This window comes from Micrococcus sp. KRD012 (genome assembly GCF_017168555.1).
Classification (GTDB): Bacteria; Actinomycetota; Actinomycetes; order Actinomycetales; family Micrococcaceae; genus Micrococcus; species Micrococcus luteus.
Genome location: NZ_JABFBB010000003.1, coordinates 85,636 through 141,583, shown reverse-complemented (window position 1 = coordinate 141,583; position 55,948 = coordinate 85,636). Strand labels below are relative to the sequence as shown.

Here is a 55,948-nt window from a genome sequence, read left to right as displayed (position 1 = left end):
CTGCGCTTCCCGGCCCGGGCTGCGGGCCTGCGTGGGTGGGGGGACGGGGGAGTCCCCAGCCTACCGCCGGGGACACCACGACGACGGCCGTCATTCCGCGGCGAGGGCCTCCAGCGCATCCGGGTCCAGCAGCGCCACCCGCGGGCCCGCCATGGCGATCAGCCCGTCGTCGGCGAGGCGGCGCAGCCCGCGGCTGAACGCCTCGGGGGTGGTGCCCAGCAGCGAGGCGACGTCCTTCTTCGGCGCGGCCAGCACCACGACGAGGTCGGCCTCGTCCCGGAGGGCCGGCAGGCCGAGCAGATGTCCGGCGATCCGTGCGGTGACAGGCTGATGCTCCCGGGCCAGCCGTTGTTCCGCCTCGGCCAGGCGGACGGCCAGCGTCCGCATCACGCGTCCCCCGATGCCCGGATGCTGGGCCAGGAGTCGGGCGACCTCGGCGTGGGAGAAGGTGCACAGGCGGGTCGCGGCCACGGCGCGCGCCCCGTGCCGGGCCGGCTCGCCCGTGAGGAACTCGTGCTCGCCCACGGAGTCCCCGGGCTCGACCATCCGCACCACGCGTTCCCGGCCGGTCGCTGAGCCGAGCGTCAGCGCCAGGCGGCCGCTGTGCACGACGCACAGGCGGTCCGTGCGGTCACCGGCCAGGTGCAGGGCATCGCCGGCCTCGAGCACGAGCGGCCGCGCCAGGGCGGAGACCCGGCGCAGCTGCTCCAGATCCAGCCCGGTGAACAGCGGGACCCGGGCCGCGCACGGCTCTGGTTCGTCCATGGGGGCGAGGGGCAGGTCCATACGCACGCCATCAGCCTCCCACACGGCGGCTTGACCGCGGTCAAGGCGGGCCCGCCGTCCCCTTCGTAGCGTCAGTGACATCCCCGGAGGCCGGGGATCGGACCGGGCACCCGCCCGTCCGCTCAGCCTCATCGGCGGCCGCGCCGGTGACGACCCACAGGAGTGACCATGACCGCCACCACGCACACCCTGCTCCGCGCCGAGGGCTTCAGCTGCCCCTCGTGCGTCCGGAAGATCGAGAAGGCCCTCGACGCCCTGCCCGGCGTGACCGGCGCGCAGGTCCACTTCGAGACCCAGCGCATCGAGGTCGACCACGACCCGCAGACCACCACTGCCCAGGACCTCGTCGAGGCCGTCGCCAAGGTCGGCTACACCGCCCGGCCGTCGGCCTTCTGACACCGCCCCGCCCCCGACGAACGGAGTCCGCCATGTCCACCCCCGCCGTCACACGTCCGGGCCGCCCTCGTGCCCGGTTCGCGTTGTCCCGCCGCTGGCGGCGCCCCGTGGTGGCCGGCCTGCTGATCGCCGTCTCGCTCGTGCTGGCGCCCGAGCAGCTGGCCCACGGGACCGGACACCTCGTGGCGGCGGGCCTGATGCTCGCCGCCGCCGTCGTGGCCGGCCTGCCGATCGCGCGCGACGCGATCGCCGCCCTGCGGGTGAAGACCGTCGGCATCGACCTGCTCGTCGCCACCGCCGCGATCGGCGCGTCCCTGCTCGGCAATTTCTGGGAGGCCGCCGCCGTGACCTTCCTCTTCGCCCTCGGCCACGCCCTCGAGGACGCGACCCTGTCTCAGACTCGCTCGGCGCTCGCGGACCTCGTGTCCACGGCGCCCGAGACCGCCGTCGTCGTGGACGCAGACGGGACCCAGCGCACCGTGCCTGCCCACGAGGTGGCCCCCGGCGCGACCGTCCTCGTCAAGGCCGGCGCTCGGGTGCCGGTGGACGGCGTGGTGCTCACCGGGGTCGGCGCCGTGGACGAGGCATCCATCACGGGCGAGTCCATCCCGGCGGAGAAGACCGACGGTGACGCCGTGTACGCGGGCACCGTGGCCACGGCCGGCCTGCTGCAGGTGCAGGCCCGGGGCGTGGGCGCCGACACCACGCTGGCGCGCATCATCCACCGCGTCGAGGCGGCGCAGGAGGCCCGTGCGCGGACCCAGCGGTTCATGGACCGCTTCTCCCGCTGGTACACCCCGGCGATCATGGTGCTGGCCTTCGCGACCGGTCTGATCACGCGGGACGTCCCCCTGGCCCTGACCCTGCTGGTCATCGGCTGCCCGGGCGCCCTCGTGATCTCCATCCCGGTCGCGATCGTGGCGGGGATCGGCCGCGGCGCCAAGGACGGCGTGCTCATCAAGGGAGGGGAGTTCCTCGAGCGCTCCGCGAAGGTCGACGCCGTCGCCGTCGACAAGACCGGCACACTCACCTCGGGCACCCCCGAGCTGACAGACGTCGTCGCGTTCGAGCCCGGGGCCGAGGACGAGGTGCTGCGCTGGGCCGCACGGCTCGAGGCGGCCTCGGACCACCCGTTGGCCGCGCCGGTCGTCGCGGCGGGCCGGGACCGCGGCCTGCTGGACGGCCCGCTGGCCACCGATGTGGACGTCGTCCTCGGCCGCGGGCTCACCGGAGAGGTGGACGGCCGTGTCGTCGCCGTGGGCAACGTGGCGCTGCTGCGCGAGCGCGGCGTGGATCCGGCCGCGACCGACCGGGTCGAGACCGTCGCGGCCGAGCTCGCGGAGGCGGGCCGGACCCCGGTGGCGGTCGTCGTCGACGGCATCCCGCTCGGCGTCCTCGCCATCGCAGACACCCTCCGGTCCGAGGCCGCGGGCATGATCCGGGCGCTGCACGGGATCGGCGTCCGCGAGGTCGTGATGCTGACCGGCGACCAGCCCGGCGTCGCGCAGGCCGTGGCCCGGCAGGTGGGCGTCGACGACGTACGGGCGGGCCTGCTGCCTCAGGACAAGCTCGAGGCGATCGAGGCCCTGCAGGCCGAGGGCCGCGTCGTCGCGATGGTCGGTGACGGCGTCAACGACGCCCCGGCCCTGGCGACGGCGGACATCGGCGTGGCCATGGGCGCGGCCGGCTCCGGTGTGGCCATCGAGACCGCGGACATCGCCCTGATGGGCGACCGGCTCGAGCGGCTGCCGCAGGCGCTCGATCTGGCCCGGCGCACGGTGCGGGTGATGCGGCAGAACATCGCGATCTCCCTCGTGACCGTCGTGGCCCTGCTGGCCGGCGTCTTCGCCGGCGGCGTCACGATGGCCGTCGGCATGCTCGTGCACGAGGCGTCCGTGCTGCTGGTCATCGTGAACGCGATGCGCCTGCTGCGGCGCCCGGGTCAGCCCAGGTCCACGACCTCGAACTCGAGCAGGTCGGCGCCCGTGGCGACCGGCGCCGGGCGGCCGCCCTGCTCGGCGGCGTGAGCGGCGGGCATGCGCCCGTCCCGCCAGCGCTGGAAGTCCTCCTCCGACGCCCACGTCGTGACCACGAAGTAGCGGTCCTCGCCCGCGGTGGGCCGGAGCAGCTGGAAGCCCTCGAAGCCCGGCTCCTGGTCCACCGCGTGCTTGCGGGCGGCGAACCGCTTCTCGAGTTCCGGGCCGGCGCCCTCGGGGACGCTGATGGCGTTGATCTTCACGACGGACATGGGCTGGCCTCCTCGTCGGCGGGGGTGCGGCGTCGGGTCGACGCCCTCACCGGCCGACTCTACGCCCGGCAGCGGACCGGGGATCCGTCGAGCGGTTGATGCCCGGCGGCGTCGTCCCCGTCGCGCTCGCGGTCGCGGCGCTCGCCCTCGCGCTGTTCGAAGGGTTGGAGCGACACCGCGAGAAGGTGCGCCGCTCGGCCTGGACGTGATGGGGGCGGGCCTGGTCCTGGCCGCGATGGCCGCAGGCGCGTTCCTCTCGGACGCCGCGGCCCGTCACCTGGCGGCCCGGTTCGGCGCCCCGGGCACCGTGCTGATCGGGCTGGGCCTGGAGGTGGCCGGGGTCGTGGCGCTCGCCCTGCTCCTGGGCCCGGACACCTCGGGTTGGCTCGTCGCCGTGCCCCTCGTCGTGTACGGCCTCGGGCTCGGCCTGGCCTCGGCGCAGCTGACGGACATGGTGCTCCAGGACATCCCCGTGCAGATCTCGGGTCAGGGCGCCGCGACGCAGAGCACGGTCCGGCAGATCGGCTCAGCGCTGGGCACCGCGTTCGCCGGGGCCACCCTGTCCATCGCCCTCGCCGCCACGCTGCCCGCGGCCCTGGACGACGCCGGCCTCACCGGTCCGGCGGCCGACTCGCTCGCCGCGGCCACGCGGGACTCGGCTGGCACCACGATCCCGCAGCTGCGGGCGCAGGGGGAGCGCGGCCCGCTCGGGGAGCACACGAAGAAGCCCCCGGAACCAGTAAGGATTCCGGGGGCTTCGAGTGGGGTGAGCGACGGGGATTGAACCCGCGACCTTCTGGACCACAACCAGACGCTCTGCCGACTGAGCTACGCCCACCATGTCTGCTTCACACGGACGGATCCGCGCGGCGCAGCGGGGTCCACAGTACACGAGATCCCGCGCAGCGCCGAATCGGGGCAGTGGGGCCGGGAGTGCCTGCTCAGGCCTGCGCCCCGGACACCACCTCCGCGATGGCGCGGGCCTCCTCCGTGGTGGGGCCGGGGGCGGGGGCCATGACGGCGGCCCGGTAGTAGCGCAGCTCGGTGATGGAGTCCTTGATGTCCCCGAGGGCGCGGTGGCCGCCGGTCTTGGCGGGGGCCTGGTAGTAGGCGCGCGGGTACCAGCGCCGGGCCAGCTCCTTCACGGTGGACACGTCCACGATCCGGTAGTGCAGGTGGTCGACGACGGCGGGCATGTAGCGGGCGAGGAACAGCTTGTCCTGGCCCACCGTGTTGCCGGCCAGCAGGCCCTTGCCGGCGGGCACGCGGGCGGCGATGTACTCGAGGACGCGCGCGGCGGCGTCGTCGAGCTCGAGGCCCTCCGCGAGCTCCGGCAGGAGGCCCGAGGTGGTGTGCATGTCCCGGACGAACGGGTCCATCTGCTCGAGGGCGGCCGCGGAGGGACGGATCACCAGGTCGATGCCCTCGTCCAGGATGTTCAGCTCGGCGTCCGTGATGAGCACCGCCACCTCGACGAGCTCGTCGACCTGGGGGTGCAGGCCGGTCATCTCGCAGTCGATCCAGACCAGGGGGGCGCTCTCCGGCGCGGGGGTGCTCGTCTCGCTCATGCCCCCAGGCTACTCGCGTGTCACGATGGTAGATTCGAGCGAGCCGCGCCCTCGCGCGCCCACGCAGGACCGCACGGAAGGACCCGTCGCATGAGCGTGTCGACCCCGCGTCCGTCCGGGTCCACGGCCCACCGGCCGGAGTACGTCGGCGTCGGCGGCCTCCGCGCGGACCCCCAGGTCGCCGGCGCGGACTGGTGGCCCATCCTGGTGGGGACCCTCGGCTCCCTCCTCCTGGTGGTGGGCTCGTACTCCGTCGGCTGGCTGGCCTCGGCCTCCCCGATCAACCGCTGGCAGTGGCTGATCCCGTGGCGCACCCAGGAGACCGGCGTGCTGGCCGGCACGGTGCTCCTCACCCTCGGCTGCTGGGTGATGTTCTGGGCCTGGCTGCGGCTGGGCCAGACGATCCGCCCCTTCGGCCGCGGCGCTTTGCGCACGGTCAACCTCGCCACCGTCCTGTGGTGCCTGCCCCAGGTCGTGGCACTGCCGATCTTCAGCCGGGACATCTTCGCCTACGTGGGGCAGGGCCGTCTCATGGTGGCGGGGCAGGACCCCTACGTGGACACGATCTCCTCGCTGTCCAACTGGTTCCAGCTCGGAGCGGACGCGACCTGGGCGGACTCCGAGACCCCGTACGGTCCGATCTTCCTGTGGATCGAGCAGGCCGTCGTCGCGATCTCGGGGGACATGAACCCGGACCTGGCGATCTTCCTGTTCCGCCTGGTGGCGGTGGCCGGCGTCGCGCTGATCATGGTCTTCGTGCCGCTGCTCGCCCGCCGGCTGGGCGTCAACGATGCGTGGGCGCAGTGGATCAGCGCCGCCAACCCGCTCTTCACCATCAGCTTCGTCGCGTCCGGGCACAACGACGCCCTCATGGTCGGCCTCGCCCTGGCCGGCACGTGGTGCGCGCTGCGCGCCGGACATCCGCTCCGCCCCCAGCGACCCGGGCAGTCCGTCGCGTGGGGGGTGGCCGGCGTCGTGCTGGTCACCCTGTCCCTGGGCATCAAGCCCATCACCCTCGTGCTGCTCCCGTTCATCGGCCTGCTGTGGGCCGGCCCGACGGCCCGATGGCCGCGCCGGTTCGCCTTCTGGGCCCTCACCGCCGGGATCTCCTTCGGCCTCATGGCCCTGGTGGGCGTGCTCAACGGCTTCGGCTTCGGCTGGGTGGCCGTGATGGTCGGCACGGGCACGGGCACCGTGCCGTGGGGGCCGATCGGCATGCTGTCCCTCATCACGGTGGGGGCGAGCGAGCTCCTCGGGCAGGGGGCGGACGTGCAGGCCGTCGAGGGGGTGTACAAGACCGCCGGACGCGTGCTCTCGGTGCTCATCGTGCTGGCCCTGATGTTCCTCGGCCGCCAGGACCGCGTGATGACGCGCATGACCTGGGCGTTCACCGCGCTGGTGATCCTCTCGCCCATCATCCAGCCCTGGTACCTGTTGTGGCTGCTCCCGTTCTTCGCCGTGATCGGCATCCGGGACAACTGGCAGATCAAGTGGGTCGTGTTCACGGTCGGCTACTTCCTGGCGTTCGGCGCGTCGGACCAGCTCTTCACCTGGCAGTTCCTGGACATCGCGGACCAGGTCAAGGCCGTGTCCCTGATCGTCTCCGCCGTGTGTCTGCTGTGGATCCTCGTCGTGGACCGCCGCACCAGCCGGTTCGTGAAGGACCACTGGCACGTGCGCCCCGCCGTGCGCGCCGGCCTGGCCCGGCTCCGTGGCGCCCCTCGACCCGTGGAGCCGGGGGAGTGAGGCCCGCCGCCCCCGCGACGACCGGCGCCCGAGGGCCCCGTCCGAGCCGCGTGGCGGCGCAGCCCGAGCCGGAGGCGGCCGTCCGCCGGGGCACGTGGGCGTCCGTGCTCATCACGGTGGGCTCCTGGGGCGTGGGGTGGCTGCCGATGACGCCCGACTCGGTGTTCTCCGGCACCACCCTGCTCAACCCGCTGCGGGTCTACCTTCCCGGCGTGCTGCTCAGCACCGTGCTGCTGGCCGCCGGCTCGCTGCTCCTCGTCCGATCCTGGCTCGAGCTGGGGCGCGCGCTGCGGGGCCGCTGGGAGGAGCACGGCCGCCTGGTGGCCCGGGCCGCCTGGTGGTGGTCCGCCCCGCTGATGCTCGCGCTGCCGATCTTCTCCCGCGATGTGTTCTCCTACCTCCAGCAGGGCCGGCTCCTCGCGTCGGGTCTCGACCCGTATTCCCAGGGCGTGTCCGCCCTGCCCGGCTGGTTCATGCAGGGAGCGGACTCCATCTGGGCCGAGTCCCCGTCCCCCTACGGGCCGCTGTTCCTGCTGTTCGCCGAGACGACGTGGCGGGCCACGGGCGGCAACATCGAGCTCTCCGTCACGGCGTTCCGGCTCCTGGCGCTCGCGGGCCTGGCGCTGTGCCTGTGGGCGGTGCCGCGGCTGGCCGCCGTCGCGGGCCGATGCGGGGTGTGGGCCACGTGGGTGGCCGTGGCGAACCCACTGTTCCTGCTCTACATGATCGCCGGCGCCCACAACGACGCGCTGATGTCGGGGCTGATGCTCGCGGGCATCCTGCTCATGGTCCGCCCGCCCCGCCGCCGCGTGCATGCGCTGTGGGGGATCGTGCTGATCGCCCTGTCCGTTGCGATCAAGCCCCTGACAGCTTTGGTGCTGCCCTTCGTGGCCCTGCTCCTGCCCACCGGCTGGGCCCGGTTCCGCGCGGCCGATCCGCGCCTGCGCCGGCGGGACCGGCTCGGCCCGTGGTTCACGACGGCGGTGATCTCCCTGGCCGTCCTCACGATCCTCGGCGCCGGCTCCGGCCTCTGGTTCGGCTGGGTCCCGGCCATGCTCACGAGCGGGGACGCGGCGTTCCCGTATGCCCCCGTGGGCCTGCTCGGCCTGCTGCTCGGCGCGGTCGTCGAAGCCGTGACGCCCCTGGGGGCGCGCGACGTGGCCGCGGCCTTCTACACCGCGATGACGGTGTCGGCCCTCGGCTTCACGGCCTGGCTGGCCCTGCGCCGCCGGCCCCTGGACCCGGTGTTCAGCGCGGCGGCCGTGCTCGTGGTGGCCGTCGCCACCGCCCCGATCGTCCAGCCGTGGTACCTGCTCTGGGTCCTGCCGCTGCTGGCGTGCGCCCTCCGCCCGCTGCCGTGGGGCGCCGACCATCCCCGCTGGCTCGGGTGGGTCACCGCGCTCGCGGTCCTGTTGCTCACCGGCGTCGGCGTGGTGGACCAGCTCTCCGTGGCGCAGTGGCTGCCGGTCCTGGCCGTCCGCGTGTTCACCCTGGTCCTGATGCTCGCGGGGATCGGATGGATCATCCACCGCGATCCCGTCACCGCGCCCCTGTTCCCCGGGCGGCAGCGGCGTGTAGAAGGGGAAGTGGCCGTCCGAGCAGTGGATGGAGTACCCGGCGTTGCTGGCCGTGGTCGCGGGTGTGACCATGTGGCTCGTGCCCGCCTCCGGCGACCTGCACGAGCGCACCGTGACCTACTTCGACGTGAACGCGATCGGCGTGGTGCTGTGCTGGATCGTGCTGGTCGTCGCGACCGCGTACACCGCGCGCGGTCGCTCCCGGGACGCCCTGCTCGTGGCCCTGGCCCCGGGGATCATCCTGACCTCGATGCTCAACTGGGACCTGTGGGCCGTGATGCTGGCCGCCCTGGCCCTGTGGGCGTGGACGGCGGGCCGTCCGACCCTCGCCGGCCTGCTCATCGGGCTCGGCACCGCCACGAAGCTCTACCCGCTGTTCTTCTTCGGCGCGATCTTCGTGCTGGCGCTGCGCACGGGCCGCTGGGCCGGGTTCGTGAAGGCGGCCCTGGCCGGGGCCGCGGCCTGGCTCGCGGTGAACCTCCCGTTCATGCTGACGGCGTTCGACCAGTGGTCGCGCTTCTACACGTTCTCGGGGGACCGCGCGGTCTCCTTCTCCTCGACCTGGCTGGCGCTGGCCTGGACAGGATGGTCCGGGGAGACGTTCACGACGCTTCAGAACGGCCTGTTCCTGGTGTGCTGCGTGGGGATCGCCTACCTCGCCCTCGCGGCGCGGCACCGTCCGCGCATGGCCCAGCTGTGCTTCCTGATCGTGGCGTCCTTCATCCTGTGGGGGAAGGTGTACTCGCCGCAGTTCGTGATGTGGCTGATCCCGCTCGTGGTCCTCGCGACGCCGCGGTGGCGCGCGTTCTGGATCTGGCAGGCCGTGGAGGTCTACCACTGGGGCGGGGTGTGGATGGAGTCGGCGCGCATCACCTCCGACGGGGCGTTCGCCGGCGGCGCCTGGTGGATCACCGCCTGGTATGCCTCGGGGATCGTGGCGCACATCGTCGCCCTCGTGTGGCTCATGACCACGGTGGTCAAGGACATCCTGGACCCCGTCCGCGACCCGGTGCGCCGCACCGCACTCGACCAGGGGGCCCCCGAGATCGCCCCGGGGGTGGCCGAGGACCCGCACGCCGGCGTCTTCACCGGTGCCCGTGACCGACTGCTCCTGCCCCCGGCCGGACTCGGCCTGCAGCCACTCGGCGAGTCCGCGGGCCGCTGACGGCGGAGCGGGTCCGCCGGCGCCGTGGGGTTCCGCTCAGCGGTGCTCGAGGTACGTCGTGCAGGTGGGCGAGACCGCGCGGTCCGGGTGGTGCAGGACGACGACGTCGCCCGCGGACCAGACCCGCTCGAAGCCGAGCCGCTCGGCGCGGGCCAGCGCCTGCTCCGGGGTGAGGGGGTCCCAGCCGCCGAGCTCGGGCACCGAGGTGTCCACGATCATCCACGTGGCCAGCTCGTCGCCGATGTCCCCGTGCAGCCCGACGTGGGTGCGGGCCGTCAGGTGCGGCACGGCGTTGTCGGCGGCCTCGACGCACACCCCGTCCGGGATCAGCCCGACCGCGTGGTCGAGGTCGCGGGCGTGCTGCGTCATCGTCATGTCGCCGGCGATCGTGCGGTGCAGCGGGTACACCTGCGGGAAGAACGCGGTGCCGATCAGACCGGCGGCCAGTGCCGCGGAGACGAGGACGGCGGGCAGCCGGCGCAGCGTGTCCCGGCGTCCGGCCAGCCGGTGGGCCGCCTCGAGCGCGGCCATGAGCAGCAGCGGGGCGAGGATCGCGTCGTACTGGTACACGGGGGCCCACACGTTGAGGCGGTCGTTGAACAGCCGCGAGAGCAGGATCGGCAGGGCCATCAGCGTGAGCGGGCTCAGGACCGGCAGGAACAGCAGCGGGACGAAGTGCAGGAGCCAGAGGGCCACCTTCAGCGGGTGGTCGAACAGCACCGCGACGGCGTTCCACGGCTGGGTCAGCAGGAACAGGACCGAACTGCGCATGTCCGGGCCCAGGGCGGTGAACTGCCAGTAGCCGAACGCGCCGGTGGGGGAGTAGTGGGGGATCACCACGGACGTGGCGAACCAGTAGCCGAGCACGCCCAGCACGGCGGTGACCGCGGCCTGCGGCCAGAAGCGACGGATCGCCATCACCAGGGCCACGGCCAGCAGGGTCACGCCCATGTCCTCTCGGACCGTGAGCAGCAGCGCCGCCAGGCCGGTGGCGAGCCACGCCCGCTGCCCGTCCAGGGCCCACACGAGCCAGGCGAGGATCGGCACGCCGAGGGTGACCTCGTGGAAGTCCCAGTTCACCATCGCCTGGAAGGGCCAGGAGAGCAGCAGGGCGGCGACGGCGGCCAGGGCCACCCCGTGTCCCGCGCGACGACGGGCGAACAGGTACACCGGCACGGCGGACGCGGCGAGGGCCAGCGCCATGACCACGCCGAGCATGCGGGGGTCCGGCCATACCCAGTAGAAGGGCGCCAGCAGCGCGAGGATCGGGTGGAAGTGGTCGCCGAGGATGTGGAAGTCCACGCCCTTGACGGAGCTGAGGGGGGCGTTGAACAGCGCGTACTGCCGCACCACCTGGTCGAAGATGCCCAGGTCGTAGCCCTTGGCCTCGTAGGTGGCGTACCGCAGGAAGGAGTGCGTCACGTACAGGGCCGCGGCCGCGACGAGCAGGGCGGCCAGCTGGACGCCCTCGCGACGGGTCACACGGACCTCGAGGACGGCGGGTCGCGGGGCGCGGAGCCAGGAGCGCAGACGGTCCAGGACGGTCTCCTTCGGGCGGTCGTCGGGCGTGCTCGGACGGCTCCGCCCCTGGTCTGGGTGCCCCAGGAGGGATTCGAACCCCCGACCGGCGGATTAGAAGGCCGCTGCTCTGTCCAGCTGAGCTACTGGGGCTGGGCCGTGTCAGTCTAACGGCCGCCGGCCGCGGCGCCGTCGGCTCCTGCACAGTCGCCCGGGGACCTCCGCGCGTCCCCAGACCGGCCCCGATCCTGCCGGGGTGCCCCGCGGTGGGGTTGTCTGGCCATGGCGGATCAGCCGATGCGCCGACGACCCGCCCCGGCGCCCACCGGGGCCCAGCCCAGGAGGCACACCATGCAGGACCTCATCACCGTGCGCGGCTTCGTGGCCACGGACCCCGCCACCCGCCACACCGCATCGGGGGCCGCCGTGACCGGCTTCCGCCTGGCCACCACCGAGCGGCGCTTCGACCGCGAGACCGCCGAGTGGGTGGACGCCCACACCAACTGGTACAGCATCTCGGCGTTCGGCCAGCTCGGCTCGAACACCGCCCAGTCCGTGAAGAAGGGCAACCCCGTGATCGTCACCGGTCGACTCCGGGTCCGCGACTGGTCCTCGGGCGAGCGCTCCGGCACGTCCGTGGACGTGGTGGCGGACGCCGTCGGGCTGGACCTGGGCTTCGGCTCGGCGGCGTTCCAGCGCAGCCAGCGCGCGGCCGTGCCGCGCCCCGAGTCGGCCCCGCGCGACGACGCGTCGGGTGGGCGGGCCGGCGCGATCGGCGACGGGTTCAACGTGGGGCTGCCGGACGGGTTCCAGGGTGGCGACGCCCCGGCCTCGCCCGGCCCGGAGGAGTCTGACGCGGGCGCCCCCGAGCGCGAGCCGGCGGCGGCCGGCGCCGCCTGACCACGGGGCGGCACGGAGGGGGAGCGGGCTCGGTGGTCGCGGGATCGGCACGATGAGTGGAATCCCGCGGCCACCGACTAGCCTGGGCCGCATGGCGGAATTCATCTACACGATGGTCAAGGCCCGCAAGAAGGTGGGCGACAAACTGATCCTGGACGACGTCACCATGTCGTTCTACCCCGGGGCGAAGATCGGCATGGTCGGCCCCAACGGCGCCGGCAAGTCGACGATCCTGAAGATCATGGCCGGGCTGGACGAGCCCTCGAACGGCGAGGCGCGGCTCTCTCCCGGCTACTCGGTGGGCATCCTGATGCAGGAGCCCAAGCTGGACGAGTCCAAGACCGTGCTCGAGAACGTCCAGGAGGGCGTCGGCGAGATCTACGGCAAGATCCAGCGCTACAACCAGATCTCCGAGGAGATGGCGAACCCGGACGCGGACTTCGACGCCCTCATGGAGGAGATGGGCGAACTGCAGTCCGCCATCGACGCCGCGGACGCGTGGGACATCGACTCCCAGCTCGAGCAGGCGATGGACGCCCTGCGCACGCCCCCGGGGGACGAGCCGGTCACAAACCTCTCCGGTGGCGAGAAGCGCCGCGTCGCGCTGTGCAAGCTGCTGTTGGAGAAGCCGGACCTCCTCCTGCTCGACGAGCCCACCAACCACCTGGACGCCGAGTCCGTGCTGTGGCTCGAGCAGCACCTGGCCTCCTACCCGGGCGCCGTCATCGCCGTCACCCACGACCGGTACTTCCTCGACCACGTCGCGGAGTGGATCGCGGAGGTCGACCGCGGCCGCCTCTACCCGTACGAGGGCAACTACTCCACCTACCTGGAGACCAAGCGCGCCCGCCTCGAGGTGCAGGGCAAGAAGGACGCCAAGCTCGCCAAGCGCCTGGCCGATGAGCTCGACTGGGTCCGCTCCAACACGAAGGGCCGCCAGGCGAAGTCCAAGGCCCGCCTGGCCCGCTACGAGGAGATGGCGGCCGAGGCCGAGAAGACCCGCAAGCTGGACTTCGAGGAGATCCAGATCCCGCCGGGCCCGCGCCTGGGCACCGTCGTGATCGAGGCCAAGGACCTGAAGAAGGGCTTCGGGGACCGCGTCCTCATCGACGGCCTGTCCTTCTCCCTGCCCCGCAACGGCATCGTCGGCGTGATCGGCCCGAACGGCGTCGGCAAGACCACCCTGTTCAAGACCATCGTCGGTCTCGAGCCCCTGGACGGCGGCGAGCTGAAGATCGGCGAGACCGTGAAGATCTCGTACGTGGACCAGTCCCGCTCCAACATCGACCCCGAGAAGTCGCTGTGGGAGGTCGTCTCGGACGGCCTGGACTACATCAAGGTCGGCAACGTCGAGATGCCCTCGCGCGCCTACGTGTCCGCGTTCGGCTTCAAGGGCCCGGACCAGCAGAAGAAGGCCGGCGTGCTCTCCGGCGGTGAGCGCAACCGCCTGAACCTGGCCCTGACCCTCAAGGAGGGCGGCAACCTGCTGCTCCTCGATGAGCCCACCAACGACCTCGACGTGGAGACCCTGACCTCCCTCGAGAACGCGCTGCTCGAGTTCCCGGGCTGCGCGGTGGTCGTCTCCCACGACCGCTGGTTCCTGGACCGCGTCGCCACCCACATGCTGGCCTACGAGGGCACCGCGGAGGACCCGGCCAACTGGTACTGGTACGAGGGCAACTTCGAGTCCTACGAGGCCAACAAGGTCGATCGGCTCGGCCCCGAGGCCGCCCGCCCGCACCGCATGACGCACCGCAAGCTCACGCGCGACTGAGCCGACGCGCCCCCGGGCGCCGCGCCGACGACGGCCCGCCGCGATCACGTGATCGCGACGGGCCGTCGTCGTGCCGGGGCGGGGTCAGCGCCGCCAGCTGCGGCGCAGCACCGTCCGCAGGGCCATGCGCTGGGCCGCGCCCCGGGCCCGCGCCCGCCGGGCGGCGGCCCCCTCGGGCAGGCGGATCATGCCCTCCTGGGCGACCGTGGCCACGAGCGTCCCGTCCTCGGTGAACACGGCGCCCGTGCCGAGGCCGCGCGCGCCCTGGGCGCTGGGGGAGTCCTGGACGTAGAGCAGCCACTGGTCGACGCGGGCGGGCCGGTGGAACCACATCGCGTGGTCCAGGGACGCCACGGACATGCCGGGCTGGATCCAGGCGACGCCGTGCTGCCGCAGGATCGGCTCGAGAAGCGTGTAGTCCGAGGCGTAGGTGAGCGCCGCCCGGTGCAGCGCGGGGTCGTCGGCCAGCGGCGTGAACGTCTTCATCCACACCATGTTGCGGTTCTCGGTCTCCGGGGCCGGGTCCACGTAGAGGGCCGGGGTGACGTGACGGATGTCGAACGGCCGGGCCCACGCCCACTCCTGAGCCACGGGGTGGTTGATGCCGCCCAGCACGTCCGCTGTCGTGGGCAGGTCCTCGGGCCGGGGCACGCCCTCGGGCATGGCCACCTGGTGGTCCAGCGCGCTGCCGGCGGGTTCCTGGAAGGAGCAGGTCAGGGCGAGGATGGCCTTCTCGTTCTGAGAGGCCAGCACCCGGCGGACGGAGAAGGAGCGGCCGTCCCGCAGCGTCTCGACGGTGAACGTGATGGGCTGCAGCGCGTCCCCGGGGCGGATGAAGTAGCCGTGGAGCGAGTGGGCGGAACGGGCGGCCGGCACCGTGCGGGAGGCGGCCGCCAGCGACTGGGCGAGCACCTGGCCGCCGAACACCCGGCCGCGCGTCTGCCGGGGAGTCGTGCCCGTGAAGCGGACCTGACCCGTCACCGGGTCCGGCGCGGCCGGCGTCAGCTCCAGGATCCCGCGCAGCACGTCGGTGGGGTCCTTCGGGGCCGAGGCCGGGCGGGCCGGTGCGCGACCGGGGCGGGGACGGGGATGGCGCTGCGGCACGAACGGCTCCTTCGACGTGGATGGACCCCGCGACGGCGGGGCGGCCCGGGACGCGACGGACCTGGGACAATGCTTGCATGACCGAGCACTCCGCCGCCGCACCAGTCCTCCGCTTCGTCGACGACCGCGCTGTGCGGGACCTCGAGCAGCTGGCCACCCGCGCCCGTCGCGTCGCCGACACGGGGATGCGCCTGCACGTCGTGCCTGAGGCAGGGCGCTCCCGCACCCCGATGCTCGCCCAGTGGGTCTCCGTGCTGCAGCCGGCCGGGCTCGGAGACGGGGTGCCCGTCGTCCTGGGGCTGCGCACCGTGCCCCTGGCGACCGCCGACGGCGTGGCGGACCTGGACGCCGTCGTCGCCCTGGGCTCCGTCACCGAGCGCACCGCCCGGATGCGCGGCCAGGACCCCGTCGACCTGGCGTTCGCCGTGCCGCCGGGCCGCGAGCACGTCACCTGGACCGCGCTGACCCCGCCCCGCGGCGGCTGGACGCCCGTGGCCGAGGTCGCCGACGAGGAGCTGGCCGAAGTGGCCACGCGCGGCGCCGACGCCGTGCGGGACGCCCTGCCCGAGAACCCGGGGGAGGCGCTGGTCCGCAAGATCCGGGCGCAGATGTGGGGACCCCTGCTCGGGGGCGACGCTCTGCAGTTCCCGGCCGGCATGGCCTTCGGCGCGCACGCGCTGGGCTTCCTGCGGCCCGGCGGCCGCGCCCGGCTCAGCACGGCGGGGCCGTGGACGCGCCTGGACACCCCCGGCGGCTTCGTACTGGGCCGCCCCGCCATGGCGGTGTGAGCCCGCGCCCCATGTCGGGGCGCGGACCGCGGGCCGGTCAGGCCGAGTTCTGCAGGGAGTGGGCGGCCCGCTCCAGGTAGTCCCAGAGTTCGGCCTCGTGCAGCGGTGACAGCTCCAGCGTGTCGACGGCGGCGCGCATGTGGCGCAGCCACGCGTCGCGCGCGGCCGGGTCGATCCGATACGAGGCGTGGCGCATGCGCAGGCGGGGGTGGCCGCGCTCCTCGGAGTACGTCCGCGGTCCGCCCCAGTACTGCTCCAGGAACATCAGCAGCCGGCGCTGGGCCCCCTCGAAGTCGTCCTGGGGGTACATCGGGGCGAGGATCTCGTCCTCGCGCACGCGGGCGTAGAACTCGGCGGTCAGCCGGTCGAAGGTCGGGCGGCCGCCGACGGCGTCGTAGAAGCTGGTGGCCTGACCGGGCGTGGCCGGGGTTCCCGGGGCCGCACCGGCGGGGCCCGCCGCGGCGTCGCGGGCGCGCACCTGGTCCACCGGGGCGGGGGTGCCCTCCTGCATCACCGGCTCGACCTCGGTGGGACGCTCCGCCAGGCCCGTCACACGGGACGGGCCCTTGGCGACGCGCGGCCGCAGCACCGCCAGGGGGGCGCCCAGGCGCGCGGAGTGGTCCGGCACGCCGACGCTGCCGGACGCCTCGGGGCGGGCCGGCTCGACGGCGACCGGGGCCGAGAGCGAGTTCGCGATGAAGCACAGCCGGTGCGCCTCGGCGTGGAGGGCCTCGGCCCGCTCCCGGTCGGCCTCGTCCTGCAGCGTGACCTCGGGCCGCAGCGTGATCGCGGTGAACCGACCGGCGCCGTCGCCGTCCACCTCGAGCTCGCCCTCGACCCCGCACGTCATCCCCGTGACCACGACCCCGGAGGTCGCCGCGACATGGAGGTACGAGAGCACGTGACACTCGGCGAGCGCGCCGAGCAGGAGGGTCTCCGGGTTCCACTTCGAGTCATCGCCGCGGAAGGGGCGGGCGGCCGAGGCCTGGATCTCGCCGACAGCGGCGTCCTGGATCACCACGGAGCGGTCGTAGTCGCGGACGCCGGAGGTGCCCGAGCCGCGGTCGCCCGTCCACTCGGTGCGCAGGGAGAAGGTGTGCTTCATGGGTTCCAGCCTAGCCAGCCCGCGCCCCGACAGCGGCCGGGGAGGTGCTGGAGGGCATCTTCCGTGGAATACCCACCAGCAGCACCGCCCCGCAAGCGCCGGCAGAGGCGTCAGCCGCCGTCCGGTTCAGGCCCCGGCGTGGACCTGATGCACGTGCGCCGTCGCGTGCTCGCGCGCGGCCAGGGCGCGGATCGTCTCGTCCCGGCCCTCGGCGAGGACGCGGGACAGCCCCGCGCGGGTGTCGGCCAGCCGCTCGGACAGGGCGGTGGCGCGGTCGGCGATCTCCGGGGTGACCTGGGCGGTCGGGTAGCCCAGCGTCGCGGCGGTCTCGGCCATCTCGTGAGAACGGGAGTCCCACATCGCCTCGACGCCCTCGAAGTAGGCGTCCGCGAAGGGCGCGATCAGCGCGGCGTCATGGACCCGGGCGAACCCGATCAGGGCCTGGCGCTGCTCCGTGTTGGACAGTTCGCCGGCCATCACCCGGTCCCAGACCGCGCGCTTCGCCTCGGCCGTCGGCACGGCGGCCCGGGCCTGGATCGCGGCGAGCGCGCCCGTGGCGGTCGCGTCGGCGCGCTCGGCCTCGGCGATCTCGGCCTCCCCGGCGCGGCCGGCCGCCACCAGCGCGGTGAGCAGCTCCCAGCGCAGGTCCGTGGTGAGGTCCAGCCCGGGCACGGTGCGGGTGCCGTCCACGAGGGCCGCCAGGCGGTCCAGCTGCGCCGTGGTGCGCGCGTGCAGGGCGAACGCCTTGACGAACTGCAGCTGGTTGTCCGAGCCGTCCTCGGCCTCCGCGACGAGGCCCCACAGACGGTCGGCCGCCGCGACCCGCACGGCCTCGGCCTGGTCCTCGGGCAGGTACAGGCCGATCGCCGTCGCGAGCTGGCGCAGCAGCGTCTGCACCACGGAGGAGTCCCGCTCGTGGCCGACGTTGGCGAGGACGAGGTCGACGAACCAGGCGGCGGAGGCCTCGCCGTCGCGCACGGTGTCCCAGGCCGCCCCCCACAGCAGCGTGCGCGCCAGGGAGCCGTCCACGTCCTTCAGGCGGGTGGACGCGGCCTCCCACGAGGCGTCGTCGAGGCGCAGCTTGGCGTAGGCCAGGTCGTCGTCGTTGGGCAGGATCACGGCGGGACGACGGCGGCCGACGGCCTCGGCGACCTCGGTCACCTCACCGGCCACGTCGAGTTCGAAGCGCTCGGTGCGGGTCAGGCGGCCGGTGGCCTCGTCCACGTCGTAGAAGCCCACAGCCAGGCGGTGGGGGCGGAGCACGTCGTCGCCAGGCGCCGACGGCGAGCCGTCCGGGGCGCTCTGGCGCAGGCGCAGCGCGGTGATGGTGCCGGCCTCATCCGTCTCCACCTCCGTGCGCAGCGTGTTCACGCCCGAGGTCTCGAGCCACACGCGGGTCCACTCGGACAGGTCGCGGCCGGAAGCCGCCTCGAGCTCGGACATGAGGTCCGGCAGCTCGGTGTTGCCCCACGCGTGCTGGGCGATGTACGCGCGGACGCCGGCCATGAAGTTCTCCTGGCCCACCCAGGCCACGAGCTGGCGCAGCACGGAGGCGCCCTTGGCGTAGGTGATGCCGTCGAAGTTGACGAGCACATCGTCGAGGTCGCGGATCCGGGCCTTGATGGGGTGCGTGGACGAGAGCTGATCCTGGCGGTAGGCCCAGTTCTTCTCCATGGAGGAGAAGGTGGTCCAGGCGCTGGTGTACTGCGTGTTCTCGGCGGCGGCGAGCGTGGACATGAACTCGGCGAAGGACTCGTTGAGCCACAGGTCGTTCCACCAGCGCATGGTCACGAGGTCGCCGAACCACATGTGGGCCAGCTCGTGGAGGATGGTGATGGCGCGGCGCTCGATCAGCGCCTCCGGCACGGTCCCGCGGAAGACGTACGACTCGAGGAAGGTCACACAGCCGGCGTTCTCCATCGCGCCGGCGTTGAACTCGGGCACGAACAGCTGGTCGTACTTCTCGAACGGGTAGGCGTGGCCGTACTGGGCCTCGAAGAACTCGAAGCCCTGGCGGGTGAGCTCGAAGACGTTCTCCGCGTCCAGGTGCTCCACCAGTGACGCGCGGCAGTAGACGCCGAGGGGGATCGTGCGGCCGTCCGCGCTGGTCAGCTCCGAATGCACGGAGGCGTACGGGCCGGCGACGAGCGCGGTGATGTAGGAGGAGATGCGCGGGGTGGGGGTGAACTCCCAGACCGCGGCGTCCACGCCCTGCAGGTTCTCCTCGTTCGCCACGACGCCGAGGGTGCGGCGGGAGTCCTCCGGCTGGTTGGACACCACAGCCCAGTGTGCCGGCGCGGTCACGGTGAAGCGGAACGCGGCCTTGAGGTCGGGCTGCTCGAACACCGCGAACATGCGGCGGGAATCGGGCACCTCGAACTGGGTGTAGAGATAGACCTCCTGGTCCACGGGGTCCACGAACCGGTGCAGGCCCTCGCCGGTGTTGCTGTAGTCCCCGAGCCCGTCGACCACGAGGGTGTTCTGCGCCGCCAGCGGGCCGATCCGCAGTCGGGCGCCGTCGAAGTCCGCCACGTCCAGCGCCTCGCCGTTGAGGGTCACCGTGGGAGCCTGCCCGGCCACGAAGTCGATCCACGTGTGGGTGCCCACCGCGTCCTGCGTGGCCGCGAACGTCACGGTGGTGGCCGTGTGGAAGTGCTCTGCGCCGCGGGTGAGGTCCAGGCTCACCTCGTACGCGTCCACGGTGAGGGCGGCCGCGCGCGCGGCGGCCTCTTCGCGGGTGATGTTCATGGCGGCGGCGGTGGTCACGGTCGGACTCCTCCTGGGGTCGGGCGGATGCGGCACGGCCGGGCGCCTGTGACGGGGGCCATGGCACGGTGCTCCCCAGTGTGCCACCTGGCCCGAGCGTCGTGAGCGGCGCGTCTCGGGGCGGGCCGGTCGACCTGCTCAGCCCCCGATCTCGGCCAGTCGGGTCGCCGCCGCACGCAGCACCTCAGCCACCTCGGGCACGCGTGCCGGTGGCATCCGCTGCTCGGCCGCCGAGGCCGTGAGGGACACCTGGGGGATGCCTCCCGTCCGCGCCGGAACGCCACAGGCGACTCCGGCCACCCCGGGCACGACCGGCACACCGCCGCACCACCCCTGCTCGTCCATCTGACGCAGCAGGGTGTCCAGCAGGTCGTGCAGGGCCCCGTCATCCGTCAGGTTCCAGCGGCGGGGAGGCCGGGCGACGACCGCGTCCACTTCCGCTCGCCGGCGCTCGGGCGGCAGGGAGGCCAGGAGCGCGATGCCGGCGTACCCGGCGGCAAGCCGTTTGACCTCGCCGACCTCCACGGTGAAGACGCGCACAGGGGAGTCGCCGTCGCATCGCAGGAGGTAGGCCACTCCGCCCGCAACCCGTGCCGCCAGGTAGACCGTGTCCCCCAGCTCGTCCGCGGCGGCCTGGACCACGGCCCGGCTGCCCTCGCGTTCGATCAGGCACCGCGGCGTCACCGGTTCGAATCCGACCGGGCCCCACCGATCACCGAGTGCATAGGCGGCTCCGCGCCGGGTCACGGCACCCTCCTCCGCCAGGTCGGCCAGCAGTCGATGGGCGGTGGGCTGGGGCAGGCCCGTCCGCTGGACGAGCTGGCTCAGCCGCAGGCCGGCGGGTCCGGCCTCGTGCAGCAGGCGCATCACGAGGGCGGCGCGGGGCAGGACGCCGGTGGGTGGGGTCAGAGGGGTCACCGGTCCATCGTGCCGCAGCTCCGGCGTCGGAGCCAGTTCCATCTGATGGACTCAATGATTGCCGCCCCTGCTTGCATTATGAGAAATGAACACGCCATGCTGGGACATGTAGGGTGCGTCGCATCGCGGGTGTCGGGTCCAATAGTCCACATATTGGTTTCCAGGAGGAGCCCCATGCCACTGACCGCATCGACCGTCACGCGCACCGTCAGCGTGGACGGTGCTTCCGTCACCTGCCACGACTCGGTGACGCCCGGGGAGCTCGACCGGCCTCTCGTGCTGGTCCACGGCACGGGCGGGACGACCGCCTCGCACTTCGGCCACCTGTTCCCGATGATGGCCACGCGGACGCGCGTCATCGCCGTCGACTGGGCGCCGACGGCCGACCCCGCCGCAGACCTGACCGTCGACCTGCTGGTCGGCCAGGTGCGGGCCGCCGTCGACGAGCTCCTCGGCTCCGACGCCGCCTTCGACCTGCTGGGCTACTCGCTCGGCGCCGTCGTCGCCGGGCAGCTGGCCGCCGATCTCGGTCGCCGCGTGGAGAACCTCGTGCTCGTGGCCGGCTGGGCGACGACGGATGTCCACCAGCGCCTGCGCAACGAGGTCTGGCGGCACCTGTATGACACGAGCCCTGATGCCCTGGCGCGTTACACGGCCTTCTGCGGCCTGTCCCCGCTGGCCCTGCGCTCCCTGACCCCGGCCATGCTCGACGGAGCACTCGCCTCCCTGACCGCGGACGAGTTCACCGCTCGGCAGATGGACCTGAATGCCCGCGTGGACGTCGCCGACCGTCTCTCCGCCGTCACCGCGCGGACACTGATCGTCTCCTGTGCCGAGGACGTCATGGTCCCGCCCCATCACCAGTACGAGCTGCTCGGCATCATCGACGACGCGCGGCTGACGACCATGACGAGCGGCCACGCCTTCTTCCTCGAGCGCCCGGCCGAACTCATGCAGATCGTCGACCTGCACCTGCGCGAGCCCGACCGCCACCCGGCCGGCGCGATCATCCCCGAGACCCACGCCTGAGAGAGGGGCCAGCCATGACCACCACCACGACCACCACCACCGACGTGCGCCCCGCACCGCGCGACGAGTCCGCCGAGATCCTCATCATCGGCTCCGGATTCGCCGGCCTCGGCATGGGCGCCCAGCTACGGCGTCGCGGCCGCGAGGACTTCCTCATCCTGGACCGCGCCCAGCAGGTCGGCGGGACCTGGAGGGACAACACCTACCCGGGCGCCGCATGCGATGTCCCGAGCCACCTCTACAGCTTCTCCTTCGCCCCGAACCCGCAGTGGTCGGGCTTCTACACGCCGGGCCCGGAGATCCAGGACTACCTCGTGCGCTTCTCCGAGGACGAGGGCCTCACCCCGCACCTGCGTCTCGGGGCGGACATGCTCGAAGCGCACTGGGACCCCGAGACGGAGCGGTGGACGGTGCGGACCCCGCGCGGGACCTACACGGCACGCTGGCTCATCATGGGCACCGGGCACCTCGCCGACCCCCGCCTGCCGGACGTCCCGGGTCTCGACGCCTTCGAGGGCGAGGTCATCCATTCCGCCCGCTGGGACCACACGGTGGACCTGAAGGGCAAGCGTGTCGCCGTCGTCGGCACCGGCGCCTCCGCGATCCAGATCATCCCCGAGCTGGCGGCGACGGCGGCCGAGCTCGTCGTCTTCCAGCGCACCCCCGCGTGGGTCACCCCGCGCGTGGTCAAGCCGTATTCCGCGGCCGTGCGGCGCATGTTCGAGCGCGCCCCGCACACCATGCAGCGCGAGCGCGACGACATCTTCTGGTTCGCCGAGTCGAGCTATGCCCAGCGCCGCGGTGTGCCGGCCGCACTGGACCAGGTCCGGGCCCAGGCCCTCGGGCACCTGGCCGCCGCGGTCTCCGACCCCGAGCTCCGCGAGCGCCTCACGCCGCGGTACCTGCCGGGCTGCAAGCGGGTGCTCGTCTCCAACGACTACTACCCGGCCATGGCCCGGGACAACGTCACCCTGGAGGACAGCGCGCTGGACCGCGTCGAGGGGAGCCGGCTGTTCGGCGTGAGCGGTCACGGGTACGAGGTCGACGTCGTCGTCCTCTGCACCGGCTTCGAGGCGGCCCAGCCGCCGTTCGCCGAGCGCGTCCACGACGGTGAGGGCCGTTCCCTGGCCGATCACTGGAGCAGCGGCATGGCGGCGTTCGACTCCACGGCCGTGGCGGGATTCCCGAATCTGTTCGCCATCAACGGGCCGAACACCTCGCTGGGGCACAACTCGATCGTCTACATCATCGAGTCGCAGATCGCGTACATCGTGGAGGCCCTGGACCGGGTGGAGCACGAGGGAATCAGGACGATGGTCCCCGAGACACTCGCCCAGGAGGAGTACGTGGACCGTCTCCAGGAGCGGGCCGCCACCTCGGTGTGGCTCGTGGACGGCGGCTGCCACTCCTGGTACGTCGACCCCCGTTCGGGCAAGTTGACGCTGATCTGGCCCGACTACGCCTACGACTTCCGCGCCCGCAACGGCCACTTCACCGGGGAGGGCTTCCTCTCCTCGGCGAGCGGGGAGCCCGAGCCCATGCCGGTGCGCGAGCCCGAGCGATCGGTCGCGCTGATCTGAGCCGGCCCGCCCCGGGGCAGGGGGTCGGGTGGGGCCGTCAGTAGACTGACCCCACCCGACCGTCGTCCTTCTGGAGGAGTCTGCGCATGCGCGTCCACATCGCCACCGACCACGCCGGCATGGAGCTGTCCGCCCACCTGGTGGAGCACCTCACCGCCGCCGGCTACGAGATGGTGGACCACGGACCCACCGAGTACGACGCGCAGGACGACTACCCGGGCTTCTGCATCAACGCCGCCCGCGCCGTCGTCGCCGACCGCGAGCAGGGACTGGACTCGCTCGGCATCGTGCTGGGCGGCTCCGGCAACGGCGAGCAGATCGCCGCCAACAAGGTGGTCGGCGTCCGCGCCGCCCTGGCCTGGAACCTGGACACGGCGCGGCTGGCTCGCCAGCACAACGACGCGAACGTCGTGGCCGTCGGCGGTCGGCAGCACTCGCTCGAGGAGGCCACCGAGCTCATCGAGGCCTTCCTGACCGAACCGTTCTCCCAGGACGAGCGCCACGTGCGCCGCATCGCGAAGATCGCGCACTACGAGACCACCGGAGAGGTGCTGATGTGAGTGCCTGAGGGCCACTCCGTCCACCGTCTCGCGCGCCAGTTCACCGACGTCTTCGGCGGACGCCGGATCCGCGCCACGAGTCCGCAGGGCCGCTTCGCCGAGGGGGCCGCCCTGCTCGACGGCCAGGTCCTCGAGCGCGCCCGGGCCCACGGCAAGCACTTCTTCGCCGACGTCTCCGGCGGCCACGTGCTCCACGTGCACCTGGGCATGTACGGGGCGTGGACCTTCGGCGGGGATCAGGACTTCGCGGCCGCGTCCTCGATCGGCGCACCCCGCCGGATCGGCGAGCGGGAGGTCCACGACGACGGCGCCCCGGCCGCCGAGCCCGACCGCGACGCCGACGGCTGGGTCCAGCCCCCGCCGCCGGCCTCCACGGTCCGGCTGCGACTGCGCGCCGAGCACGGCTGGGCCGACCTGATCGGCGCGAGCCGGTGCCGCGCACTCACCCGGGCCGAGGCTGCCGATGTCGTCGCCGGTCTCGGCCCGGATCCGCTCAACGACGACGATCCCGCGCCGTTCTACGACCTCGCACGGCGGACACGACGGCCGATCGGTGTCGTGCTGATGGACCAGGGGGCCGTCAGCGGGATCGGCAACATCTTCCGGGCCGAGGCGCTGTTCCGCGCCGGCATCGACCCGTGGCGGCCGGCCCGGGAGGTCTCTGCACCGGACCTGGCATTCCTCTGGGCGGACAACGCCGCGCTGATGCGGGAGGGCGTGCGGCTCGGGCGGATCGTCACCACCCGGCCGGAGCACCGGCCCGGGGTGCCCGCCGAGGCCGCGTGGCCCGAGCACGCGAACTACGTGTACCAGCGGCAGGGCCTGGCGTGCCTCGTGTGCGGGTGCGAGACGATCGTGGTGGAGGAGATGGCGGCCCGGAAGCTCTACCGGTGCCTCACCTGTCAGAGCTGAGGGGCCTGCGGCAGGCCCCGGTCAGGCGACGGTGAGCAGCAGTGAGGCCAGGGCCGCGATGATCATCGAGTTGAACAGGAATCCGACCAGCGCGTGCTCACGGACCGCCGTGCGGGCGGCGCGGCCGGAGAGCACGACGTCCTGGGCGCCCATCATGGTGGACAGCGTCAGGGACAGCGCCACGTAGTCCGAGAAGACCGGAGAGTCGGAGCCGCGGAAGCGGATCGGGGGAGCGGGGGACTCGCCCTCCGGCCGAGACCTCTTCGGATCGTGCTGGGCCGCCAGCCGGGCGTAGCGCAACGCCTGGGCCAGGACGATGCTCGCCCAGGACGCGAGGACCGTGGCCACGGCCAGCAGGCGCATGGCGGGCACGGACCGGACCTCCGGCATCCACATCGAGATGACCACCACGAGCATCGCCATCACCGAGAAGGTGACGGTGTTGCCCAGCGTGCTCGACGCTCCCAGCATCAGGGCCCTCCAGCCGACCGGGTCGACGGACTCCTTCGGGCCGCGCGAGCGCGTGCGCAGCAGCGCGTGCAGGTCTGTTGAGTCGCGGCGGCCGAGCCACCGGTACAGCACCACCGTGTCCAGGGCGGAGTAGATCGACCACATCAGGCACAGCGTCATCAGTCCGGTCATCCAGGAGGCGCGCCGGGCCGCGCCGACGCCCAGCGCGTCGCCGAGGGGAGTGGCGATCAACAGGGTGCTCAAACCGATCGCGACGGCGGCTGCCAGCATGGACAGGACGGTCATGCGCAGTGTGTCGTTCTCGACGATGCGGTGCCGCCAGGGCCTCCCACCGGCCTCGGTGGACGCGTCCCGAGGCGTCTGCTCGGTGTTCTGCATGGGTCCATCCTGCAGAGGGCCGGCACAGCGGTGAAGGAACCGGCGCGGACGACGACCCACCCGAAAAAGTCATGAGCCGGGCCATCGTGTGCACACGATGACCCGGCTCATCAGGTCCGGAGGGGATGACGGGAATCGAACCCGCGTAGCCAGTTTGGAAGACTGGGGCTCTACCATTGAGCTACATCCCCGCGGGGCCGCGCTCGGCGCGGACCAGCGGCTGACACCGTATCACGGCGGGCCCGCGTCGGCCGTGGGGGAAGAGGCACGATGCACGGCTCCCGTCCCGCCCTCCGCAGGGCCGCGTCCGCCCTCGCCGGCCGTCATCCCCTGTCTCTGCGCGGCGCGACCGTCCTCGTGACGGGCGGCGCGTCCGGCATCGGCCGACTGATCGCCCTGGGGGCAGCCCACCGCGGCGCGGGCCGCGTGGTCGTCTGGGACCTCGACCTGCAGGGGGTTGAGGCCGTCGCCGCCGAGATCCGGTCTCAGGGCGCGGACGCCCGGGCCGAGCGCGTGGACGTGACGGATGCGGCCGCCGTCGAGGCCGCCGCCGCCCGCGCCGGAGAGGTGGACGTCGCCGTGAACAACGCGGGCGTCGTGACGGGAGCGCGCCTCGAGGACGCCACGGAGGAGGGCATCCGCCGCACCTTCGAGGTGAACGCGCTCGCGCCGTACTGGCTGACCCGGGCGGTCCTGCCCGGAATGCGGGCCCGGGACCGCGGGGCCGTGGTCACGGTGGCCTCGGCCGCGGGATTGGTCGGCGTCGCACGCCAGACGGACTATTCCGCCACCAAGCACGCCGCGGTCGGGTTCGCCGAGTCCCTCGCCGCGGAGCTGCGCAAGGACGGCAGCCGCGTCACCTCCCTGGCCGTCTGCCCCTTCTACATCGACACCGGGATGTTCGCGGGCGTGCGCAGCCGGGTGCCCTGGCTGCTGCCCGTGCTGGATCCGCACCACGTGGCGCAGGAGGTGCTGGACGCCGTCGAGGCCGGCCGCACCCGCCTGCTGCTGCCGCACGCCGTCGGCCTGATCGCGCCCCTGCGCGCCCTGCCGGCGCCCGTCTTCGACCGCGCGATGGACGTCCTCGGGGTCAACGCCACGATGGACGGCTTCACGGGCCGGCGGTCGCGGCTTTTCGCGGGGCGCGAGACGGCGCGCTAGGATTCCACAGTCTGCCCTCGGGCAGTCCCTCGGGTGCCCGGCGAGCCTCCACCGCGTGAGCCCGCCGGCGTCGGGGACGACGGCGGGGTGTAGCTCAGCTTGGTAGAGCGCGCGCTTTGGGAGCGTGAGGCCGCAGGTTCAAATCCTGTCACCCCGACTCGACGTCAAGACCATCCACCACCACCAACAGGAGTCATCCGTGGTCAAGTCCACCGCAGAGAACCTCAGCCCGACCCGCGTCAAGCTGACCGTCGAGGTGCCGTTCGAGGAGGTGAAGCCCGCCCTGGACAAGGCGTTCAAGGACATCGCCAACCAGGTGCAGATCCCGGGCTTCCGCCAGGGCAAGATCCCGGCGCGTCTGATCGAGCAGCGCTTCGGCCGCGAGATCGTCGTGGACCAGGCCGTCAACGAGGGCCTGAACACCTGGTTCTCCGCCGCCATCGCCGAGGCCGAGCTCACCCCGATCTCCCGCCCCGAGGTCGACGTGACCGCCACCCCGGACGCCGAGAACGCCGAGGGCCCGGTGGCCTTCACCGCGGAGTTCGACGTGCGCCCGACCATCGAGCTGCCCGACTACAAGGGCCTCAAGGTGACGGTGGAGCCCGCCCAGGCCACCGAGGAGGACGAGCAGAAGGCCCTCGACGCCCTGCGCTCGCGCTTCGGCTCCCTCAAGGACGTGGACCGCCCGGCCGCCCAGGACGACTTCGTCACGATGAACCTGACCGCCACGGTCGACGGCGAGCAGGTCGACCAGGCCGAGGGCCTGTCCTACCAGGTGGGCGCCGGCACCATGCTCGAGGGCATCGACGAGGCCCTCGACGGCCTGTCCGCCGGTGAGGACGCCACCTTCGAGACCACGCTCAACGGCGGCGAGCACGACGGCGAGACCGCCGTGGTCAAGCTGGAGCTGACGGCCGTCAAGGAGCGCGAGCTGCCCGAGGCCGACGACGAGTTCGCTCAGCTGGCCTCCGAGTTCGACACCATCGCCGAGCTCAAGGAGGACCTGAAGAAGCAGGCCGCCGAGGAGGCCGTGAACCGCCAGGGCGTCGAGGCCCGCGACAAGGTCCTCGAGGAGCTGGCCAAGCTCGTCGAGGTCCCGGTGCCGGACGGCGTCATCGCCGAGCAGGTCGAGCAGCACTTCTCCGCCGGCGGCCACACCGCGGGCGACGACCACGACACCGCCGAGCACCGTGCCGAGCTCGAGCAGAACACCCGCGAGGCGTTCGCCAACGAGGTCATCCTGGACGAGGTCGCCGAGGCCGAGGAGGTCACGGTCGACCAGGGTGAGCTGATCGAGTACATCATCGCCACCTCCTCCGAGTACGGCATGGACCCGAACCAGTTCGCCATGATGCTCGACCAGGGCGGGCAGATCCCGATGATCATGGGCGAGGTCCGCCGCCGCAAGGCCCTGGCCAAGGTCCTCGAGTACGCCGAGGTCACCGACACCGACGGCAAGGCCGTGGACCTGACGGCGTTCGTGACCCCGGGCGGCCAGGAGGCCCTCGACGCTGAGGCCGAGGGCGCCGAGGCCGAGGGCGCCGACGAGGCGGAGGAGAAGCCCGCCGAGAAGGCCCCGGCCAAGAAGAAGTCGACGGCCAAGAAGGCCCCGGCCGAGCAGGCCGACGACGCCGAGGCGGCCGAGCAGGCCTGATCCCGGCCGGTGGGGACGCACCCCCGCCGAGCCACGACGACGGCGCCCCCGCCCACGCCGGTGGGGGCGCCGTCGTCGTCCCGGGGCCCCGGTGGGCGGCCCCGGGCGGGGTCCGCGACAACCTGCGCCAACAGCGAAACGCCGACGGCGTCCCGCGCGCTGGCCCGGACGCCCGGCTAGTGTCGGACTCGATCAGGGACCCGTCCGTCCGCGCGAGCGGCCGCCGTTCGGGAGGCCCGTGGACATCTCGACAGGAAGGCGGAAGTGATGACCGACATCACCCCCAGCATGCGTTCGGTGGACCCGGCGCAGCGCGAGGATTTCCTCTACACCCAGCTGCTGAAGTCGCGCATCGTCTGGCTGGGCGAGGACGTCCGTGACGACAACGCCAACGCGATCTGCTCCCAGCTGCTCCTGCTCTCGGCCGAGGACCCGGAGAAGGACATCTACCTGTACATCAACTCCCCGGGCGGCTCCGTCACCGCGGGCATGGCGATCTACGACACGATGCAGTACATCCCCAACGACGTTGTGACGGTGGCCACCGGCCTCGCCGCGTCCATGGGCCAGTTCCTGCTCGCCTCCGGCACCAAGGGCAAGCGCTACGCCACCCCCCACGCGCGCGTGCTGATGCACCAGCCCTCCGGCGGCATCGGCGGCACCGAGTCGGACATCCGCATCCAGGCCCAGCTGATCCTGCACATGAAGCAGGTGATGGCGGAGCTGACCGCCGAGCAGACCGGCCAGTCCGTGGAGACCATCCTCGAGGACAACGCGCGGGACAAGTGGTTCACCGCGCAGGAGGCCCTCGAGTACGGCTTCATCGACCACATCGCCGACCGTGCCGCGTCCGTGACCGGCGGCGGCGGCGTCCGGGGCTGAGCCCGGCCCGGACCGTCCCGACCCTCTCCAGGAGACCAAGAATGACCCAGTTCCCCGCCGGGCTCCCCACCGGGATGCCCTCCCTGCCCACGCCGGACGCGCGCTACATCCTCCCGCAGTTCGAGGAGCGCACGCCCTACGGCTTCAAGCGCCAGGACCCCTACGCCAAGCTCTTCGAGGACCGCATCGTCTTCCTCGGCGCGCAGGTGGACGACGCGTCGGCCGACGACGTGATGGCCCAGCTGCTCGTGCTCGAGGCGATGGACTCCGAGCGTGACATCACCCTGTACATCAACTCGCCGGGCGGCTCGTTCACGGCCATGACGGCGATCTACGACACCATGCAGTTCATCCGCCCCGAGGTGCAGACCGTGTGCCTGGGCCAGGCCGCCTCCGCCGCGGCCGTGCTGCTGGCCGCGGGCGCCCCCGGCAAGCGCCTGGCGCTGCCCAACGCGCGCGTGCTGATCCACCAGCCGGCGATGCAGGGCGACCGCGGCACCGCCACCGACCTGGAGATCCACGCCCAGGAGATCAACCGGATGCGCGTGTGGATGGAGGAGACGCTGGCCTCCCTCACCAACCGCACGCCCGAGGAGGTCTCGCAGGACATCGACCGGGACAAGTTCCTCTCGGCCGAGCAGGCCCTCGAGTACGGCCTCGTGGACGAGGTCCTCGCCTCCCGCAAGATCACCCGCCCGTCCGCCTGACCGACGGCGCCCGTCGAGGGGCCCGGCCGCGCGCCGCGCGGCCGGGCCCCTCGATGCCGACCGGGGACCCGGTCCCTTAACGTGTCCGTCCACGGTCGTATGCTGGACGGAATCTGACAGCGACGCCGCCCGCGCGGGGCGGACGTCTCCGCCCGGCCCTCGAGGAGTACCACCATGGCGCGTATCGGAGAGAGCGCTGACCTGCTGAAATGCTCGTTCTGCGGGAAGAGCCAGAAGCAGGTGCGCAAGCTCATCGCCGGCCCGGGTGTCTACATCTGCGACGAGTGCATCGAGCTGTGCAACGAGATCATCGAGGAGGAGCTCGGCGAGGCGGCGGAGGCGGACGAGACCGTCCTGCCCACCCCGCAGGAGATCTTCGACCACCTCGAGAGCTTCGTGATCGGTCAGGAGGCGGCCAAGCGTTCCCTCGCCGTCGCCGTGTACAACCACTACAAGCGCGTGCGTGGGCCGCAGGCGCGGAGTGGTGACCTGGCCGACCGCCTCACCGAGCGGGACGACCTCGCGGACGTCGAGGTCGGCAAGTCGAACATCCTCATGGTCGGCCCCACCGGCTCCGGCAAGACGTATCTCGCGCAGACCCTCGCCCGGCGGCTCAACGTCCCGTTCGCGGTCGCGGACGCCACGAGCCTCACCGAGGCCGGCTATGTGGGCGAGGACGTGGAGAACATCCTCCTCAAGCTCATCCAGGCCGCGGACTACGACGTGAAGAAGGCCGAGCAGGGCATCATCTACATCGACGAGATCGACAAGATCTCGCGGAAGTCCGAGAACCCCTCCATCACCCGGGACGTCTCCGGCGAGGGCGTGCAGCAGGCCCTGCTGAAGATCCTCGAGGGCGCGGTGGCGTCGGTGCCGCCGCAGGGCGGGCGCAAGCACCCCCACCAGGAGTTCCTGCAGATCGACACGTCCAACGTGCTGTTCATCGTGGCGGGCGCGTTCGCGGGCCTGGACGAGATCATCGGTTCCCGTGCCGGCCGCAAGGGCATCGGGTTCGGCGCGCCCCTGAACCATCTGGGCGCGGGGGACGTCACCTACGCGGACGTGCGGCCGGAGGACCTGCTGAAGTTCGGCCTCATCCCCGAGTTCATCGGCCGCCTGCCCGTGATCACCACCGTCGAGGACCTCACGCACGAACAGCTCGTGCGGGTGCTGACCGAACCGAAGAACGCCCTGCTGAAGCAGTACCAGAAGATGTTCCTCATGGACGGCGTGGAGCTCGAGTTCGAGCAGGACGCCCTGGATGCCGTCGTCGCCCAGGCCGAGGCCCGCGGCACCGGTGCCCGCGGCCTGCGCTCCATCATGGAGAACGTCCTCAAGCCCGTGATGTTCGAGCTGCCCTCCCGTTCGGACGTGGGCACGGTCGTCATCTCCGGGGACGTGGTGCGCGGCGAGGCCGAGCCCACGCTCATCCCGGCCGAGGTGGAACGACGTCGACGCGGCCGGAGCGCCTGACCGCCGTCGCCCAGCAGGACCGACCGGAGCCGAGACGGCTCCCTGACCGCAAGGAGCACATCATGACCGACACCACGCAGCAGCCCACCGTCGACTTCTACTTCGACGCCACGTGCCCGTTCGCCTGGATCACCTCCCGGTGGATCCTGGAGGTCCAGAAGGTGCGCGACGTGCGGGTGGTCTTCAAGATCATGTCGCTCGCCGTCCTGAACGAGGGCCGCGACCTGGACCCCGACTACCTGGCCCGCCTCGAGAAGGCCTGGCTGCCGGCCCGCGCCGCCGTGCAGGTGCGCGAGCGGCACGGTGCCGAGGCGCTCGGCCCGTGGTACACCGCGGTCGGCACCCGCATCCACGAGCAGGGCCGCACGGACTACGAGGCCGTGGTGGCCGAGGCCCTCGAGGAACTGGGCCACGACGCGGACATCCTGGACGCCGCCCGCACCGACGTGGCCGACGAGCAGCTGCGCGCCAGCCAGAAGGAGGCGGAGGACCTCGTGGGCAACGACGTCGGCACGCCCGTCGTGGCGTTCAACGGCACGGCCTTCTTCGGTCCCGTGATGACCCGCATCCCGCGCGGCGAGGAGGCGGGCCGCATCTTCGACGGCGCCGTCGCCCTGGCCAACTTCCCGTACTTCTACGAGATCAAGCGGGCCCGCACCACGGATCCGCAGTTCGACTGAGCCCCCGGCTCGCACGAGACCGGCCCCACACCTTCAGCGCGAAGGTGTGGGGCCGGCGTCGTCGGGGTGCGGGGCGGCGGGGGTCAGCTGCGCGCCACTCTGCCGGCCGCGCGGATCAGGGGGACCTGCAGGGGCAGCCGCCCGAGGGAGACCAGTTGCGCCGGCCAGGGCCGGCGTCGCCACCGCCAGGCCATCCACGCATTGCCGGGCCACACGCCGAGGAAGAGCGCCTGCGCGGCGCGTCCGCCCGCGCGCCGGGTGCGCGGGACGGCCAGCAGACCCGCCACGGCCAGCTCGGCCACGCCGGAGCCGTGGGTCCACGCGCGGGCCGAGCCGGGCAGGAACGGCGGGATCAGCCCGTCGAAGGGCTCAGGTCGGACGAAGTGGAGCACGCCCATGGCGGCGAGGGCGGCGGACATCCGCCGGGCGGAGGAGTCGCAGGCGCGGCGGCCGGCCGGGGCGGGATCGGGTGTCGGTCTCATCCTCTCAGTGTCCACCCCTGCCGCGGTGACCGCACTGCGACATGCGGCAGGAGCACGACCGGGAGGTGCACCACGACACCCCCGGGAGGGCCGCCTCCCGACGAACTCCGATCCGGCGGCGGACTGTCCGACGTGCGCTGTGCCCTACCGGATCCCGGCCACGAACATCCCACGCTGACGGGCAGACTCGGGTTCGCAGCACGGGCGCGACGACGGCCCCGCCGCCCGTGATGGGCGACGGGGCCGTCGTCGTGCCGCGTGCGCTCCCGAGACACCTTCCGGGAACGCGCGGCGCGGATCAGTCGTCCTCGACCGGTGCGAGCTGCACGTCGGAGACGGTCAGCGGCGCGGACTCGCCGGCCTCGCCCTGCGTGAGGGACAGGTCCGCGATGTTGCCGGCCGCCTTGAGGTCCGCCAGGCCGCCGCGCAGCTTCTCGAGCCACTCGGCCGGTCCGGTCACCACGGCGGAGCGCACCTCGGTCCGCTGCTTCACCTTGGCCTCGGACTTCGCCTTGCGGACGCCGCCCAGGACCTGCGCCACGGTGGGCAGGACCTCGGCGTCGCCGGCGGAGGCGGCGTAGGACAGGGCCGCCGCCTCGTCCGCGGCGCCCGGCCAGGCGGCGGTGTGCACGGATCCGGCGCGCCACCAGCTCCACACCTCCTCGGTGGCGAACGGCTGGAACGGGGCCAGCAGACGCAGCAGGGCGTCCAGGGTGGTGGCCAGCGTGGTCACCACCGAGGCCTGCTCGGCCTCGCCGTGGCCACCGTAGGCACGGTCCTTCACGAGCTCCACGTAGTCGTCCGTGAAGGCCCAGAAGAACTGCTCGGTCACGTTGAGGGCACGCGCGTAGTCGTAGGCCTCGAACGCGCGGGTCGCCTGCTCCACGGTGGCCGCGAGGCGCGCCAGCAGGGAGGCGTCCAGCGGGTTGGTGATGGCCGCGGCGTCGTCGGCCGTGCGGATGACGGCGTCCTGCGTGGCGCCCAGGTTCAGAACGAACTTGGCGGCGTTGAGCAGCTTGATGGCCAGTCGGCGGCCGATCTTCATCTGCGCCACCTCGTAGGCGGTGTCCGCGCCGAGGCGGGCCGAGGCGGCCCAGTAGCGGACGGCGTCCGAGCCGAACTGGTCCAGGATGTCGGTCGGGACCACCACGTTGCCCTTGGACTTGGACATCTTCTTGCGGTCCGGGTCGAGGATCCAGCCGGAGAGCGCGGTGTCCGTCCACGGCACGGAGCCGTTGAGGGCGTGGGCGCGCACTACGGTGGAGAACAGCCAGGTGCGGATGATGTCGTGGCCCTGCGGGCGCAGATCGAACGGGAAGACGTTGTTGAAGAACGCCTCGTCACGGGACCAGCGGCCCACGATCTGCGGGGTCAGCGAGGAGGTGGCCCAGGTGTCCAGGACGTCCGGGTCGCCGGTGAAGCCGCCGGGGACGTCGCGCTGGTCCTCGGAGTAGCCCGGGGCGGCCTCGGCGGCCGGGTCCACGGGGAGCTGCTCGTCGGCCGGGAGGATCGGGTTCTCATAGTCGGGCTCACCCTCCGCGTCCAGCGGGTACCAGACCGGGATCGGCACCCCGAAGAAGCGCTGGCGGGAGACGAGCCAGTCACCGTTGAGGCCCTCGACCCAGTTCTCATAGCGGTGGCGCATGTGCTCCGGGTGCCAGGAGAGCTCGCGGCCGCGCTCGATCAGCTCCGCGCGGCGGTCGGCGTCGCGGCCGCCGTTGCGGATGTACCACTGGCGGGAGGTGACGACCTCGAGCGGCTTGTCGCCCTTCTCGTAGAAGTTCACGGCGTGCATGATCTTCTTCGGCTCTCCGTCCAGCAGGCCGGCCGCGGTGAGGGCGTCCACCACACCCTGCTTGGCGGAGAAGACGGTCTTGCCGGCCACGGTGTCCGCATAGGCCTGTCGGCCGGCGTCCGTGGTGATCCACTCGGGGGTGTCGGCGGCGAAGCGGCCGTCACGGCCGATCAGGGTGCGGGTCGGCAGCTGCAGCTCGCGCCACCAGGTGACGTCGTTGAGATCGCCGAAGGTGCAGACCATGGCGATGCCGGAGCCCTTGTCCGGCTTGGCCAGCGGGTGCGGGAAGACCTCGACCTCCACGCCGTACAGCGGGGAGGTGACGGTCGTGCCGAACAGGTGCTGGTAGCGCTCGTCGTCCGGGTGGGCGACCAGGCCGGAGCAGGAGGCCAGCAGCTCGGGGCGGGTGGTCTCGATGAAGACCTGCTCGCCGTCCGCAGCGGTGAAGGCGTAGCGGTGGTAGGCGCCGGGGACCTCGCGGTCCTCGAGCTCGGCCTGGGCCACGGCGGTGCGGAAGGTCACGTCCCACATGGTGGGGGCCTCGGCCAGATAGGCGTCGCCCGAGGCGATGCCGGCCAGGAAGGCGCGCTGGGAGACGGCGCGGGAGACGTCGTCGATGGTCCGGTAGGTCATGTCCCAGTCGACGGACAGGCCGAGACGGGTGAAGAGGTCCTCGAAGACCTTCTCGTCCTCGACGGCGAGCTCCTCGCAGAGCTCGATGAAGTTCTTGCGGGAGATCACGTCCCAGTCGCGCTGGTTCTTCGCCGGCTTCTCCGGCGGGCGGTAGCCCTCCACGTACGGCTTGGCGGGGTCGCAGCGGACGCCGTAGTAGTTCTGCACGCGGCGCTCGGTGGGCAGGCCGTTGTCGTCCCAGCCCATCGGGTAGAACACGTTCTTGCCGTTCATGCGCTGGTAGCGGGCGAGCACGTCGGTCTGCGTGTAGGAGAAGACGTGGCCCACGTGCAGCGAGCCGGAGGCGGTCGGCGGGGGAGTGTCGATCGAGTAGACCTGCTCGCGGGTGGTCTGCGTGTCGAACGCGTAGGTGCGCTCGTCGGCCCAGCGGGCGGTCAGCTTCTCCTCGAGGCCCTCGAGGGCCGGCTTGTCCGGCACGGCCACGGCGCCGGCGGCGGGGGTGGACGGGGTCGATGCGTCGATGGGCGTGTCTGTGCCCTGCGTGTTCTCAGCCATGCCCGCCATCCTCCCATGACCGGGGCGGCGGGCCGGGCCTGCGACGACGCCCGGGACGTCCCGCCCTTTCAGTCGCTCGACCTGGCGGAGGTGATCCGGGCGGTGCTCCGAACGGCGCGGCTCGGCTACGGTCGGAGGCGTGAGCCACACCCATGAACCTGCGAAGAACCCCGCCCGCGCCGCCGTCGTGACGGGGGCCACGAGCGGCATCGGCCGCGCCACGGCCCTCGAGCTCGCCCGCCGCGGCTGGCGCGTGTACGCGGTCGGCCGCCGGGCCGAGCGCCTCGAGACCCTCGCTGCCGACGCCCGGGCCGAGGGCGTGAGCGGCGACGTCGTCCCCGCCGCCCTGGACGTCACGGACGAGGCCGCCGTCGCCGCGCTGGCCTCGCGCGTCGAGGCCGACGGCGGCGCCGACACCCTCGTCAACATCGCCGGCGGCGCGCTCGGCACGGACGCGGTGGGCGACGGCGACCGCGCCGACTGGGAGTGGATGTACCGCGTCAACGTGCTCGGCACCCTCACGATGTGCCAGGCGTTCCTGCCCATGCTCCGCGCCCACGGCGAGGGCACCGTGCTCAACCTGACCTCGACCGCCGCCGTCACCGCCTACGAGGGCGGCGCCGGCTACAACGCCGCGAAGATGGGCCAGCACGGGCTCACCGGCGCGCTGCGCCTGGAGGAGGCCGAGCACAACGTGCGGGTGATCGAGGTGCTGCCGGGCATGGTCCACACCGAGGAGTTCTCCCGCAACCGCCTGGGCGGCGACCAGTCCGCCGCGGACGCCGTGTATGCGGGCGTGGAGAAGCCGCTCACCGCCGAGGACGTCGCCGAGGTGTGCGTCCACGCCGTCGAGCTGCCCCACCACGTGAACCTGGATCAGATCGTGATGCGGCCGGTCGCCCAGGCCGCCCAGCACAAGGTGATCCGCCGGTGAGCGGCGGGCCGCAGAACGTGTGGGCCGACGCGGTGGGCTCGGCATGAGCGCGCCCGTGCTGCACGTGATCGCCTGCGCCCACGGCACGCACGACGCGGCCGGCCGCGACGTGATCGACGGCCTCCGTGCCGACCTGGCGGCCCTCCTGGCCGCCGAGGGGCCGGGCGCCCAGGTCCACGAGGCCTACGTGGACGTGCAGAGCCCCTCCCTCGACGAGGTCGTGGCGGCCCTGCCCCCGGGGGAGCCGGCCGTGATCGTGCCGCTGCTGCTGTCCCTGGGCCATCACGTCCACCACGACATCCACCACGCCGCAGCCGCCCGACCCGGCACGATCGCCGCCGCACCGCTGGCCGGGGCCGGGGACGACGTCGAGCCGCGCCTGGTGACCGTTCTGGCCGAGCGGGTGGCCCGGGCGGTGCCGGCCGGTGAGGCCGCGACATCGGACGTCATCCTGGCGGCGGCCGGCACCCGCGCCGCGGACGGCCAGGCCCAGGTGCACGCCCTGGCCGGGGCCCTGGCCCGGGCCACGGGACTGCCCGTGACCGCGGCGTTCGGGGCGGTGGCGACCCCCCGTGTGCCCGACGCCGTCGCCCGGGTGCACGCCGCCGGCCGTCGCGCCGTGGTGGCCGCCCACCTGCTGGCCCCCGGGTACTTCCACGACCGGCTCGGCGAGGCCGGCGCGGACGCGGTCACCGACCCCCTGCTGCCGCATCCGCTGGTGGCGCGGATCGCCCTGGACCGGCTGCGGTCCGCCCTCGTAGAGGCCCCGAGGGGAGCCGCCGGAGGCCGCTGAGCCGTCCGTCACACGACCGGGGCCGGACCGGGTCCCCGCCGCGGCCCGGCCCCGGGAACGTGACGAACCGCGTCGACGATCTTGGGGCCGGCATGCCGGGTTCCTAGCGTGGCGGCCATGACCCAGGTGAACGAGACGTCGAGGCCGGCGCGCACTCCGCGCCGTCCCTCCGCCAAGCCGCACGGCCAGTGGAAGGTGGACGGGACCGCCCCCCTGAACCACAACGAGGAGTTCAAGCAGCAGGACGACGGCCTGAACGTCCGCGAGCGCATCGAGCAGGTCTACGCCCACGAGGGCTTCGACTCGATCCCCTCGGACGACCTGCACGGCCGCTTCCGCTGGTGGGGCCTGTACACCCAGCGTCGGCAGGGGATCGACGGCGGCAAGACCGCCACCCTGGAGCCCCACGAACTCGAGGACCGCTACTTCATGCTGCGCGTGCGCATCGACGGCGGCGACCTCACCACCGAGCAGCTGCGCGTGATCGGCGGGATCTCCACCGACTTCGGCCGTGACACCGCGGACATCACCGACCGGCAGAACGTCCAGCTGCACTGGATCCGCGTCGAGGACGTCCCCGAGATCTGGCGGCGCCTGGAGTCCGTGGGCCTGTCCACCACCGAGGCCTGCGGCGACGTGCCGCGCGTGATCCTCGGCTCACCGGTGGCCGGGATCGCCGCGGACGAGATCATCGACCCCACGCCCGTGATCCGGGAGATCGCGGACCGCTGGATCGGCGACCTCGAGATCTCCAACCTGCCCCGCAAGTTCAAGACCGCCATCACCGGACACCCCTCCCAGGACGTGGTCCACGAGATCAACGACGTCTCCCTGATCGGCGTGGTGCACCCCGAGCTGGGCCCCGGTTACGACCTGTGGGTCGGCGGCGGCCTGTCCACGAAGGCCCGCCTGGCCGACCGGATCGGTGCCTTCGTCTCGGCCGAGCGCGCCCCCGAGGTGTGGCACGCCGTCGTGAGCATCTTCCGTGACTACGGCTACCGGCGCCTGCGCAACAAGGCCCGCATGAAGTACCTGCTCGAGGACTGGGGGCCGGAGAGGTTCCGCACCGTGCTGGAGGAGGAGTACCTCGGCTACGCCCTGCCCGACGGCGGGGTGGATCAAGCGGGGCCCGGTGGGGTTGATCGGGCACACCAAGGGTGACTCCCTGGAGACGATCAAGCATCTGATCGAGGACGAGCCGGGGCTGTGGACGGCCCAGGAGCCCTCCGAGGAGTCCGTGATCGAGCTGCTCGAGTCCCGTGAGGTCCCGTACACCACGTGGGCTGGTTGGCATGCTCTGGATGAGCATGAGAAGTCCTTGGGTGCGCAGGCGACGGAGGCCGGGCCGGTGGCGCGGGAGCGGGTGAAGGTCGTGGACCGGGAGGAGATGACCCGCATCTCCCGGGAGGGTGTCCTCCTCGGCGCCGAAGGCTGAGTCCTCCCGTCGGGTGGACCCGCGGCGGGGCGCGGGCCACCCCTCGCCCGCGCCGCGGCCCGCTCCCTACCGTGGTGCCCATGACCACCTTCGCCGCAGCCGAACGTGCCCGCCTCGCTGACCTCCTGCTCGAGAAGGGCCCCGACGCGCCCACCCTGTGCGGCGGCTGGAGCACCCGCGACCTCGCCGCCCACCTCTGGCTGCGGGAGAGCCGGCCCGACGCCTTCGCCGCCCTGTTCATCCCGCCGCTGTCCCGCCACCTCGACCGCCTGACCGCGGACACCAAGCGCCGCGACTACGCCGAGGTCGTGCGGGAGTGGGCCGCGGGCCCGTCGGCGCTGAACCCCATGCGGGCGGCGGATAGGCACGTGAACGCGGCCGAGCACTTCATCCACCTCGAGGACGTCCGGCGCGGCGAGTCCGCGGCCAGCGGCTCGCTGCCCGCCCCGCGCTCGTTCTCCCCGGACGAGGAGGACGCCCTCTACCGCTCGCTGCGCCGCATGGCCCCGCTGTTCCTGCGTAAGTCCGCGGCGCCGGTGGTCCTCCAGGGCCCGGGTCGCGCCCCGGTCACCGTCACCCGTGGGGCCGTGGCGCTGCGGGCGCCCGTCACGGTGACCGGCGAGGTCGGGGAGCTCCTCCTCTGGGCCTCGGGCCGGGACGCCGTGCACGTGGAGATCGACGGCGACGCGTCGGCGGCCGTGCGCACCGCCCTCTGACGCGCTCCGGCCCCGCGGCCACGGGCCGGCGCAGCGTCCACTACACTGGCGGGCATAGGCGTCGACCCGGCCATCACCGGCGAGCCTCCGGAAGAACGGGCCGCACGGCCCCAGTAGAACCGGACGGGTAAGCCCGTCACAGCAGTCATCAAGCGGCCGGCACCCCGGGGACCTCCCGACGCCGGCAAGCAAGGTGGTACCGCGTCCGCGGCCGGCCGGAGGGTCGGGCCCTCGGGCGTCCTTGCACGGAACCGACGCCCCGGACGCAAAGGACCCCCGTGTACCCCCTCGCCTCCTCGTCCCGGCGACCACGTGGGGGTCCACGAGCAGAAGGACGGCCGCTTCTACATCGGCGCCGCTCCCGTCGTCGGCCGCTCCAGCGGCACCACCCTCACCGCCCTCGCGGACCTGCTCGAGGCCCACGGCTCCACGCGGCTGCGCACCACCCCCCACCAGAAGATCGTGGTGCTGGACGTGGAGCGGGACCGGGTGGACGCCGTCGTGGCCGGCTTGAAGGAGCTGGGACTGGACCCGGAGCCGTCCGTATTCCGCCGCTCCACCATCGCCTGCACGGGCCTGGAGTTCTGCAAGCTCGCCATCGTGGACACGAAGGACACCGCCACCGCCGCGATCGCCCAGCTCGAGGAGCGCCTGGCCGACCTCGCCGACCGCCTCCCCGAGCGGCTGAGCCTGCATGTGAACGGCTGCCCCAACTCCTGCGCCCGCATCCAGACCGCGGACATCGGCCTGAAGGGCCAGCTGCTCCCGGACGACGACGGCGGCCAGACGCCCGGCTTCCAGGTTCACCTGGGCGGCGGGCTGGCCTCCGTGGACCGCGCCGAGGCCGGCCTCGGACGCAGCGTCCGCGGCTTGAAGGTCCGCGCGGACGGGCTGGTCGACTACGTCGAGCGCGTCGTCCGCCGGTACGACGAGCAGCGTGAGCCGGGCGAGACCTTCGCCCGGTGGGCGCACCGAGTCGACGAGGAGGCCCTCCGATGAGCACCGTTCCCCCCACCCGTCCGACCGAGGACCTCGAGCGCCTGCAGGCGCTCGCGGAGTCCGGCGCCGCCGAGCTCGGCTGGGACGCCCCCGCCGAGGCGGTGGTCGACTGGGCCGCCCGCCATGTGGACCTCCGCCGGGCGGCCGTGGCCTGCTCCATGGCCGACGCCGTCCTGCCGCACCTGGTGGCGCAGCGGATGCCCGGCGTGGACGTCCTCTTCCTGGACACCGGCTACCACTTCACCGAGACGCTCGCGACGCGCGACGAGGTGGCCCGCCGCCTCGCCGTCACCGTGGTGGACGTGCTCCCGGAGCTGACCGTGGCCGAGCAGGACGAGCGCCACGGCAAGGACCTGTTCGCCCGTGACCCGGGGCTGTGCTGCGCGATGCGCAAGGTCGAGCCCCTCAACCGGGCGCTGGCCGGATACGACCTGTGGTTCACCGGCGTCCGCCGGGACGAGGCGCCGACGCGCACGAACACCCCGCTGGTGGGCTGGGACGAGGCCCACGGCATGGTCAAGGTCAACCCCGTCGCCCCGTGGAGCTTCGACGACCTGGTCGGCTACGCCACGGACCACGACGTGCCCGTGAACCTGCTCCTGCAGAACGGCTACCCCTCGATCGGCTGCCGCCCCTGCACCCGCCCCGTCGCCCCCGGGGAGGACCCCCGTGCCGGGCGCTGGGCCGGGACCGCGAAGACCGAGTGCGGCATCCACGTCTGAGCGCCGCACCCGAGACAGACCAAGGAGACACGATGACCCTCACCCATGCCCCTGACCCGGGGACCGTGAGCCCCGCCGGCCCCGACGTCCAGGACGCCCTGGAGGCCGAGGCGATCCACATCATCCGCGAGGTGGTGGCCGAGTTCGAGCGCCCCGCCATGCTCTTCTCGGGCGGCAAGGACTCGGTGGTGATGCTCCACCTGGCCGCGAAGGCCTTCTGGCCGGGCAGGATCCCCTTCCCGGTGGTCCACGTGGACACCGGCCACAACTTCCCCGAGGTCCTCGAGTTCCGCGACCGCACGGTGGAGCGGCTCGGCCTGCGGCTCGTGGTGGGCTCCGTGCAGGAGTACATCGACCGCGGCGAGCTGCGTGAGCGCGCCGACGGCACCCGCAACACCCTGCAGACCACCCCCCTGCTGGACACGATCCGGACCAACCGGTTCGACGCCGTCTTCGGGGGAGGCCGCCGTGACGAGGACAAGGCGCGGGCCAAGGAGCGGATCATCAGCCTGCGCGACGCGTTCGGCCAGTGGGACCCGCGCAACCAGCGCCCCGAGCTGTGGAACCTCTACAACGGCCGTCACACCCCCGGCCAGCACGTCCGCGCGTTCCCCATCAGCAACTGGACCGAGCTGGACGTGTGGCGGTACATCGCCCGCGAGGGCATCGAGCTGCCCTCCATCTACTACGCGCACGAGCGGGAGGTCTTCCGCCGCGACGGCATGTGGCGCGCCGTGGGGGAGCACTCCCGGCCGGCCGAGGGCGAGGAGGTCACCACGCGGACGGTGCGCTACCGCACGGTGGGCGACATGTCCTGCACCGGCGCCGTCCTCTCGGAGGCCGCCACCGTCGAGGACGTCGTGCTCGAGGTCGCCGCCTCCACCCTGACCGAACGCGGGGCCACCCGCGCCGACGACCGCATCTCCGAGGCGGCCATGGAAGATCGCAAGAAGGACGGGTACTTCTGATGAGCACCGCACTGCTGGACCGGCACGCCCCCGCCGGGACCCTGTTCCGCCTGGCCACGGCCGGCTCGGTCGACGACGGCAAGTCCACCCTCGTGGGCCGCCTCCTGCACGACTCCAAGGCCGTCCTGGCCGACCAGCTCGAGGCCGTGGCCCGCACTTCCGCCGAGCGGGGCTTCGGCGGCGCCGAGGGCGGGCTGGACCTGGCGCTGCTGACCGACGGCCTGCGCGCCGAGCGGGAGCAGGGGATCACGATCGACGTCGCGTACCGGTACTTCGCCACGGACCGGCGCACCTTCGTGCTGGCCGACTGCCCCGGGCACGTGCAGTACACCCGGAACACCGTCACGGGCGCCTCGACGGCCGACGCCGTCGTGCTGCTCGTGGACGCCCGCAAGGGCGTGGTGGAGCAGACCCGACGCCACCTCAGCGTGGTGGCCCTGCTGCGGGTGCCGCACGTGATCGTCGCGGTCAACAAGATCGATCTCGTGGACTACGCCGAGGAGGTCTTCACCGCGATCGCCGAGGACGTGCGGCGCGTGGCCCGGGAGCTCGGCCTCTCCGACGCGGTGAGCGTCCCGGTGTCCGCCCTCCAGGGCGACAACGTGGTCACCCGCTCCGAGCGGACGGACTGGTACACCGGCCCCACGCTCATGGAGCTGCTCGAGTCGCTGCCCGGGGCGGACGCCGAGGACGACGCCGCCGCCTCCTTCCGCTTCCCGGTGCAGCTCGTGGTGCGCCCCCAGGGCGCCCTGGCCCCCGGCCTCGACCCCGAGGTGTTCCGCGACTACCGCGGCTACGCCGGGCAGGTGGTCGCGGGCACCGTCCGGCCCGGGGACGCCGTCGCCGTCCTCACCCCGGGGCAGCCGGCGCGCACCACCACCGTGGTGGGCGTGGACGCCGCCGGCGAGTCCCTCGAGGAGGCCTCCTCCCCGCAGTCGGTGGTCCTGCGCCTGGCCGACGAGGTGGACGTGGCCCGCGGGGACACGATCGCCGCCGCGGACACCGCCCCGCGCCCCACCGCGGAGGTGGCCGCCGCGCTGTGCTGGCTCTCCGCCGCGCCGCTGCGCGTCGGGCAGCAGGTGCTCGTCAAGCACGGCACCGCCGTCGTCCGGGCGCTCGTCCAGGAGGTGGCCGGTCGGCTCGACCTCGACACCCTGCGGCTCGACCCGGCCGAGACCCTCGGGCTCAACGACATCGGACAGGTGCGCCTGCACCTGGCCGCGCCGCTGCCCGTGGAGCCCTACGCCGTGCATCGGCGCACCGGGGCGTTCCTCGTGATCGACCCCCACGACGGGGCCACGCTCGCCGCCGGCATGGTGCGCGGCGGCGACGAGGCCTGAGACGGATGACGACGGCGGGACGGGAGCGGTCATGACGGTGGTGATGGAGGACGTGGGCAAGAGCTTCGGCGGGCCCACGCCCGTGCTGGAGGACGTCTCCGTGCGGATCGAGCCGGGCGAGTTCGTCTGCCTGCTCGGCGCGTCCGGATGCGGCAAGTCCACGCTGCTGAACCTCATCGCCCGGCTCGAGGCGCCCACCGCGGGCGTCGTCAAGACTCCCCGGGAGGGGGCCGCGTTCATGTTCCAGGACGCCGCCCTCTTCCCGTGGCTCACCGCCCGCGGCAACATCGAGCTCGCCCTCCGGTTCGCCGGTGTGCCCGCGGCGGAGCGTCGGGGGCGTGCCGGGGAGCTGCTGCGTCTCGTCCACCTGGGCGACGCCGCCGACCTGCGACCCCACCAGCTCTCCGGCGGCATGCGCCAGCGCGTCGCCCTGGCCCGGGCCCTCGCCCAGGACCGCCCCCTGCTGCTCATGGACGAGCCGTTCGCCGCGCTGGACGCGATCACCCGCGACCTGCTGCACGTGGAGCTCGAGCGGGTGTGGCGTCAGACCGGTCGGACGGTCGTGTTCGTCACCCACAACGTGGCCGAGGCCGTCCGCCTCGGCCAGCGGGTGCTGCTGCTGTCCTCACGGCCGGGCCACGTCGTCGCCGAATGGGACGTGCCCGCAGCCGCCCGCCACGACGCGCCCGCCGCGGCCGCCCTCACGGCCGCCATCACCGCCCGACTCGGTCAGGAGATCCGTCGCCATGCGCACTGACACCCCCACCCTCGACGCCCCCGGCCGCGCGCCGGGGGCCGCCACCGACGACGAGCTGCGCGAGCTCGACAGCGGCCTCGACGCGCTCCAGGCCGTCGACTCGACCCGTCGGACGGGTCTGGCCGGGTGGGACTGGAGCCGGGTCCTGCTCCCGGTGGCCGCCGTCGTCCTGCTCGTGGCGATCTGGCAGGCCTTCGCGTGGCTGGCCGGTGCGCGCGGTGAGCCGATCACCGGTCCCGGTGACGTCGTCGGGGCCTTCGGGACGCTGTGGGCGCAGGGCCTCGTCCAGCAGGCAGTGGCGACGTCGGTGGGCCGCGCCGTCGTGGGCTTCGCACTCGCCGTGGTCGTCGGCGTCGGGCTGGGCCTCGTGCTCGGACAGGTCGGCGTCCTGCGGCGGGCGTTCGGCCCGCTGCTCACGGCCCTGATGGTGCTGCCCAACGTGGCCTGGGTGCCGCTCGCGGTGCTGTGGTTCGGCCTCAGCGACGCCACCGCGTACTTCGTGATGCTCACCGGCGCCGTCCCCGCCGTGGTCGCCGGCCTCACCACCGGCACGGACCAGGTGCCGCCGCAGCTGCGTCGCGCGGCCCGGGTGCTGGGCGCCTCGCGTCTCGAGACCGCCCTGCTGGTGGTCCTCCCGGCCGCCCTGCCCGCCTTCGTCTCCGGCCTGCGCCAGGGCTGGGCCTTCGCGTGGCGAGGCCTCATGGCCGCCGAGATCATCGCCGTCGGCGGGCCCATGGGCGTGGGACTCGGGACCCTGCTCCACGAGGGACGTGCCGCGTCCGACCTCGCCGTCGTCCTCTGCGCCGTCCTGACCATCCTGGCCGTCGGCGTCCTCGTCGAACTGGCCGCATTCGGCCCCGTCGAGCGGCGCATGCTGCGCCGCCGCGGGCTGCTGGAAGGGAGCACGCGATGACCGCGTCCGATCTGTACCCCACCTCCCTGCGTCTGCTCGGCCGGCCCGTCCTGGTCGTGGGCGGCGGGCGCGTGGCCGGCCGCCGCGTGGGTGCCCTCCTCGACGCCGGCGCGCTCGTCACCGTGGTGGCCCCGAAGCCGGGGGAGGAGGTGGAGCGGCTCGCGGCGGCCGGCCTGCTCACCCTGCATCGCCGCCCCTACCGCCCGTCCGACCTCGACGGGGTCTGGTTCGCCCAGACCGCCACCGGTGACCGGGCCGTGGACGGGGCCGTGGCCTCCGACGCCGAGGCCCGCCGCGTCTGGTGTGTCGACGCCTCCGACGCCGAGTCCTCCGCCGCCTGGACGCCCGCCGTCGTCCGGGCCGGGGACGTGACCGTGGCCGTCAACGCCGGGGGAGACCCTCGCCGTGCCCGCGCCCTGAAGGACGCGATCACCCTCGCCCTGTCCACGGGGCGGCTGCCGCTGCGGCGGCGGCGCGCGTCCGCCGAGCCCGGTCGCGTGGCCCTCGTCGGCGGCGGCCCCGGCGACTCCGGGCTCATCACCGTGCGCGGCCGACAGCTGCTCGCGGAGGCCGACGTGGTGGTCGCCGACCGGCTGGGCCCGCGCGCCCTCCTGGCCGAGCTGGACCCGGCGGTGCCCGTGATCGAGGTCGGCAAGGCCCCCGGGAACCACCTGGCCACGCAGGACGAGATCAACGCCGTCCTGGTCCGGGAGGCCCGGGCCGGCCGCCTCGTCGTCCGGCTCAAGGGCGGCGACCCGTACGTGCTCGGCCGCGGCGGCGAGGAGGCAGCGCACTGCCGCGCCCACGGCGTCGACGTCGAGGTGGTCCCCGGTGTCACGAGCGCCGTCTCGGTGCCCGCCGCCGCGGGGATCCCGGTCACCCATCGCGGCGTCGCCACCGGCTTCACGCTGGTGACCGGCCACGAAGAGCTGGCCGAAGTGCCCACCCGGGCCGACCACACGCTCGTCCTGCTGATGGGCGTGCGTCGGCTCGCGGACACCGCGCGCCGACTGACGGAGCGCGGCCTCGACGGTGCGACGCCCGTGGCGATCATCGAGCGTGGCTGGATGCCGGACCAGCGGGTCACCGTGGGCACGGTGGAGACCATCGCCGCGCAGGCGGCCGCCGTCGGTGTGGAGAACCCCGCCGTGATCGTCGTGGGCGACGTCGTGCGCTTGAGCCCCTACGCCACCGGCGCGCCTGCGGCCGCCGCCCCTGCCCCGATCTTGACCCTGAACCCGACCTCCGAAGGAGCACGAGCATGACCCTGACCCCCTCGGCCTCGAGGCCCGATCGCCCGTTGCGCATCGCCATCATCGGTGCCGGACCCGCCGGGGTGTACACGGCGGACATCCTGACCAAGGAGGAGCGGGACTTCCGTGTCAGCATCGACCTGTTCGACCGGTACCCGGCCCCGTTCGGTCTGATCCGCTACGGGGTGGCCCCGGACCATCCGCGCATCAAGGGCATCGTCACCGCCCTGCACAAGGTCATGGACCGCGGGGACATCCGTTTCCTGGGCAACGTGGACTACGGCACGGACCTGAGCCTGGCGGATCTGCGTCGGCATTACGACGCGATCGTGTTCTCCACCGGTGCCGTGCGGGACGCGGCCCTGGACGTTCCCGGGGTGGAGTTGGCCGGCTCGTTCGGTGGCGCCGACTTCGCGTCCTGGTATGACGGGCACCCGGATGTGCCGCGGCACTGGCCGTTGGAGGCCACGCAGGTGGCGGTGATCGGCAACGGGAACGTGGCCCTGGATGTGGCCCGGATCCTGTCCAAGCGTGCCGAGGACCTGCTGCCCACCGAGATCCCGGACAACGTGTACCGGGACCTGGCCGCTTCCCCGGTCACGGATGTGCACGTGTTCGGCCGGCGTGGGCCGGCGCAGGTGAAGTTCACCCCGTTGGAGCTGCGGGAGCTGGCGCATTCCCGGGATGTGGACATCGTGCTGTACGAGGAGGACTTCGACTTCGATGCGGCCTCGGAGAAGGCGATCGAGGAGAACAACCAGGTCCGCACCATGGTCGGGACGCTGACGAACTGGCTCATGGAGCAGGAGGACCGTCAGCAGAGCGCCTCGCGTCGGCTGCACCTGCATTTCCTGCAGGCTCCGGAGGAGTTCCTGGACGAGGACGGGGACGGCCGGGTGGACGGTCTGCGGATGCGCCGGATGGAGTTGGACGGTTCCGGTGGGGTCCGTCCGACGGGGGAGACCGTGGACTATCCGGTGCAGGCGATCTACCGGGCCGTGGGGTATTTCGGTTCGCCCGTGGAGGGGGTGGAGTTCGATGAGGTGCGCGGGGTGATCCCGAACGCGGAGGGTCGTGTGCTGGACGCGGACGGTGCCCCGGTGCCGGGTCTGTATGCCTCGGGGTGGATCAAGCGGGGCCCGGTGGGGTTGATCGGGCACACCAAGGGTGACTCCCTGGAGACGATCAAGCATCTGATCGAGGACGAGCCGGGGCTGTGGACGGCCCAGGAGCCCTCCGAGGAGTCGGTGATCGAGCTGCTCGAGTCCCGTGAGGTCCCGTACACCACGTGGGCCGGTTGGCATGCTCTGGATGAGCATGAGAAGTCCCTGGGTGCGCAGGCCACGGAGGCCGGTCCGGTGGCGCGGGAGCGGGTGAAGGTCGTGGACCGGGAGGAGATGACCCGCATCTCCCGCGACGGGGCCTCCGTCCCGACCGCCTGATCCGGGGCGGGCCCTGGCCGCCCCGGCGCTAGGCTTCCGGGGTGGCCCGCCTCCTCGTCGACATCACCCCGCTGCGGGTCTCACCCGCCTACCGGCGGCTGTGGCTCGGCAACACGCTCGCGTACGTGGGCACGCAGCTCACGCTCGTGGCGGTGTCCCTCGAGGTGTTCGCCCTGACCGGCTCCTCGTTCGCGGTGGGCCTGCTCGGCCTCGCCGCGCTCGTGCCCCTCGTGGTCGCGGGCCTGTACGGCGGCGCGATCGCGGACCGGCACGACCGCCGCCGCGTCGCACTGACCTCGTCGGCCGTCATGTGGCTGACCACGGTCGGCATCGCCGCGCAGGCCTGGGCCGGGCTCGAGTCGGTGCCGGTGCTGTACGCCCTCGTGGCCCTGCACTCCGGCGCGTCCGGCATCAACCAGCCCACCCGCGGCGCGATCATCCCCGCGCTCGTGGGCCTGCCGCTCGTGCCGGCGGCGAACGCGCTGAACATGATGACGTTCTCCGTGGCCCTGATGGTCGGCCCCGTGCTGGGCGGCGTGCTCGTGGCGGCGGTCGGCTACGCGTGGACCTACTCGATCGACGTCGTCACCTTCCTCGCCGCCCTGTACGCCGTGTGGCGGCTGCCGTCCCTGCCGCCGCAGCGGGCCGAGACCGCGACCGCCTCGGGGACGCGCTGGGGCCTGGCCTCGGTGGTCGAGGGCCTGCGCTTCCTCGGCTCGCGACCGAACCTGCGGATGACCTTCCTGGCGGACATCGTGGCTATGACGACGGCGTTCCCGCGCGCCCTGCTGCCCGCCATCGGCGCCGTGGTGCTCGGCGGCGGTGAGGCCGCCGTCGGGGTGCTGCTGGCCGCGATGGCGGCGGGCGCGTTCCTCGCGGGGCTGTTCTCCGCGCCGTTCACACGCCTGCATGCGCAGGGCTGGGGCGTGTACGTCTCGATCCTCGTGTGGGGCGCGGCGGTGGCCGCGTTCGGCGGCGTGGTGTGGTGGGCGCAGTCCCTGCCCGACGGCGATCCCCGCCTCACGCTCGCGTTCGCCCTCGCCGCGCTGTGCATGGCGGTGGGCGGGGCCGCGGATTCGCTCTCCGGCGTCTTCCGCGGCTCGATCCTGCAGTCCGCGACCCCGGACCACCTGCGCGGCCGGCTGCAGGGCGTGTTCGTCGTCGTGGTGGCGGGCGGGCCGCGCCTGGGCGAGCTGCTCACCGGCGGCGCCTCCGTGGGCCTGGGGGAGGGGCCGACCCTGCTGGCCGGCGGTGTGCTGTGCATGCTCGGCGTGACCGCGCTGATGCGGTGGCAGCCCGGCTTCCTGCGCTACGACGCGCGGAACCCCACACCCTGAGCGGGCGCGGGGTTCCGTGGCGGGAGGCTGCGAGCCCGCGACCGCCGAGGAGCGCCGAGCCAGACGTTTCTGCCCGTGAGCCAGATGATTCTGCTGCAGATCGGGCCGCGAAACCGCCGAAACGTCTGGCTCGCGGCAGCCTGAGCCGCCGTCCACGGGAGCCACCACGACGACGGCGGCCGGCGGGTCAGCGGTCGCGGTCGGCCTGGAGCGTGGCCGGCACCGCGCCGCCCAGGCGCGTCCAGTGGCGGACGAGGTCCTCGTCCGGGGCCGCCTGGAGCGTCTCGCGGGCCGCCTCCTCCGCCTTCTTGATGCGGCGCTCCAGATCCTGGTCCGCGCCCTCGTAGGCGGCCGCGTGCCGGTGGGAGCGCAGCGATCCGACGTCCTCCGTGCGACGCTCCACCACCGCGAGCTGCTCGGCGATCGCGTCCTGGTTGGCGCGCTGGGCCTTCAGGTTCGCGGGGGCGAGCACCTGGGCCACGAACCCGTGGTCGAGGAGGAGGCCGCGCGGGGCGGCGATGCCGTGACGCAGCGCGAGGTCCACATGGTCCTCGAAGGTCAGGAGCATGGCGGCCTTGGTGAACTTCAGGTCGTCGACCGGGCGGCCGTCCACGCGGGCCCGGGCCCGCGCCCGGCCGATCGTGGTGTCGGCGGACCACACGGCCCCGCGAGGGTCGATCAGGTACAGCATGGGGACTCCTGGTGGGCTCGGAGGGGAGACGGCGTGCGGATCAGCGGAAGTTCACGAACTGCAGGTCCGCGTCCTCGAAGTCCTTGAGCATCGCGATGACCGACTGCAGGTCGTCGCGGGACTTGGAGGACACGCGCAGCTCGTCCCCCTGGATCTGGGCCTTGACGGACTTGGGGCCCTCGTCGCGGATCAGCTTGGTGATCTTCTTCGCGGTGGGCTGGTCGATGCCCTCCTTCATGGTCGCCTCGATGCGGTACTCCTTGCCGGAGGCGAACGGGGCGCCGGCGTCGAGGGACTTGAGGGAGATGCCGCGCTTGACGAGCTTGGACTCGAACACGTCCTTGACGGCCTTGACGCGCTCCTCGGAGGAGGCCTTCATGAGGATCTTCTCGCCGGAGAAGTCGATCTCGGCGCCGACGCCCTTGAAGTCGTAGCGCTGGGCGATCTCCTTCTGCGCCTGGTTCAGGGCGTTGGACACCTCCTGGCTGTCCACCTTGCTGACGATGTCGAACGTGGAATCGCTGGCCACGGGTGCTCTCCTTCAGGGTCTGCGGACGGGGTGCGCCCGTCGTCGACGGCCACTGCAGGGCCGCGCGGAGCGCTCTGCGGGCCAGCCTACCGGGGACGACGGACGCGGTCCCGGGCCGATTGGCGGCGTGGCGCGGAGATGCTGTACAGTCGACTCTCGCCCGACCGGTGCGGTCGTCCTCGAGACGCCCAGCAGCCGCCGGGTGGCACGGCAGATTTCCCGAGCGGCCAAAGGGGGCTGACTGTAAATCAGCTGGCACTGCCTTCACTGGTTCGAATCCAGTATCTGCCACCGGAACGAAGACCCCGGGACCGTACGGTCCCGGGGTCTTCTGCCGTCCGGGGCCGTGGCACACCCCGCGTCCCCGCCCCGGGAGGTGGCGGCCTCCCGCCAGGCGACGTAGCCTGTCTGTGGTCCGTGTCACACCCGATGCCCTCCGCGGTCCGGCGGCGGCACGGCCGTGCATCGTGACGCCGTGCGGCGTCGCCCGACCGTCCGCGAGGAGCGCCCGATGACCGAGTCCACCGCCCCCGAGTCCTTCACCCAGGGACCGACCGACGTCGAGCTGCTCGAGCAGACCCTGGCCCAGAACCTCGACGACACCGCCCGCCGGTTCGCCGACCGCGCCGCCCTCCTGGAGTGTGGACCGGACGGGGACCCTGCCACCGGACGCACCTGGACCTACGGGCAGCTGCGGGAGGAGTCCGTGACGGTGGCCAAGGCGCTCATGGCTGCGGGCTACGAGGCGGGGGACCGGATCGGGATGTGGAGCCCCAACGTCGCCGAGTGGGTCTCGCTGCTCTACGGCGCGGCACGCGCCGGCGTCATCCTCGTGAACCTCAACCCGGCGTACCGCGCCCACGAGCTGACGTACGTGGTCGAGCAGTGCGACATGCGCGGGCTGGTGGTGGCCTGCGCGGACGCACGCATGGACCCGCCCGCCACCGCGCGGGCCGTGGCCCGTGAGTCGGCGCCGCACCTGCGGCAGCTGATCATGCTGCCGGCCGGGAGCGGCGAGGACGCCTACGCCCACGTGCAGGACGGTGACGTGGCCGGCCGGCACGCCGCCGATCCCGTGGCCGAGGGCACGTGGGCCGCCTTCCTGGCCGGGGCCGCGCGGGTCTCGGACGAGGACCTGGCCGCGCGCGAGGCCGCCACCCGGCCGGCGGACCCCGTGAACCTGCAGTACACCTCGGGCACCACCGGCTTCCCCAAGGGCGTCACGCTGACGCATCGCAACGTGCTGAACAACGGCTTCCACATCGGCGAGCTGCTGGGCTACACGGAGGAGGACACCGTGGTGATCCCGGTGCCGTTCTTCCACTGCTTCGGCATGGTGATCGGCGTGATCGCCACCGTCTCCCATGGCTCGCTCGCCGTCATCCCGGCGCGCAGCTTCGAGCCGGTCTCGGCGCTGCGGGCCGTGGCCGCCACCGGCGCGACGAGCCTGTACGGCGTGCCGGCGATGTTCATCGCCATGCTCGCCCGGCCCGAGGCGGACGCGCTGGACCTGTCCACGCTGCGCACCGGCGTGATGGCCGGCTCGACGTGCCCTGTCGAGGTGATGAAGAAGGTCATCGACCGGTTCCACATGTCCGAGGTCGCCATCTGCTACGGCATGACGGAGACCGCGCCCGTGTCCACCATGACCCGCCGCGACGACTCCCTACAGGTGCGCACCCAGACCGTCGGCCGGACCATGCCCCACGTGGAGACGAAGATCGTGGACCCCGCCACCGGTGACGTCGTCCCGCGCGGGGCCACGGGCGAGCTGTGCACTCGCGGCTACTCCGTGATGCTCGGCTACTGGGACGCCCCCGAGAAGACCGCCGAGGTGCTGGACGCCGACGGCTGGATGCACTCCGGCGACCTCGCCTCCATGGACGAGGACGGCTCCGTGCGCATCGAGGGCCGCATCAAGGACCTCGTCATCCGCGGCGGCGAGAACATCTCCCCGCGCGAGGTGGAGGAGTTCCTCTACACCCACCCGGACATCCAGGACGTCCAGGTGGTGGGCGTGCCGGACGAGAAGTACGGCGAGCAGCTCATGGCCTGCGTGATCATGAAGGACGGCGTCGAGCCGCTCACCGTGGACGCCGTCCGCGAGTTCGCCACGGGCCGGATCGCGCACTTCAAGATCCCGGCCTACGTCCGCGTGCTCGACGCCTTCCCCATGACCGTCTCCGGCAAGGTCCGCAAGGTCGAGCTGCGCGAAGAGGGCGCGAAGGTCGTCCAGGCCCAGGCCCAGGCCCACGCCCAGGGTGCGGGCTGACGACGACCGTCACCCTCAGGCGGCGGGCAGCGGGAACACGTCCCAGATGGTGCAGACCGCCTCGGGGGCGGCGCCCAGGATCGTGGCACGGTACGTGGTCGACCACGCCCGCGGGTCGGCGTCGCGCAGGCGCCACGTGCCGTCCGCGAGCACCGCGTCCACGAACGCGGAGGTGTCGGCGGGGCTGCCGTCCTCGTGGACCAGGGGGCCGCGACGCAGGGCTTCACCCAGGTCGCCCGCTCGGCCGACGGCGTAGAGCGCGGTCTCGTCCGTGTCCAGCACGAGGCCGCAGTCCTCCTCGAAGGCAGTGATCCAGGCCATCGCGTGCCGCATGGCCTCGTCCGGGTCGGGGTGGCGGGTCACGATGAGCACGGAGCCGCGCTCGCCCGGACGCAGGGAGCCGGGCGTGCCGGGGCCGTGCGGGTCGGGTTCGCGCGGGGCGGCGGCGGTGTGCGGGCGGGGCTCGAAGGCGGTGGTCATGGCGGTCTCCTCCCGGGTGGGGACTCATCAGGGTCCCGGCGGCGCCGCACCGGTCGGAGCGGCATCGCCCACGCTAGGAACCCGGGGCGGGCGGCCGGCCGGACCCGGCCGGGGCTGGGGAGGACACGCCGGGAGCAGCGGCCTGTGCAGGAGCGGAGGGGTCGCGCGGACGCGCCGGCACGGCCTCGGCCGGCCCGGCGTCGCGTCAGTGGGCGCGGTGGTCGGCCGGGGCGAGCTTGGGCCCGAACGCCTGCTTGCGCTCTCCGGAGAGCCCGATCATCCGCACCACCCGCTGCCGGTGCCCGGCCCATGGCGCGAGCAGGCGGAGCATCCCGGCGTCGTCGGTCCGGCGTCCCGTGAGGACCTGCCCCACGTACTGCGCCAGGTGGTAGTCGCCCACGGAGACGAGGTCCGCCGCCCCGTGGCTGCGCTGCAGCGCCTCGGCCGTGGTCCACGGCCCGATCCCGGGCACCGACTCCAGGCGCCGGGCCAGCGCGGCCACCCCGGCCGTGTCCCCGGGGGCGACCGCGTCGCCGAGCCGGTCGATGCTCGCGGCCCGCCGGGCGACCTCCAGCATGGTCCGCGACTGGGAGGGCTGCACCCAGGCCCGCGCATGCCAGTCCCACGAGGGGATCCGCAGGACGGCGGCCGGGGTCGGCGGCGGCAGCATCCCCGGCGGCACCGGGCCGGGGGCGGGCCCGTCGTCGTCGATCCGGGCGGCCAGCCGCACGAGGGTGCGCCAGCCGTGCCGCGCCTGGTCGTGGGTGACCTTCTGCTCGAGCACGGCGGTGAGCAGCTGCCGGGACAGCGCGCCCGCCGCCGGCAGCCGCAGCCCGGCCCGCATCCGCCGCGCCTCGCGCACGTGCGGCGGCAGCGCGGGCGCGCCGGAGTCCGGCCGCAGCAGGGCGTCGAAGGCTTCCCAGCCGTCGTCGTGCAGGCCGAGCAGGCGTTCCACGCCGGCGACGGCGGCGCTCGCGCCCGCGCCCCACGCGCGGGCCGTCACCGCGGTGCCGCCCCCTGCGGCCTCCCGGACGCCGGAGACCAGCAACGACGTCGGCCGGCCCGGGCCGTCCGACGCCACGTCCGGGGCGGGGGAGCGCAGAGTGAGCCAGACGCCCTGCGGTGTGGCGCGGACCGTGGGGTCGGCCGCACCGCGCTGCAGGGGGCGCAGGGTGAGCGCGACGTCCACGGGGACGGGCACGCGCACGCGGCGCTCGGCGTCCGGGGCGGTCATGCCCGCACCGTACACCCGGGCCCGGACAGGACGACGTCGGCCGTGACGGCGCGCACGCCGGGCGTTGCCCCGCGTGTCCGGAGCCCTCCTTCGGCGTCCGGCCCCTGGCGTAGCGTGGGGTGCGTGAGTGAAAAGACCCCCGCGCCCACCCCTGCGCAGCCCATGCAGTACGCCGAGAACGTCCTCGAGCTGATCGGGCACACCCCGCTCGTGAAGCTGCACTCCGTGACGGAGGGCATCGAGGCCACCGTCCTGGTGAAGGTCGAGTACCTGAACCCCGGCGGCTCCGTGAAGGACCGCATCGCGCTGAAGATGATCGAGGAGGCCGAGCGCGAGGGCCTGCTCGGCCCGGGCGGCACCGTCGTGGAGCCCACCTCGGGCAACACGGGCGTGGGGCTGGCCCTGGTCTCACAGCTCAAGGGCTACCGCACCGTGTTCGTCACCCCGGACAAGGTGGGTCAGGAGAAGCGGGACGTGCTCAGCGCGTACGGCGCCGAGCTCGTCGTCACGCCCACCGCCGTGGACCCGACGTCCGAGGAGTCCTACTACGGGGTCGCCGACCGCCTCGTGCGGGAGATCCCCGGGGCCTATCAGCCCAACCAGTTCTTCAACCCCGCCGCCCCGGCCTCCCACTACGAGACCACCGGCCCCGAGATCTGGGAGGACACGGCCGGCCGCGTCACCCACGTCGTGATGGGCGCCGGCACGGGCGGCACCATCACGGGCACCGGCCGCTACCTCAAGGAGGTCTCGGCGGACCGCCCGTCCGGTCCGGTCCGCGTGATCGGCGCGGACCCCAGCGGCTCGGTGTACTCCGGCGGCGCCGGCCGGCCCTACTTCGTCGAGGGTGTCGGCGAGGACATGTGGGTGGACAACTACGACCCCGCGGTCCCGGACGAGGTCATCGCCGTCGAGGACGCCGAGGCCCTGGCCATGACCCGCCGCCTCGCCGCCGAGGAGGGCCTGCTCGTGGGCGGCTCCTCCGGTCTGGCCGTCGTCGCCGGCCTGCGCGCCGCCCGCGAGCTCGGCCCGGAGGACGTCATGGTGATCGTGCTGCCCGACTCGGGCCGCGGCTACCTCGCCAAGATCTTCAACGACCCGTGGATGGACGAGCGCGGCTTCGACTACGACGTCCGCGAGACCGTGCTGCCGGCGTGGGCGCGCGGGCGCACCCGCTCGGCGGTCCCGCAGATGGACGACGACGGCGCCACGGGGGCCGCCGGCGGGGCCGGCACGCCCGTCGAGGTGCTCGAGCACGCCGACGCCGAGCCGGCGACCCGCGCGGGCGCCCCCGCCGAGGCCGACCGCTGGTCCGCGACGGCGGGGGAGCTGCTGACCGAGAAGGCCGACCTGTTCCCGGGCTCCGTGCCCACCCTCGTCACCGCGGCCCCGACCACCTCGGTGGCGGACGCCGTGGCGACCATGAACCGGTACGGCGTCGACGCCCTGCCCGTGATCCTCGAGCCCCGGCACGACCTGCGGATCGGCGAGGTCCGCGGCACCGTCTCCTCCGCCGCGCTCGCGGACGCCCTCGCTGAGGGGCGGGCCACCGCGCAGACCCCCGTGGCCGACGTCATGGGCCCCGTGCTGCCCTGCCTGGGGGCGCGCACCCCGCTGCGCGCCGTGGCCCGGCGCCTCGCCCAGGACCCCGTGCTGCTGGTGCTCGAGGCCGGCCGCGTCCAGGGCGTCGTCACCCTGCACGACGTCCTCGCCCACGTCACCGCCTGAGGCCGGCCGCACCGGCCGCGCCCGCCCCACCCGACCCGATCTCTCCGAGGAGGCTCCCGAGATGACCGAGCAGAACGTCCACGAGGACCCGCAC

General features: G+C 73.0%; 46 protein-coding genes, 5 tRNA genes and 5 pseudogenes. 37 read left to right on the top strand and 19 right to left on the bottom strand.

Translation table 11 applies throughout. The features are described 5' to 3' along the window. Positions 1–90: 90 nt before the first annotated feature. Positions 91–786 (bottom strand): Crp/Fnr family transcriptional regulator, encoded by a 696-nt coding sequence (locus J1M37_RS01055; RefSeq protein WP_036340201.1) that lies wholly within the window; start codon positions 784–786, stop codon positions 91–93. 168 nt (positions 787–954) lie between these two features. Between J1M37_RS01055 and J1M37_RS01050 the strand changes: the two genes are divergently transcribed. Together J1M37_RS01050 and J1M37_RS01045 are read left to right on the top strand one after the other, a co-directional pair. After that, positions 955–1,182 (top strand): heavy-metal-associated domain-containing protein, encoded by a 228-nt coding sequence (locus tag J1M37_RS01050; protein WP_010078881.1) that lies wholly within the window; start codon positions 955–957, stop codon positions 1,180–1,182. A 32-nt stretch (positions 1,183–1,214) separates the two neighbouring features. Then, positions 1,215–3,209 carry a heavy metal translocating P-type ATPase gene (locus J1M37_RS01045; RefSeq protein WP_241250735.1) on the top strand — a complete coding sequence of 665 codons (1,995 nt, stop codon included), beginning with the start codon at positions 1,215–1,217 and terminating at the stop codon, positions 3,207–3,209. Here J1M37_RS01045 and J1M37_RS01040 read toward each other — a convergent pair. Next, positions 3,125–3,430 carry an antibiotic biosynthesis monooxygenase family protein gene (locus tag J1M37_RS01040; RefSeq protein WP_010078879.1) on the bottom strand — a complete coding sequence of 102 codons (306 nt, stop codon included), beginning with the start codon at positions 3,428–3,430 and terminating at the stop codon, positions 3,125–3,127. The genes J1M37_RS01045 and J1M37_RS01040 overlap by 85 nt on opposite strands. 208 nt (positions 3,431–3,638) lie before the next feature. On the opposite strand from J1M37_RS01040, the gene J1M37_RS01035 reads away from it, so the two are divergent. After that, entirely contained in the window at positions 3,639–4,214 is a 576-nt protein-coding gene (locus J1M37_RS01035) for a hypothetical protein (RefSeq protein ID WP_369814512.1), read from the top strand. On the opposite strand, the gene J1M37_RS01030 is transcribed toward J1M37_RS01035, so the two are convergent. Next, positions 4,193–4,268 (bottom strand) — tRNA-His (locus tag J1M37_RS01030). The genes J1M37_RS01035 and J1M37_RS01030 overlap by 22 nt on opposite strands. 103 nt (positions 4,269–4,371) lie before the next feature. After that, entirely contained in the window at positions 4,372–4,998 is a 627-nt protein-coding gene (gene orn, locus J1M37_RS01025; protein ID WP_002857127.1) for an oligoribonuclease, read from the bottom strand. Positions 4,999–5,088: 90 nt separating this feature from the next. Between orn and mptB (J1M37_RS01020) the strand changes: the two genes are divergently transcribed. From mptB (J1M37_RS01020) to J1M37_RS01010, 3 genes and pseudogenes are all read left to right on the top strand, one after another. Next, a complete protein-coding gene (gene mptB / locus J1M37_RS01020) occupies positions 5,089–6,744 on the top strand; it encodes a polyprenol phosphomannose-dependent alpha 1,6 mannosyltransferase MptB (RefSeq protein ID WP_069941173.1) in 1,656 nt (551 codons plus the stop codon). Next, positions 6,741–8,084 (top strand): annotated as a pseudogene (gene mptB / locus J1M37_RS11755) (polyprenol phosphomannose-dependent alpha 1,6 mannosyltransferase MptB); the annotation flags it as partial. The gene mptB (J1M37_RS01020) and the pseudogene mptB (J1M37_RS11755), both read left to right, overlap by 4 nt. A gap of 265 nt (positions 8,085–8,349) precedes the next feature. Further along, positions 8,350–9,486 carry a glycosyltransferase family 87 protein gene (locus tag J1M37_RS01010; RefSeq protein ID WP_241250734.1) on the top strand — a complete coding sequence of 379 codons (1,137 nt, stop codon included), beginning with the start codon at positions 8,350–8,352 and terminating at the stop codon, positions 9,484–9,486. 36 nt (positions 9,487–9,522) lie between these two features. Here the strand turns inward: J1M37_RS01010 and J1M37_RS01005 are convergent, their stop codons facing one another. Together J1M37_RS01005 and J1M37_RS01000 are read right to left on the bottom strand one after the other, a co-directional pair. Beyond that, on the bottom strand, positions 9,523–10,968 hold the full coding sequence (locus J1M37_RS01005) for a DUF2079 domain-containing protein (RefSeq protein WP_061867776.1): 1,446 nt from the start codon (positions 10,966–10,968) through the stop codon (positions 9,523–9,525). Between the two features lie 115 nt (positions 10,969–11,083). Beyond that, positions 11,084–11,157 (bottom strand) — tRNA-Arg (locus tag J1M37_RS01000). 198 nt (positions 11,158–11,355) lie between these two features. Here J1M37_RS01000 and J1M37_RS00995 point away from each other — a divergent pair. Together J1M37_RS00995 and ettA are read left to right on the top strand one after the other, a co-directional pair. Next, on the top strand, positions 11,356–11,904 hold the full coding sequence (locus J1M37_RS00995) for a single-stranded DNA-binding protein (protein WP_206451967.1): 549 nt from the start codon (positions 11,356–11,358) through the stop codon (positions 11,902–11,904). Positions 11,905–11,995: 91 nt separating this feature from the next. Beyond that, complete coding sequence (gene ettA / locus J1M37_RS00990) at positions 11,996–13,678, top strand: energy-dependent translational throttle protein EttA (protein WP_060974242.1); 1,683 nt, start codon at positions 11,996–11,998, stop codon at positions 13,676–13,678. An 84-nt stretch (positions 13,679–13,762) separates the two neighbouring features. Here ettA and J1M37_RS00985 read toward each other — a convergent pair whose 3' ends face one another. After that, complete coding sequence (locus tag J1M37_RS00985) at positions 13,763–14,782, bottom strand: acyl-CoA thioesterase (RefSeq protein ID WP_206451966.1); 1,020 nt, start codon at positions 14,780–14,782, stop codon at positions 13,763–13,765. A gap of 77 nt (positions 14,783–14,859) precedes the next feature. On the opposite strand from J1M37_RS00985, the gene J1M37_RS00980 reads away from it, so the two are divergent. Next, the gene (locus J1M37_RS00980; protein WP_070709569.1) at positions 14,860–15,570 is read left to right on the top strand and encodes a hypothetical protein; all 711 of its coding nucleotides are present in this window, start codon (positions 14,860–14,862) and stop codon (positions 15,568–15,570) included. 37 nt (positions 15,571–15,607) lie between these two features. On the opposite strand, the gene J1M37_RS00975 is transcribed toward J1M37_RS00980, so the two are convergent. From J1M37_RS00975 to J1M37_RS00960, 4 genes and pseudogenes are all read right to left on the bottom strand, one after another. Next, positions 15,608–16,081, bottom strand: coding sequence for a globin (locus J1M37_RS00975; protein WP_206452055.1), 474 nt, complete (start codon positions 16,079–16,081; stop codon positions 15,608–15,610). A 162-nt stretch (positions 16,082–16,243) separates the two neighbouring features. After that, positions 16,244–16,675, bottom strand: a pseudogene (locus J1M37_RS00970) (OsmC family protein); the annotation flags it as partial. Between the two features lie 126 nt (positions 16,676–16,801). Continuing rightward, complete coding sequence (gene pepN / locus J1M37_RS00965; protein WP_241250763.1) at positions 16,802–19,423, bottom strand: aminopeptidase N; 2,622 nt, start codon at positions 19,421–19,423, stop codon at positions 16,802–16,804. Between the two features lie 156 nt (positions 19,424–19,579). Then, positions 19,580–20,359, bottom strand: coding sequence for an IclR family transcriptional regulator (locus J1M37_RS00960; RefSeq protein WP_036316862.1), 780 nt, complete (start codon positions 20,357–20,359; stop codon positions 19,580–19,582). Positions 20,360–20,533: 174 nt separating this feature from the next. On the opposite strand from J1M37_RS00960, the gene J1M37_RS00955 reads away from it, so the two are divergent. From J1M37_RS00955 to J1M37_RS00940, 4 genes are all read left to right on the top strand, one after another. Beyond that, a complete protein-coding gene (locus tag J1M37_RS00955; protein ID WP_159228113.1) occupies positions 20,534–21,388 on the top strand; it encodes an alpha/beta fold hydrolase in 855 nt (284 codons plus the stop codon). 14 nt (positions 21,389–21,402) lie between these two features. Next, complete coding sequence (locus J1M37_RS00950) at positions 21,403–22,968, top strand: flavin-containing monooxygenase (RefSeq protein WP_206451964.1); 1,566 nt, start codon at positions 21,403–21,405, stop codon at positions 22,966–22,968. Positions 22,969–23,054: 86 nt separating this feature from the next. After that, a complete protein-coding gene (locus tag J1M37_RS00945) occupies positions 23,055–23,528 on the top strand; it encodes a ribose-5-phosphate isomerase (protein ID WP_036316866.1) in 474 nt (157 codons plus the stop codon). Next, on the top strand, positions 23,529–24,440 hold the full coding sequence (locus tag J1M37_RS00940) for an Fpg/Nei family DNA glycosylase (protein ID WP_144818403.1): 912 nt from the start codon (positions 23,529–23,531) through the stop codon (positions 24,438–24,440). A 21-nt stretch (positions 24,441–24,461) separates the two neighbouring features. On the opposite strand, the gene J1M37_RS00935 is transcribed toward J1M37_RS00940, so the two are convergent. Next, a complete protein-coding gene (locus tag J1M37_RS00935) occupies positions 24,462–25,289 on the bottom strand; it encodes a DUF1345 domain-containing protein (protein ID WP_206451963.1) in 828 nt (275 codons plus the stop codon). A 120-nt stretch (positions 25,290–25,409) separates the two neighbouring features. After that, positions 25,410–25,480: transfer RNA gene (locus J1M37_RS00930), tRNA-Gly, on the bottom strand. Between the two features lie 79 nt (positions 25,481–25,559). On the opposite strand from J1M37_RS00930, the gene J1M37_RS00925 reads away from it, so the two are divergent. The 7 genes from J1M37_RS00925 (at position 25,560) to J1M37_RS00895 (ending at position 31,846) form a co-directional block, all read left to right on the top strand. Continuing rightward, complete coding sequence (locus J1M37_RS00925) at positions 25,560–26,450, top strand: SDR family oxidoreductase (RefSeq protein ID WP_206451962.1); 891 nt, start codon at positions 25,560–25,562, stop codon at positions 26,448–26,450. 83 nt (positions 26,451–26,533) lie between these two features. Next, positions 26,534–26,607, top strand: a tRNA-Pro gene (locus tag J1M37_RS00920). Between the two features lie 42 nt (positions 26,608–26,649). Further along, entirely contained in the window at positions 26,650–28,104 is a 1,455-nt protein-coding gene (gene tig, locus J1M37_RS00915) for a trigger factor (protein ID WP_206451961.1), read from the top strand. A gap of 267 nt (positions 28,105–28,371) precedes the next feature. Continuing rightward, positions 28,372–28,986 carry a ClpP family protease gene (locus tag J1M37_RS00910; RefSeq protein ID WP_169577765.1) on the top strand — a complete coding sequence of 205 codons (615 nt, stop codon included), beginning with the start codon at positions 28,372–28,374 and terminating at the stop codon, positions 28,984–28,986. A gap of 41 nt (positions 28,987–29,027) precedes the next feature. After that, entirely contained in the window at positions 29,028–29,693 is a 666-nt protein-coding gene (locus tag J1M37_RS00905; RefSeq protein WP_002855988.1) for an ATP-dependent Clp protease proteolytic subunit, read from the top strand. 174 nt (positions 29,694–29,867) lie between these two features. Beyond that, positions 29,868–31,166: an ATP-dependent Clp protease ATP-binding subunit ClpX gene (clpX, locus tag J1M37_RS00900; RefSeq protein WP_063190235.1), complete on the top strand. Its 1,299-nt coding sequence runs from the start codon at positions 29,868–29,870 to the stop codon at positions 31,164–31,166. Positions 31,167–31,228: 62 nt separating this feature from the next. Beyond that, on the top strand, positions 31,229–31,846 hold the full coding sequence (locus J1M37_RS00895) for a mycothiol-dependent nitroreductase Rv2466c family protein (protein ID WP_063190236.1): 618 nt from the start codon (positions 31,229–31,231) through the stop codon (positions 31,844–31,846). 83 nt (positions 31,847–31,929) lie between these two features. Here J1M37_RS00895 and J1M37_RS00890 read toward each other — a convergent pair whose 3' ends face one another. Both J1M37_RS00890 and valS read right to left on the bottom strand, forming a co-directional pair. Next, on the bottom strand, positions 31,930–32,265 hold the full coding sequence (locus J1M37_RS00890; protein ID WP_036316984.1) for a DoxX family protein: 336 nt from the start codon (positions 32,263–32,265) through the stop codon (positions 31,930–31,932). 361 nt (positions 32,266–32,626) lie between these two features. Beyond that, on the bottom strand, positions 32,627–35,311 hold the full coding sequence (gene valS / locus J1M37_RS00885) for a valine--tRNA ligase (protein ID WP_063190237.1): 2,685 nt from the start codon (positions 35,309–35,311) through the stop codon (positions 32,627–32,629). Positions 35,312–35,450: 139 nt separating this feature from the next. Here valS and J1M37_RS00880 point away from each other — a divergent pair, with 139 nt between their 5' ends. From J1M37_RS00880 to J1M37_RS00815, 14 genes and pseudogenes are all read left to right on the top strand, one after another. Continuing rightward, positions 35,451–36,245 (top strand): SDR family oxidoreductase, encoded by a 795-nt coding sequence (locus J1M37_RS00880; RefSeq protein WP_036316887.1) that lies wholly within the window; start codon positions 35,451–35,453, stop codon positions 36,243–36,245. A gap of 43 nt (positions 36,246–36,288) precedes the next feature. After that, entirely contained in the window at positions 36,289–37,038 is a 750-nt protein-coding gene (locus J1M37_RS00875; protein WP_206451960.1) for a sirohydrochlorin chelatase, read from the top strand. 117 nt (positions 37,039–37,155) lie between these two features. Further along, positions 37,156–38,148 (top strand): annotated as a pseudogene (locus J1M37_RS00870) (nitrite/sulfite reductase); the annotation flags it as partial. Next, positions 38,147–38,473 (top strand): annotated as a pseudogene (locus tag J1M37_RS00865) (pyridine nucleotide-disulfide oxidoreductase); the annotation flags it as partial. The pseudogenes J1M37_RS00870 and J1M37_RS00865, both read left to right, overlap by 2 nt. Before the next feature lie 80 nt (positions 38,474–38,553). After that, positions 38,554–39,189, top strand: a complete 636-nt coding sequence (locus J1M37_RS00860; RefSeq protein ID WP_044659087.1) for a TIGR03085 family metal-binding protein — start codon at positions 38,554–38,556, stop codon at positions 39,187–39,189. 276 nt (positions 39,190–39,465) lie between these two features. Beyond that, positions 39,466–40,188: pseudogene (locus J1M37_RS00855) on the top strand (nitrite/sulfite reductase); the annotation flags it as partial. After that, positions 40,185–40,910: a phosphoadenylyl-sulfate reductase gene (locus J1M37_RS00850; protein WP_036316893.1), complete on the top strand. Its 726-nt coding sequence runs from the start codon at positions 40,185–40,187 to the stop codon at positions 40,908–40,910. The pseudogene J1M37_RS00855 and the gene J1M37_RS00850, both read left to right, overlap by 4 nt. A gap of 32 nt (positions 40,911–40,942) precedes the next feature. Next, complete coding sequence (gene cysD, locus J1M37_RS00845) at positions 40,943–41,878, top strand: sulfate adenylyltransferase subunit CysD (protein ID WP_002855962.1); 936 nt, start codon at positions 40,943–40,945, stop codon at positions 41,876–41,878. Next, positions 41,878–43,218, top strand: coding sequence for a sulfate adenylyltransferase subunit 1 (locus J1M37_RS00840; RefSeq protein ID WP_036316896.1), 1,341 nt, complete (start codon positions 41,878–41,880; stop codon positions 43,216–43,218). The genes cysD and J1M37_RS00840 overlap by 1 nt, the downstream gene beginning before the upstream one ends. Positions 43,219–43,249: 31 nt before the next feature. Further along, positions 43,250–43,975: an ABC transporter ATP-binding protein gene (locus J1M37_RS00835; RefSeq protein ID WP_206451959.1), complete on the top strand. Its 726-nt coding sequence runs from the start codon at positions 43,250–43,252 to the stop codon at positions 43,973–43,975. Beyond that, positions 43,965–44,888, top strand: coding sequence for an ABC transporter permease (locus J1M37_RS00830; protein ID WP_044659090.1), 924 nt, complete (start codon positions 43,965–43,967; stop codon positions 44,886–44,888). The genes J1M37_RS00835 and J1M37_RS00830 overlap by 11 nt, the downstream gene beginning before the upstream one ends. After that, positions 44,885–46,153, top strand: a complete 1,269-nt coding sequence (cobA, locus tag J1M37_RS00825) for a uroporphyrinogen-III C-methyltransferase (protein WP_206451958.1) — start codon at positions 44,885–44,887, stop codon at positions 46,151–46,153. The genes J1M37_RS00830 and cobA overlap by 4 nt, the downstream gene beginning before the upstream one ends. Next, positions 46,150–47,583, top strand: a complete 1,434-nt coding sequence (locus J1M37_RS00820; RefSeq protein WP_206451957.1) for an FAD-dependent oxidoreductase — start codon at positions 46,150–46,152, stop codon at positions 47,581–47,583. The genes cobA and J1M37_RS00820 overlap by 4 nt, the downstream gene beginning before the upstream one ends. Positions 47,584–47,624: 41 nt before the next feature. Continuing rightward, positions 47,625–48,920: an MFS transporter gene (locus tag J1M37_RS00815; protein WP_036317676.1), complete on the top strand. Its 1,296-nt coding sequence runs from the start codon at positions 47,625–47,627 to the stop codon at positions 48,918–48,920. 187 nt (positions 48,921–49,107) lie between these two features. On the opposite strand, the gene J1M37_RS00810 is transcribed toward J1M37_RS00815, so the two are convergent. Continuing rightward, a complete protein-coding gene (locus J1M37_RS00810) occupies positions 49,108–49,611 on the bottom strand; it encodes a hypothetical protein (RefSeq protein ID WP_036317679.1) in 504 nt (167 codons plus the stop codon). A gap of 40 nt (positions 49,612–49,651) precedes the next feature. Next, the gene (locus J1M37_RS00805; protein WP_036317682.1) at positions 49,652–50,140 is read right to left on the bottom strand and encodes a YajQ family cyclic di-GMP-binding protein; all 489 of its coding nucleotides are present in this window, start codon (positions 50,138–50,140) and stop codon (positions 49,652–49,654) included. A gap of 209 nt (positions 50,141–50,349) precedes the next feature. Between J1M37_RS00805 and J1M37_RS00800 the strand changes: the two genes are divergently transcribed. Both J1M37_RS00800 and J1M37_RS00795 read left to right on the top strand, forming a co-directional pair. Next, positions 50,350–50,431, top strand: a tRNA-Tyr gene (locus tag J1M37_RS00800). Between the two features lie 220 nt (positions 50,432–50,651). Further along, on the top strand, positions 50,652–52,412 hold the full coding sequence (locus J1M37_RS00795) for an AMP-binding protein (protein ID WP_069941249.1): 1,761 nt from the start codon (positions 50,652–50,654) through the stop codon (positions 52,410–52,412). A gap of 15 nt (positions 52,413–52,427) precedes the next feature. On the opposite strand, the gene J1M37_RS00790 is transcribed toward J1M37_RS00795, so the two are convergent. Both J1M37_RS00790 and J1M37_RS00785 read right to left on the bottom strand, forming a co-directional pair. Beyond that, positions 52,428–52,892, bottom strand: coding sequence for a hypothetical protein (locus tag J1M37_RS00790; RefSeq protein WP_041103583.1), 465 nt, complete (start codon positions 52,890–52,892; stop codon positions 52,428–52,430). 205 nt (positions 52,893–53,097) lie between these two features. Beyond that, on the bottom strand, positions 53,098–54,126 hold the full coding sequence (locus J1M37_RS00785; protein ID WP_102708520.1) for a DNA-3-methyladenine glycosylase family protein: 1,029 nt from the start codon (positions 54,124–54,126) through the stop codon (positions 53,098–53,100). A gap of 162 nt (positions 54,127–54,288) precedes the next feature. Here J1M37_RS00785 and J1M37_RS00780 point away from each other — a divergent pair, with 162 nt between their 5' ends. Further along, on the top strand, positions 54,289–55,854 hold the full coding sequence (locus J1M37_RS00780; RefSeq protein ID WP_036317690.1) for a pyridoxal-phosphate dependent enzyme: 1,566 nt from the start codon (positions 54,289–54,291) through the stop codon (positions 55,852–55,854). The last annotated feature ends 94 nt before the right edge of the window (positions 55,855–55,948 follow it).

Excerpts from the sequence above, each read along its gene's own strand:
- J1M37_RS01055 (WP_036340201.1), bottom strand. The coding sequence starts at position 786 with ATGGACCTGCCCCTCGCCCCCATGGACGAACCAGAGCCGTGCGCGGCC.
- J1M37_RS01050 (WP_010078881.1), top strand. The coding sequence starts at position 955 with ATGACCGCCACCACGCACACCCTGCTCCGCGCCGAGGGCTTCAGCTGC.
- J1M37_RS01045 (WP_241250735.1), top strand. The coding sequence starts at position 1,215 with ATGTCCACCCCCGCCGTCACACGTCCGGGCCGCCCTCGTGCCCGGTTC.
- J1M37_RS01040 (WP_010078879.1), bottom strand. The coding sequence starts at position 3,430 with ATGTCCGTCGTGAAGATCAACGCCATCAGCGTCCCCGAGGGCGCCGGC.
- J1M37_RS01035 (WP_369814512.1), top strand. The coding sequence starts at position 3,639 with ATGGGGGCGGGCCTGGTCCTGGCCGCGATGGCCGCAGGCGCGTTCCTC.
- orn (WP_002857127.1), bottom strand. The coding sequence starts at position 4,998 with ATGAGCGAGACGAGCACCCCCGCGCCGGAGAGCGCCCCCCTGGTCTGG.
- mptB (WP_069941173.1), top strand. The coding sequence starts at position 5,089 with ATGAGCGTGTCGACCCCGCGTCCGTCCGGGTCCACGGCCCACCGGCCG.
- J1M37_RS01010 (WP_241250734.1), top strand. The coding sequence starts at position 8,350 with ATGGAGTACCCGGCGTTGCTGGCCGTGGTCGCGGGTGTGACCATGTGG.
- J1M37_RS00995 (WP_206451967.1), top strand. The coding sequence starts at position 11,356 with ATGCAGGACCTCATCACCGTGCGCGGCTTCGTGGCCACGGACCCCGCC.
- ettA (WP_060974242.1), top strand. The coding sequence starts at position 11,996 with ATGGCGGAATTCATCTACACGATGGTCAAGGCCCGCAAGAAGGTGGGC.
- J1M37_RS00980 (WP_070709569.1), top strand. The coding sequence starts at position 14,860 with ATGACCGAGCACTCCGCCGCCGCACCAGTCCTCCGCTTCGTCGACGAC.
- J1M37_RS00975 (WP_206452055.1), bottom strand. The coding sequence starts at position 16,081 with ATGCAGGAGGGCACCCCCGCCCCGGTGGACCAGGTGCGCGCCCGCGAC.
- pepN (WP_241250763.1), bottom strand. The coding sequence starts at position 19,423 with ATGAACATCACCCGCGAAGAGGCCGCCGCGCGCGCGGCCGCCCTCACC.
- J1M37_RS00955 (WP_159228113.1), top strand. The coding sequence starts at position 20,534 with ATGCCACTGACCGCATCGACCGTCACGCGCACCGTCAGCGTGGACGGT.
- J1M37_RS00950 (WP_206451964.1), top strand. The coding sequence starts at position 21,403 with ATGACCACCACCACGACCACCACCACCGACGTGCGCCCCGCACCGCGC.
- J1M37_RS00945 (WP_036316866.1), top strand. The coding sequence starts at position 23,055 with ATGCGCGTCCACATCGCCACCGACCACGCCGGCATGGAGCTGTCCGCC.
- J1M37_RS00935 (WP_206451963.1), bottom strand. The coding sequence starts at position 25,289 with ATGCAGAACACCGAGCAGACGCCTCGGGACGCGTCCACCGAGGCCGGT.
- J1M37_RS00925 (WP_206451962.1), top strand. The coding sequence starts at position 25,560 with ATGCACGGCTCCCGTCCCGCCCTCCGCAGGGCCGCGTCCGCCCTCGCC.
- J1M37_RS00910 (WP_169577765.1), top strand. The coding sequence starts at position 28,372 with ATGACCGACATCACCCCCAGCATGCGTTCGGTGGACCCGGCGCAGCGC.
- J1M37_RS00905 (WP_002855988.1), top strand. The coding sequence starts at position 29,028 with ATGACCCAGTTCCCCGCCGGGCTCCCCACCGGGATGCCCTCCCTGCCC.
- clpX (WP_063190235.1), top strand. The coding sequence starts at position 29,868 with ATGGCGCGTATCGGAGAGAGCGCTGACCTGCTGAAATGCTCGTTCTGC.
- J1M37_RS00895 (WP_063190236.1), top strand. The coding sequence starts at position 31,229 with ATGACCGACACCACGCAGCAGCCCACCGTCGACTTCTACTTCGACGCC.
- J1M37_RS00890 (WP_036316984.1), bottom strand. The coding sequence starts at position 32,265 with ATGTCCGCCGCCCTCGCCGCCATGGGCGTGCTCCACTTCGTCCGACCT.
- valS (WP_063190237.1), bottom strand. The coding sequence starts at position 35,311 with ATGGCTGAGAACACGCAGGGCACAGACACGCCCATCGACGCATCGACC.
- J1M37_RS00875 (WP_206451960.1), top strand. The coding sequence starts at position 36,289 with ATGAGCGCGCCCGTGCTGCACGTGATCGCCTGCGCCCACGGCACGCAC.
- J1M37_RS00860 (WP_044659087.1), top strand. The coding sequence starts at position 38,554 with ATGACCACCTTCGCCGCAGCCGAACGTGCCCGCCTCGCTGACCTCCTG.
- J1M37_RS00850 (WP_036316893.1), top strand. The coding sequence starts at position 40,185 with ATGAGCACCGTTCCCCCCACCCGTCCGACCGAGGACCTCGAGCGCCTG.
- cysD (WP_002855962.1), top strand. The coding sequence starts at position 40,943 with ATGACCCTCACCCATGCCCCTGACCCGGGGACCGTGAGCCCCGCCGGC.
- J1M37_RS00840 (WP_036316896.1), top strand. The coding sequence starts at position 41,878 with ATGAGCACCGCACTGCTGGACCGGCACGCCCCCGCCGGGACCCTGTTC.
- J1M37_RS00835 (WP_206451959.1), top strand. The coding sequence starts at position 43,250 with ATGACGGTGGTGATGGAGGACGTGGGCAAGAGCTTCGGCGGGCCCACG.
- J1M37_RS00830 (WP_044659090.1), top strand. The coding sequence starts at position 43,965 with ATGCGCACTGACACCCCCACCCTCGACGCCCCCGGCCGCGCGCCGGGG.
- cobA (WP_206451958.1), top strand. The coding sequence starts at position 44,885 with ATGACCGCGTCCGATCTGTACCCCACCTCCCTGCGTCTGCTCGGCCGG.
- J1M37_RS00820 (WP_206451957.1), top strand. The coding sequence starts at position 46,150 with ATGACCCTGACCCCCTCGGCCTCGAGGCCCGATCGCCCGTTGCGCATC.
- J1M37_RS00810 (WP_036317679.1), bottom strand. The coding sequence starts at position 49,611 with ATGCTGTACCTGATCGACCCTCGCGGGGCCGTGTGGTCCGCCGACACC.
- J1M37_RS00795 (WP_069941249.1), top strand. The coding sequence starts at position 50,652 with ATGACCGAGTCCACCGCCCCCGAGTCCTTCACCCAGGGACCGACCGAC.
- J1M37_RS00790 (WP_041103583.1), bottom strand. The coding sequence starts at position 52,892 with ATGACCACCGCCTTCGAGCCCCGCCCGCACACCGCCGCCGCCCCGCGC.
- J1M37_RS00785 (WP_102708520.1), bottom strand. The coding sequence starts at position 54,126 with ATGACCGCCCCGGACGCCGAGCGCCGCGTGCGCGTGCCCGTCCCCGTG.
- J1M37_RS00780 (WP_036317690.1), top strand. The coding sequence starts at position 54,289 with ATGCAGTACGCCGAGAACGTCCTCGAGCTGATCGGGCACACCCCGCTC.